The sequence below is a fragment of the Tsukamurella sp. 1534 genome, from assembly GCF_000312385.1.
GTDB lineage: Bacteria > Actinomycetota > Actinomycetes > Mycobacteriales > Mycobacteriaceae > Tsukamurella.
The window spans coordinates 357,744-415,414 of sequence record NZ_HE997628.1; the positions used below are offsets into that span (position 1 = coordinate 357,744).

The following is a 57,671-nucleotide window of genomic DNA, read 5'->3' on the forward strand; positions in this document are numbered from 1 at the left end:
GCCGGAGCCGACGATCGCGAGCACTCCGCCGACGGCGATCACGTCGTCCTCGTTGGCCTTGATCTCCAGCAGCGTGCCGGCGACGGGGGACGGGATCTCGGTGTCCACCTTGTCCGTCGAGACCTCGAGCAGCGGCTCGTCGACCGCGATCTCGTCGCCGATCTCCTTGAGCCAGCGGGTCACGGTGCCCTCGGTGACGGACTCGCCCAGCTCGGGCATCTTCACCTCGGTGCCCGACGCGGGAGCCGACGGGGCGGCGGGTGCGGCGGGAGCGGCCGGGCGGCGGCTTCGGCGGGCGCGGGCTCCGCGGCCGGTGCGGGCTCCGCGGGAGCCTCTGCGGCGGGGGCGGGATCCGCGGCCGGCGCCGAGGACTGCTCGCCGGCTTCGCCGATCTCCGCGAGGTCGCCGCCGACCTCGACCACGTCGTCCTCCTGGGCGACGATCTTCAGCAGCACACCGGATGCCGGGGCGGGAATCTCGGTGTCGACCTTGTCGGTCGAGACCTCGAGCAAGGGCTCGTCGACGGTGACGGTGTCGCCCTCCTGCTTGAGCCACCGTGTGACGGTTCCCTCGGTGACGCTCTCGCCGAGTGCCGGCATCTTGACGGAGAAGGCCATGTCCTCGTCACTCCTCGTGTGTTTTGTCTGCTGTGATCTGCACTGCTGAACGTGGGCTTCGGCTGGTGGCCTCCACCGGTCACAAACCCTACCCTCACGCCCGCGATCCGCGCGGGGGTTGGGGGCTTACTGGTCGGTAACCCCGGGCCGCGGTCCGGTCAGCCGCGCTGCGCGACGTCGCGGAGCACCGCGAGCATCGTGCGAACCGGTACGCCCGTACCACCCTTGCCGGTGTATCCCCACGGCCCCGAGGTGTTGAAAGCCGGTCCGGCGACGTCGATGTGGGCCCACTGCACGCCCTCGGCGACGAACTCCTTGAGGTACACGCCGGCCACGAGCATCCCGCCCCACCGGTGCGGGCTCACGTTCGCGAGATCGGCGACCCGGGAGTTGAGGTCCGCGCGCAGCTCCTCCGGGAAGGGCATCGCCCAGCCGTTCTCGCCGGTCCCGCGCGAGAGCTCGGCCACGCGGTCGCGGAACTCCTCGGTCCCCATCACACCGGGGGTGCGGTTGCCGAGCGCCACCATCTGCGCGCCGGTCAGCGTCGCCGTGTCGATCAGGTAGTCCGGGTCGTCCTCGCACGCGCGCACGATCGCGTCGGCCAGGATCAGTCGCCCCTCCGCGTCGGTGTTGATCACCTCGACGGTGGTCCCGCCGTACTGGGTGAGAACGTCGCCGGGGCGCTGCGCGGTGTCCGACGGCATGTTCTCGGCCATCGGCACGGTCGCGGTGACGTCCACGCCGAGCCCCAGCTGCGCCGCGAGGATCACCGTGGCGATCACGGCCGCCGCGCCGCCCATGTCCGAGGTCATGTTCTCCATCCCGGCGGCGGGCTTGATCGAGATGCCGCCGGTGTCGAAGGTGATGCCCTTGCCCACGAGGGCGACGTGCTTCGCGCCCTCGACGCCCGCGACGTGCTTGAGCCGCACCAGGCGCGGCGGGCGCGAGCTGCCCTGGCCGACGCCCACGACGCCGCCGTAGCCGTTGGCCGCGAGGTACTCCTCGTCGAAGACCTCGACCTGCAGGCCGGCGTCGGTGCCGAGCCGCTGCGCGCGATCGGCGAACTCGCCGGGGGACAGGACGTTCGGCGGGGTGTTGACGAAGTCCCGGGCCAGCGCCACCGCCGCGGCGGTGAGACGCGCCTGCTCGACGGTGCCTCGCGCCTCGGCGGCGAGGGCCTCGCCGCCCGGACGGGCGAGCAGCGCGAGCGTGCCCAGCGGCGCCTTCGTCGGCGCGGAGGTGTTGCGGAACTCGGCGAACCGGTAGGCGCCCAGGTACGCGCCCTCGACGGTGGCCGCCAGGTCCAGCCGCGACAGGGTCGTGGCCGCCGCGGCCACACCCTCCAGCGCGCGGCCCGCGACGCCCGCGGCCCGGCGGACGGTCTCGGCGGGGACGGGCGCACCGTCGGACGGGGCGGGGCCGAGCCCGACCCCGAGGACCGACGCCGCGCCGAGGCCGGAACCGGCCGGGGAGGGGACGCGTACCGCGTCGCCGGCCTTGCCGGTCGCCCCCACGAGGACGAGCGCGTCCGCGACGGGCCCGCGCGCGGCCTCGGGGACCGCATCGTCGAGGGCGATGCCGTCCTCGCCCGAGAACACGCCCACCACGAGCACCTCGGTGGTCGCCGTGAGGTCGTCGGTCAGGGAGAACTCGGGTCCGGCGAACGGGGTGCTCAAGGGGGTTCCTCTCGTCTGGGGCGCGGCGGATGGTGCCGTGGTCGGATGGTACGCCGACCGGGATCGGATGCCGCGGCGCGCGGGGTGTCCTACTGTGATCGCGTGGCGCCGCTCCCGACCGAGTCCGTGTTCGACGGTCACGTGCTGCCGCCGCCCGGGGTGAAGGACCACGGCACCGCGTTCCCCGCACCGGTGATCGCCTACCTCGCCGAGAGTCTCGGGCGCGAGGGCTTTCCGGTGGGCGAGTGGGCGGACAGGGCCGGGATGCCGTCCGCGAACCTCACGCCGGACCTGGTGGCCACCTTCCCGCAGGCCGTCGAGTTCATCGCGCAGGTGGTCCGGGCGATGCCCGAGCGGCCGATCGGGCTGCAGGTGGGCGCGCGGCCCCTGCTGCAGTCGTTCGGGATGCTGGGCGTCGCGGTGCAGACCGCGGAGGACGTGGGCACGGCCATCGGCGTGGGGCTGCAGTACCACCAGGCCGCGGGCAGCCTCGTGGACTTCGATCTCGAGATCGCCGGCGACGCGGCGTCGATGAAGGTGGTGCCGCGCACCGCCGACGGCACCGTTCTCCCCTTCGTGTGCGAGGAGACCCTGCTGAGCTCGCTGACCCTGCTGCGGTCCGCGCTCGCCGACGAGCACCTCGTGCCCCGCGAACTGCGGCTCGCGTATCCGGCGCCGCCCTACGCGGCGGCCTATGCGGAACACTTCGGCTGTCCCGTGCGCTTCGGCGCGCAGGACTGCCGGATGACGATGCCCCGGGACCTGCTGGGCCGCCGGCTCCCGCGGAGCGAGCCCCATGTGCACGCGGCCGCCCTGACCGTGTGCCGCACCGTCGTCGACACCCGGGCCGCGGCCCCGGAGGTCGATTTCGCCTGGGCCGTGGAGCAACTGCTCCGGTCGGACGTCAAGCGCGCGGTGACGATGGCGGCGGTGGCCCGGCAGCTCCGCACCACCGAGCGCACCCTGCGCCGCCACCTCGCCGAATCGGGTGAGACCTTCCGGTCCATCCACACCCGGGTCCGCCTCGAACGGGCCGAGCGGCTCCTGCTCACCACCGACCTGCCGATCCGGGTGATCGCCGACGAGGTGGGCTTCGGGGACGCCCGGGACTTCCGCAGGGCGTACATCGCGTGGACCGGGCGCACCCCGGCGGAGGCCCGGGCGTGATGCGGGACACCGAGGGGGGATGTTCGGCCAGCGGTCCCCGCCCGTCGGCGCAGCGCACGTACGATCGGTGCCCATGACAGCGAACGGCACTTCGGGCCCCGAGGCGGGGGTGGACGGACTCGACCTGGGTGCGCCACCGTCGACCATCGACCGGCCGTGGGAGACCGACCCGCAGGGGTACTGGGCCACGATCGACGCCGCCACGCACGCGCTGGACGCGCCGATCTTCGCGGCCGACCTGGACGCGTTGCGGTACAACGTCGCCGACATGCGTCGCCGTGCGGCGGGCACGCCGATCCGGGTGGCGTCCAAATCGATCCGCTCGCGGCCCGTGCTCGACGCACTGCTGCGGGTTCCCGGCTACGCCGGGGTGCTCGCCTACGACGTGGCCGAGGCGCACTGGCTCGCGGCCGACGGGCCGTCGTTCGACGGTGCCGACCGCCCCGGGTGCCCCGACGTCCTGGTGGCCTATCCGAGCGCCGACCTCGGCGCCATCGCCGCCCTCGGTGCCGACGAGGCGGCCGCCTCCCGGGTCACGCTGATGATCGACGACGCCGCGCAACTGGACCTCATCGACGCGGCCGTACCGCCGAGCCGCCGGCCCGATCTGCGGGTGTGCATCGACATCGACGCCTCGTTCCGCGCGCCCGGCATCGGCGTGATCGGCGCGCGGCGCTCGCCCGTGCGCAGCCGCGAGGAGGCATCCGTGCTGGCGGCGACCGTCGTGGGGCGCAAGGGATTCCGTCTGGTGGGCGTGATGACGTACGACGCGCAGATCGCGGGCGTCGGCGACCTCAGCATCCGTCGCCCCGGTGCGGGCGCCCTGCTGCGCACGATGCAGCGCGCGTCCTGGGACGAGCTGGTGGCCCGCCGCCTGGAGATCCTCACCGACCTGCGGCGGATCGCGGACCTCGAGTTCGTCAACGGCGGCGGCACAGGGTCTTTGGAGCGCAATGCCGAGGACCCGAACATCACCGACATCGCGGCCGGCAGCGGCCTGTACGGCCCGCACCTGTTCGACGGCTACTCGCATTTCCAGCCCGCGCCGGCCGCCGGGTTCGGCCTCGCGGTGGTACGCAGGCCCGCGGAGGACATCGTCACCTGCCACGGCGGCGGCTGGATCGCCTCCGGCGCGATGGGCGACGACAGGCTGCCCGAACCCGTGTGGCCGGCCGGGCTCGCACTGACAGGGCGCGAGGGCGCCGGCGAGGTGCAGACGCCGCTGCGGGGCGACAGGGCCGGGCGGATCTCCCTCGGCGACCGGGTGTGGTTCCGGCACACCAAGGCCGGGGAACCCGCCGAGCACGTCACGCACCTGACGATCGTCTCCGACGGGTCCGTGCTCGACCGGCTTCCGACCTACCGCGGCGAGGGAAGGTGCTTCCTGTGACCAACAAGTGGATGCCCGGGCTCGACGAGCTCACGGGCCGGGTCGGCGAGTGGCGCAACTGGGGCCGGACGGCGGTGGCCACCCCGTCGTACGTGTCCCGCCCCGGCAGCATCGAGAACGTCGTGCGGACCGTCGAGCGGGCGCGCGAGCGCGGGGGCACCGTCAAGGCGCTCGGAGCCGGCCACTCGTTCACCGCGATCTCGGCGCCGCGCGACGTGGCGATCTCGCCGCAGCACCTCGGCGGCCTGGTGACCGTGGACGTGGACCGCAAGCGGGTCACGTTGCGCGCGGGGACCCGCCTCTACGAGGTGCCCGCACTGCTGGAGCCGTACGGCCTGGCGATGGAGAACCTCGGCGACATCGACAAGCAGACGATCGCCGGCGCGATCTCCACCGGCACCCACGGCACCGGGCTGGGGTTCGGCGGCATCGCCACACAGGTGGTGGGCGCGACGCTGGTGAGCGGCACCGGCGACGTGGTCACGATCGGCGAGGACGATCCGCGGCTCGCGGCCGTGGCGCTGGGGCTCGGCGCGCTCGGCGTGCTGGTCGAGGTCACCGTGCAGTGCGTGGACCGGTTCGTGCTCGAGAACACCGAACACCGTGTGCCCCTGGCGGAGACCGTCGAGGGCTTCATCTCCACCGTGCGCGAGCGGGACCACTTCGAGTTCTTCTGGTTCCCGGGCACCGACGTGGCGCTGACCAAGACCCTGACGCGGCACCCGGGCGATCACAAGCGCGCGCCGGTGGGAGCGGTGCGGCGGTTCGTCGACGACGGGCTGATCGGCAACGGGGCCCTGCTCGCGGTGTGCGAACTGGGCCGCGCCGTACCGTCGCTGACCCCGCGCCTGCTCTCGCTCGCCACGTCGGTCGCGGGGGAACGGAAGGCGACCGACTACTCCGCCGACGTGTTCGCCACCGACCGCGGCGTGCGCTTCCGGGAGACGGAATGGGCCGTGCCGCTGGAGAACACGATGTCGGCGTTCGCGGCGGTACGGGAGCTGACCGAGTCCCGCGACTGGAACCTCACCTTCCCGATCGAGGTGCGCACCGCGGCGGCGGACGACCTCATGCTGTCCACCGCGAGCGGCCGCGACGTGGGGTACATCGCCGCGCACCGCTACTACCGCGACAAGGACCGCGAGTTCTTCGGCGAGGTGGAGCGGATCATGATCGATCACGACGGCCGCCCGCACTGGGGCAAGATGCACACCCGCACCGCCGACTACTTCCGCGCCGCGTACCCGCGGTTCGGCGAGTTCCTCGCCGTGCGGGACGAGCTCGACCCGGACCGCGTGTTCGCCAACGACTACCTGGACGCGGTGCTCGGACGCTGACCCGGCATGATCGCCGCCATGAAGACATTCGGCTGGACGCCGATCTCCGACGGCGGCACCGGCGGCCGGGACGTGGTGGCCCCCGATGAGCGGCTGAGTTGGCCCAAGACCTTCGGCATCGGCGTGCAGCACGTGGTGGCGATGTTCGGCTCCACCTTCCTGGTGCCGGTGCTCACCGGTTTCCCACCGGCCACCACGCTGCTGTTCTCGGGTGTCGGCACCCTGCTGTTCCTGGTGATCACCGGGAACCGGCTGCCCAGCTATCTGGGATCGAGCTTCGCCGTGATCTCGCCGATCACGGCGGCCACCGCCGCCCACGGGACCGGGAGCGCGCTCGGCGGCATCGTGGCGGTGGGCCTGCTGCTCATCGTGGTGGGGGCGGTGGTGCACTTCGTGGGCACCGCCTGGATCGAGAAGCTCATGCCGCCGGTGGTGACGGGCGCGATCGTGGCGCTCATCGGCCTGAACCTGGCTCCCGCGGCGAAGGCGAACTACGAGAAGGCGGCGGTCACCGCGACCATCACGCTGATCTGCCTGATCGCCTCGCTGGCCCTGTTCAAGGGGATGCTCGGCCGGCTCGCGATCTTCACGTCGGTGCTGATCGGCTACGCGGCGGCGTCGTTCCGGGGCGAGGTGGACACGTCGCAGATCGCGGCCGCGTCCTGGGTGGGCTTCCCGGAGTTCTCGGCACCGTCGTTGAACTGGTCCGTGCTGCCGATGTTCCTGCCCGTGGTGCTCGTGCTCGTGGCCGAGAACGTGGGGCACGTGCGGTCCGTCGCCCAGATGACCGGGCGCGACTACGACCCGGTGATGGGGCGGGCCATCGCCTCCGACGGCCTCGCGACGGTCCTCGCGGGCGCGGGCGGCGGCTCGGCCACCACGACGTACGCGGAGAACATCGGTGTCATGGCCGCGACCCGCGTCTACTCCACGGCCGCCTACTGGATCGCCGGCGTGTCCGCGATCCTGCTGGGGCTGTCGCCCAAGGTCGGAGCCGTGATCGCGTTGATCCCGCCCGGGGTGCTCGGTGGCGTGACCACCGCGCTGTACGGCCTCGTCGGGATCCTGGGCGTGCGGATCTGGGTGGACGCGCGCGTCGACTTCTCCCGGCCGATCAACCAGCTGACCGCCGCCGTCCCGCTCATCATCGGCATCGCCGACTTCACCTGGTCCCTGGGGCAGGTCACGTTCACCGGCATCGCGCTCGGGTCCGTCGCGGCGATCGTGATCTACCAGGGGATGCGCCTGCTGGGACGCACCGGGAGCGCGGCGCTGGACTAGCGCTCTGGACTAGAGTGCCCGGCATGACTGAGTCGCTGATCGAGGGCCCCCTGAACGCAGTCCACACCGAGCTCGGCGCGTCGTTCGCGCCGTTCGGCGGCTGGTCGATGCCCGTCAAGTACGCGGGCACCGTCGGAGAGCACACCGCGGTCCGCGAGGCCGTGGGGATCTTCGACGTCAGCCACCTCGGCAAGGCCACCGTCGCGGGCCCCGGCGCCAAGGACTTCGTCAACGGCGTGTTCACCGCCGACATGGGCAAGATCCGTCCCGGCAAGGCGCAGTACACGCTGTGCACCAACGAATCCGGCGGTGTGATCGACGACCTCATCGTGTACTACGTGTCCGACGAGGAGCTCTTCCTCGTACCGAACGCCGCGAACACCGCCGCCGTCGTGGCGCACCTGCGCGAGCGCGCGCCGGAGGGGGTCACCATCACCGATCAGCACCGCGACTACGCCGTGCTCGCCGTGCAGGGGCCGAAGTCCGCCGAGGTGCTGCAGGCCGTCGGGCTGCCCACCGACATGGAGTACATGGCCTACGAGGACGCCTCCCTCGGCGGCACCCCGGTACGCGTCTGCCGCACCGGCTACACCGGCGAGCACGGCTACGAGCTCGTCCCCGCCTGGGGCGACGCCGAGACGGTGTTCCGCGCCCTGCTGCCCGAGATCACCTCCCGTGACGGCCAGCCCGCCGGCCTGGGCGCGCGCGACACCCTGCGCACCGAGATGGGCTACCCCCTGCACGGGCACGAGCTCACCGTGGACATCACGCCCGTCCAGGCCCGCGCGGGCTGGGCCGTGGGCTGGAAGAAGCCCGAGTTCGTGGGCCGCGAGGCCCTCCTGGCCGAGAAGGAGGCCGGTCCGGCCCGGCGGCTCTGGGGCCTGCGAGCCACCGGTAAGGGCGTCCTGCGCGCCGAGCTCACGGTGCTCGGGGCCGACGGTGCGCCGATCGGGACCACCACGTCGGGCACCTTCAGCCCCACCCTGAAGGCCGGGATCGCGCTGGCGCTCATCGATTCCGAGGCCGGCGTGCAGAAGGGCGACCAGGTGAGCGTCGACGTGCGCGGCCGCGCGATCGAGTGCGAGGTGACCCTGCCTCCGTTCGTCGAGGCGAACACGAAATAGGGCCGAGGACCGCCCCGAGAAATACTCGGGGTTCCTACTGATTGGTACGGGCATCGCGCGCGGGCGCGGGTCGTAGAATCTTGTGCCATGACAACTGGCACGGCCTTCGCCCTCACCCGCAACGACCACCCCCGCTCTGCGGCTGAGCGCTCCGAGATCCTGGCGAACCCGGGATTCGGCAAGTACTTCACCGACCACATGGTGTCGCTCCGCTGGAGCGAGGAGAAGGGCTGGCACGACGCCGAGGTGATCCCGTACGGGCCGATCCCGATGGAGCCCTCCGCCGCCGTGCTGCACTACGCGCAGGAGATCTTCGAGGGGCTCAAGGCGTACCGCCAGCCCGACGGTTCCATCGCCACCTTCCGTCCCGACGCCAACGCCGCGCGCTTCCAGCGCTCCGCCGAGCGCCTCGCGATCCCGCCGCTCCCGGAGGACGTGTTCGTCGAGGCCCTGCGGCAGCTCACCGCGGTCGACGGTGACTGGGTGCCCGCGTCCGGTGGCGAGGAGGCCCTCTACTTCCGGCCGTTCATCTTCGCCGACGAGGAGGCGCTCGGCGTGAAGCCGTCGAGCAGCTACCGCTTCCTGGTGATCGCCTCGCCCGCCGGCGCCTACTTCGCGGGCGGCGTGAAGCCCGTGTCCGTGTGGCTCTCGCGGGAGTTCGTGCGCGCCGCGCCCGGCGGCACCGGCTTCGCCAAGTGCGGCGGCAACTACGCCGCGTCGCTGGTGGCGCAGGCCCAGGCCGCGCAGCAGGGCTGCGACCAGGTGGTGTGGCTCGACGCGATCGAGCACGAGGCGATCGAGGAGATGGGCGGGATGAACCTGTTCTTCGTCCTCGGCTCCGGGCCCGGCGCGAAGATCGTCACCCCCGAGCTGTCCGGCTCGCTGCTGCCCGGCGTCACCCGCAACTCGCTGCTCCAGCTGGCCCGCGACGCCGGGTTCGAGACCGAGGAGCGCCGGATCACCGTGGCCGAACTCAAGGAGGGGGCCGCCTCCGGCGCGATCACCGAGGTGTTCGCGTGCGGCACCGCGGCCGTGATCACCCCCGTCGGGCACGTGAAGGGCTCGGACGAGGACTTCCTCATCGCCGACGGTGAGCCCGGCGAGATCACCATGGCCCTGCGCGAGACCCTCACCGGCATCCAGCGCGGCACCGTCGAGGACCAGCACGGGTGGATGACCACGCTGAGCTGACCCGCGGTCGACCGGAAGGTTGTCGGGCTACGCCGTGACGTGCTGGGCCGAGTGGCCGATGGCGGCCTCCTCGTTGAGCATGCGCATGAACGCGGCCTGGCTGCGGTCGCCGCGGCGGGCGGCGCGCTCGCGGCCGCCGGGCAACTGATTGACGACGGATTCCACGAGGTGGTACGGGATCCGCAGGGCCGGGTACCAGGGGAGCGTCGACGGTACGCCGAGCTCCTTCATCGCCGCCGTGCCCAGGTACGCGGTGGCGATCGACAGGTGCTGCGAGCGGGCGATCCGGCGGCGTAATCCGCTGAGGTTCGGGTACTTCCACCGCATCGGGTCCTCCGCCATCGGTTGCGCGAGGGCGCGGCTGGTCTGGTCCGGCGTGGAGAGCGCACGCGACGTCTGGAACAGGATGCGCAGGCTGTCGCGGTAGCTGTGCGGCAGGAAGTCGTCGGTCACGCCCATCAGCCGGCCCACGTAGCGGGTGAGGTGCGCGGCGGCCTCGTACTCGCGCGGGTTCGCGATCATGCCGAGCCCCATCCCGGTGGCGACCGGGGCGATGAGCGCGCCCACCAGCGTGGCGGCCATGTCCGTCTGATTGATCGGCAGCCCGTGCGCCTCGGCGTCCCAATCGGGAAGTGCCGTCACGTGCCGGCGGACCATCGAATGGATGAACCGCACGTGCAGCGTGGAGCGGTAGCCCACGCCGCCCGGCCGCAGACCCTCCGGGACGATCACGTCGAGCGCCCACTGCGAGGTCTCGGCGAACCGCTTGTTCGATCCCTTCTCCAGCGCACCGGTGCGGAGCAACGTCTGGTTGAAGCCCGAGAACAGGTAGCCGCCCATGAGCGCCACATCGCGCGCCACCGCGAATCCGTCGGCGCCGCCGCTGCGCATCAGCCGGCCGCCGAGCAGGATCGCGTCCCAGTCCACCCACTCGGGGACGGCTTCCATCTCCTCGAAGAACTCGCGAAGCTCCGCCGGCGCGTCGGGAACCGCCGCGATGCCCTTGTTCAGGGCCCGGTGGAACTGTGCCTTCCGCGAGTCCGTGTCGTCGCGGTAGATCCAGTCGACGAGGTCGTCCATCTGCGGATCGCCCACCGTCAGAAGCTCGCCGAAGCGGGCGAACTCCGCCGCGGTGGGCTCGGGCAGCCTCAGCAGGCGGCTGACCATCCAGATCCCCGGCGGCACGCGGCGGGGTGCGTCGGGGTGTCGCGCGGGGATCCGCGGGGGAGCGGCTGCGGTCATGACGGCCTCGCGATCGATTGACAACGGTCGTAGTCAAATCTATTCCCGGTCTGTCCGCGGCGTCAAGGGTGGGTCTCGGCTCCCAGCCGGGAGAAGGCGTCCCCCACGTTTTTCGACGTCCCCGCTGCTGCAGCCTGAGGGAGGCCGAAATACCCGGGGGAGGCCGTCTCCCGGCTGGGAGCGGGATTGCGGGTGGAGCCGGGGTCAGTGCACGCAGAGGCCGACGAGGGTCAGCACCGTCGTCACCTCGATGCCGAAGCCGAGGACGTCGCCGCTCACGCCGCCGAACCGGCGCACGCAGTGCCGCATCCCGGCCGCCGCGGCCGCCAGCGCGACGAACAGTGCGACGGGACCCTGCCACGGAACGCCCGGGACCGCGAACGCCGCCGCGCCGAGCGCGACGACGAGCCAGAACGCCTGGACCGGGACGCCCTGGGTGCCCGCTGTGAGGGCGCCGAAGCCGTCGGGATTCGCCGCGCTCCACCCGCGCCGGCAGCCGAGGACCGCGGCCACCCGCGCCGCGCCCACCGCCACGCCGACGGCCGGCCACAGGCCCCGCTCCGCCAGCGCGCCCACCGCGGCCGCCTCCGCCGTCAGCAGCAGCGCCAGCGCCGCGGCGCCGAACGGTCCGACGGTGCCCTGTCGCATGATCTCCCGCGCGCGTTCGGGCGGGCCGTAGCTGCCCAGCCCGTCCACGCAGTCGGCGAAGCCGTCCAGGTGCATGCCGCGGGTGAGCAGCCCGGACGCCGCCACGGCCAGTACTCCCACCAGAAAGGCGGGCAGTCCCGCCGCGTTCCCCGCCCACGCGACGGCGACGACCGCGGCCGCCACGACCGCCCCGGCAACGGGGACCAGCGCGATGACGCGCGCACCGTCGTCGCGGGTGAACGGATCCGGCATGCGCCCCCGGGGCACGGGCAGCACCGTCATCCAGGCGACGGCCGCGATGAGGTGCCGCATGTCAGGTCCGGGAGACCCCGGCGGAGTCGAACGTCGCCATCTCGCCGAGCACGGCCACGGCCGACCTCACGATCGGCAGCACGAGCGCGGCGCCGCTGCCCTCGCCGAGGCGCAGGCCGAGGTCCACCAGCGGCTCGATGCCGAGCCGGTTCAGCGCCAGGGCGTGTGCCGGCTCGGGGCTGAGATGCCCTGCGGCCCACCAGGTCAGGGCGCCGGGCGCCAGATCGTTCGCCACCAGCGCGGCCGCCGTGACCACGACGCCGTCGAGCACCACCGGCGTGCGGCGCACCGCCGCCTGCGCCAGGAAGCCCGCCATCGCGGCGATGTCCGCACCGGAGACGGTGCGCAGCAGCGCCTTCGGGTTCCGGGTGTGCGGGCGGGCGCGGTACATGGCGTCGCGGATCGCCGAGGCCTTGCGCATCCAGGCGTTGTCGTCGATCCCCGTGCCGCGGCCCACCACGAGCACGGGTTCCGTCTCGGTGAGCGCGCCGATCAGCGCGGCCGCGGGGGTGGTGTTGCCGATCCCCATATCGCCCACGATGAGCAGGTCGGCGCCGGAGTCCACCTCGTCGTCGGCGATCCGGCGGCCGGCCGCGATCGCCGCGATCGTCTCCTCGTCCGTCATCGCGTCGGTCGCGGAGATGTCGCCCGACGATCGGCGGATCTTGTTGCGGCTCAGCTCCTCGCGGGTGTCGCCGGCCACGGCCAGGTCCTCGACGCGCACCGTCGCACCGGCCTGCGCGGCGAGCACGTTGATCGCGGCCCCGCCCTCGGCGATGTTCGCCACCATCTGCGCGGTGACCTCCGGCGGATACGCGGAGACGCCGTCCGCGGCCACGCCGTGGTCGCCCGCGAACACCACGATCCGCGCCCGCTCGAACTGCGTCGGCGGGCAGGCGCCCTGGCACGCCGCGACCCACTCGCCGACCTGCTCCACGCGGCCCAATGCGCCCGAGGGCTTCGTCAGCAGCAGCTGGCGGTCGCGGGCCTGCTGCGCGACGAACGCATCGGGCGGGGTGATCGTGGGGAACGACAACGGGTCCGCACCCGGCTCGAACGGCGGCAGTTCGACCGGGGGGAGGGGAGCGGCGGCAGGGATCGGCGCCGGGACGACCGCCGGGGCCGGCGGCGCACCGTCGAGCGCCACCGGGATCCCGGCGACGACGAGCTCCGCACGGTCGGCCACCGCGGCGAGCCGCGCATTGAGGTCGCCCAGCAGGTCCTGGAACACCCGGCCCGCGTGCGTGGCGGGGACGACCGACAACCCCACCTCGGGGCTGACGATCACCAGATCACCCGGGTACGCCTGCGCGTCCGACACCAGCGCGGCCACGTCGTCGGCCACCGCGTCGGGCGTGTCCCAGCCCGCCGCGTCGAGACGGGCTGCGATCCAGGCGCCCAGGTCGTCGACGAGGGTGGGGGCGGCACCGTCGGACAGCACGGACCGCAGGTCCTGCGTCTCGACCGTGGACCACGTCTCCGGCCGGCGCGCTCGATGCGCGGCCACCCGGGCGACGAGGTCGCGGTCGCCCGGGGAGGGCGCCGTCGCGACGTACCGCACCGGCCCCGTGGCGGCCGCGGTGATCAGCTGCTCGGCGCGAGCCGACTTGCCCGAGCGGACACCGCCGAGGACCAGGGTGAGCGCCACGGACTAGACCGCGTCGCCGGGCTTGACCCGGGGCCGGGGGATGCGCATGCGGCGCAGCTGCGTGGTGCGCATGAACGCGTACCAGCCGAGGCGGAAGCCCGCCTCCGTGGTGTCGGGGAACTTCTCCCGCACCCGGTTGTTGATCCGGCGGCCGGTGAAGTAGCCCTCGACCGCCATGATGATCACCAGCAGGATGAGGAGCGGCATCGCGAGGGCGCTCAGCGTGGGGCTCTGCACCGTGACGAACATGTACACCATGATCACCACGGCGATCGGGATGAACATCGTGGAGATGTGGCGCTTGGCGTCGACCAGATCGCGGACGAACGCCTTCTCCTGGCCCTTATCGCGGACGGGCAGATAGCGCTCGTCGCCCTGCATCATCAGCTCGCGGCGCTCGGCGGCCAGCGTGCGGCGCTCGGAGGCCGCGGCCTTCCGCTCCTCCTTGGACATGGAGTTCTTGAGTTCCTTGCGGCGCGCTCGCGCCTCGGCGCGCGTCTGCGGCGCCGGGGTCACGGGGCCGCGCTTGCGCCCCTCGGCCTCGCGGCGCGACGGGGTGGGGCGGCCCTTGCCCGGGGTCTGCGCGGGCTTGGAGGCGGTCTCGGCGGCGCCCGATTCCGCGGTCGCGCCGTCCGCGGAATCCGCGGTCTCGGCGTTCGAGTCGTCGGCCTTCTGCCAGGGGAGTTTCACGATGTCCAGCCTAGAAGATCGGAGGCGGTGCCCGGCGACGTGGGTGACGGCGCACACGGACGGCGGGGACTGCCGGGAATGTGGGACGGGGGAGTACCGTTGAAGCAGACACCGAAGCGTGTGAGGAGAACGTGAATGACTACTGCTGAGACCGAGACCACCGGTGTGGTCCTGACCGAGGCTGCCGCATCGAAGGCCAAGGCCCTGCTGGACCAGGAGGGTCGTGACGATCTGGCGCTGCGCATCGAGGTGCAGCCGGGCGGTTGTGCCGGCCTGCGCTACCAGCTGTACTTCGACGATCGGACCCTGGACGGCGACGTGGTCTCGGAGTTCGGCGGCGTGAACCTGTCGGTGGACAGGATGAGCGTCCCGTTCCTGATCGGCGCGAAGATCGACTTCGTCGACACCATCGAGAAGCAGGGTTTCACCATCGATAACCCGAACGCCACCGGCTCCTGCGCCTGCGGCGACTCGTTCAACTGACGCACCGCTGACGGGCGTCCAGGCGCCCGGAGGACCGCCGGAACCCTCCCGCGACTAGGCTCACCGCGTACGGTTTGCCGAACCACGGGAGGGTTTCGCTGTGTCGATCGCCGTTTCTGGCTCCATCGCCACCGATCATCTGATGCGATTCGAGGGCAAGTTCTCGGAGCAGTTGTTGGCTGAGCACCTCGCCCACATCTCGCTGAGCTTCCTGGTCGAGGACCTGGTGGTGCAGCGCGGCGGCGTCGGCGCGAACATCTGTTTCGGGATGGGCCAGCTGCGCCGCCGGCCCGTTCTCGTGGGCGCCGTGGGAGCCGATTTCGACCAGGGGTACCGCGAGTGGCTCGAGGACGCGGGCGTCGACACCCGCGGGGTGCGGGTCTCGCAGACCGCGCACACCTCCCGCTTCATGTGCACCACCGACGACGAGATGGCGCAGCTCGCCTCGTTCTACTCCGGCGCGATGGTCGAATCGCGGGACATCGCGATCGCCGACGTCGTGTCCGCGGTCGGCGCGCTGGACCTCGTGGTGATCGGCGCCAGCGATCCCGCAGCGATGACCCGCCACTCCGCGCAGTGCCGGGACGCCGGGATCCCCTTCGCGGCCGATCCGTCGCAGCAGCTCGCATGGCTCAACGGCGAGGACGCCCGCGCGCTGGTGGAGGGCGCGAAGTTCCTGTTCACCAACGAGTACGAGTGGGGCCTGCTGCAGCAGAAGACGGGGATCAGCGCCGAGCGCCTCACCGCCATGGTGCAGGTGCGGGTGACCACCCTGGCCGAGAAGGGCGCGGACATCGTGGTCGTGGGGCCCGACGGTGCCGTGGCCGAGCAGATCCACGTCGACGTGGTGCCCGACCGCGGGCGCGTGGACCCGACGGGCGTCGGCGACGCGTTCCGCGCGGGCTTCCTCGTCGGCCTCGACGGCGGCCTGTCCTACGAGCGGTCCGCCCAGCTGGGCTCCTACGCCGCGGTGAAGGTGCTCGAGACCGTCGGGCCGCAGGCGTGGCGGTACGACGAGGCCGACGCCCGCGAGCGACTGACCGAGGCGTACGGCGCCGAGGTGGCCGGGGAGATCCTCGCCGCCCTGTGATCCCGGCGGCGCCACGCGTGCGAGTGCGTCACAAACACTGTTACCGGCGAGTAACCTACGGTATCGTAGGTTCATGACGGTCGTAGGGACACCCGAGGTCAAGCCGCGGCTACGCGGAGTGATCCACCAATTCGGAGCCATCGGCGCCGTGGTGGCGGGCGTGCCACTGGTCGCCGCGGGGTTCGCCCACTCGATCCCCGCCGGCGTGGCGCTGCTGATCTACGCCGTCACCGTGCTCGGCGTGTTCGGCGTCAGCGCGGCGTATCACCGCGGCCGCTGGACCGAGGCGCAGCGGATCTGGATGAAGCGCGCCGATCACTGCATGATCTTCGTGTTCATCGCCGGCAGCTACACGCCGATCGCCGTGCTCGCGCTGCCGCCGTCCGTCGCTCGCTGGGTGCTCGCCGTCGTGTGGGGAGGGGCGCTCGCGGGCGTCGCGCTCAAACTGCTGTGGCCGCACGCACCGCGCTGGGTCGGCGTGCCGCTGTACATCGCCCTGGGCTGGGTGGTCGTCGCCGTCGCCGGGGACCTCGTGCAGGGCGCCGGCTGGCCGGCCGCGATCCTGCTCGCCGTCGGCGGCGTGCTCTACAGCGGCGGCGCCGTCCTGTACGCCACCCGCTGGCCCGATCCCTGGCCGGGCGTGTTCGGGCACCACGAGTTCTTCCACGCCGCCACCGTGATCGCCGCGGCCTGCCACTACGCCGCCATGTGGATCACCCTGCTCCGCTGAGTCGCCCTCAGGAGCGGCAGAGGTGATCGACCAGGCGGGTCCGTGTGGGATGCGCGAACACGTCGGTCGCGGTCAGCTCGTCCAGGTCGAACGTCGACCGGATCGTCTCCACGAGCTCCACGACCTGGATGGATGTTCCGCCGGCCTCGAAGAACGACTCGTCCGATCCGATGCGCGTTCCCAACGCCTCCGCCCAGAACTCGTCGACCGCCCGGGCGATCGACGGCCGGTCGGGCACGGCCGCATACGACGCGCCGTCGTCCTCGGCGCGCCGGGCGAGCAGGTTCCGGTCCGCCTTTCCGCTCGGTCCGGTGGGGATCGCGTCGATCGCGAGCACTCGAGCCGGGCGCAGGTGCGCGGGAAGCCGGGAGTGCAGCCGGCCGGCGATCGCGTCGACGTCGTGCGTGCCGTCCGTGAGGACGACGAAGGCGACGAGCCGCCGGTCGAGGTCCTCGCCGACCGCGACGACCGCGACCTCCGCGACCCGCGTGTCCGCGGCGAGCGCGGCTTCGACCTCTCCGGGCTCCACGCGATGGCCCCGCACCTGGACCTGGTCGTCCCCGCGGCCGACGTACACGAGGTCGCCGTCCGGCCTCCGGTACACCAGGTCGCCCGTGCGATACCCGGCGTAGGTCCGCCCGTTCCGGGTGATCGGCGCGAACGCCGCACGGTCGGCGGCGGCGTGCCCGAGGTATCCGGAAGTCACGTGCGGCCCGTACACCAGCAGCTCGCCCGTGACGCCCGGTGGCACCGTGCGCCCGGCGGAGTCGACGACCGCGGCGCCGGTGTGCGGCAGCGGGATACCGATCACGGCCTCCGGATCCGATTCGGCGGTCGCGAGGTCGATCTCCGCCATCGTGGTGAGGATCGCCGCCTCGGTCGGGCCGTACAGGTTGAACACCCGGGTCCGGGGCGAGGCCGACAGGATCCGGCGCACCGTGGCGGGGCGCAGTCGCTCCCCGCCCAGGAACACCACCCGCGGGGACACCGACGACCAGTCGTCGTCCGTCGCCGCCGCGTTCAGCATCCCGAGTGCGCTCGGGGTCAGGCACACGACGTCGGCCCGCTCCGCGCGCAGCCACGCGAGGTACCCCGCCGGATCGCGACGCAATCGGTGCGGCGGAATCAGGACGGTACCACCGTCCAGGAGTGCCCCGAATACCTCCCACACGCTGAAATCGAAAGCGGGGGAGTGGAAGAGCGGCCAACGGCCGCCCGGAACGCGGGCGGTGCGGGTCGCGTCGAACAGAGCGGTGATCGATCCGTGCGTGATCGGTACCGCCTTCGGCCGGCCGGTGGAACCGGAGGTGAAGATGACGTACGCCGTGTCGCCCGGCGCCGGAGCCGACGGCGCGGTGCCCTCGCCGGTCAGCTCCTCGATCGGATGATGGTGCAGCCCGGGCGAATCGGGCCAGGGTGCGGCGCCGGCGGTGATGACGTCCATCCCGCCCACGTCCGCGACCATCGAGAGCACCCGGTCCCGCGGGGTCTCCACGTCGATCGGGACGTAGGTCCGCGACGCGTACAGCACGGCGACCATCGCGACCACGAGCTCCGCCGACGGCGGGATCGCGACCCCGACGAACGGCCCGTCGATCCGTGCGGCGATTCCGTTCGCGACCGTGCGCGCCCGGCGGTCCAGCTCCGCGTAATCCAGCGTGGCGTTCGGCGTCGCCACGGCGACGGCGCGCGGTGAGCCGCGCACGACGGCGCGGAACAGGTCGACGAGGGTGGTCGCGGCCGCGGCGCGGGCGGGAGGGCGGTCCGCCGCCGGCGGGCCGGGGACCGCGGGGTGCGACCACCCGATGGAGGCGAGCGCCGCGCCCGGGGCGTCCGCCGCCGACCGCAGCACCGACGCGTAGACGGCGCCCACGTCCGTACCGCGCAGCGCGTCGCACTGCTCGACCCGCACGGCCAGCTCGGTGCCCGAGCACTCGACCACCACGGACAGCGGGAACTGGACGTGCCGGCGGCGCAGGACGTGCGTGACCGCGGTGACGCCGCCGATCGACGGGGCGAGCGGACGCGGATACACGGTGAACGAGCTGGGCGCGCCGGCGGCCGCGGCCGCCCCCGGTATCCGGTCGGCGTAGCGCAACAGGTCGAACGATTCGAACCCGATCAGGGCAGCGACCTGTCCGTCGACGTCGCGCGCCAGATCGGCGAACGTACGGCCAGGCGCGGACAGATCAACGCTCACGGGAAGCGAATTCACCAACACGCCGCGGTGATTCGCGGCATCGGCGGTGGACCGGCGATTCGACAGCGGTACCGACACCACGACGATCGGTCCGGCGCCGAGGAGCCCGGTGGTGACGGCGTGCGCCGCGAGGAGGAACGAGAAGGTGCGCACGCCGAGCTCGCGGCTCGCGGCGACGACGCGCGCACCGTCGACGGTGGCCGACGACGCCGAGCCGGCCAGCGGCGCGTTGCCGGCGCGCCGCGCCCACGACGGTGCGTCGGGCGTGGTCGGGAGGGTCGCCCGGAAGTGCGCCACAGCCTCCTCGGCGTTCACCCCGCCCGTTGCGAGCGCGTGCGGCGCGACGTCCGGCGGCGGCTCCCACGCCTCTCCGTCCCGATAGGCGCCCGCGATGTCGAGCACCATGAGATACCACCCGAAGACGTCGGTGACCAGGTGGGAGGTGACGAGAACGGCGAACGTGCGCGGGCCGCACACCGCGACCTCGAGATGGAACTGGGGCCACACGTGCGGCGGGAACACCGCGTCGTACACGGCCTCCGCCGCCGCCAGCACGGCGTCCAGGTCCGCGTACGGCACGACGGGGACCCCGGGCCGCGCGCCCGGGTGCGGTACCCGCACGAGCTCGCCCGCCGCCCGGGACACGGTGTCGTTGACCGCACCGGTCGCCGTCGCGACGGCCTCGATCGCCGCCGCCAGGCGCCGCGGATCGAGCCCGGTGAACTCCATCACGGCGCCGATGTTCGCACCCGGGTCCGAGGGGCGCGCGAACTGTGCGGCGGCGATCCGCGCCTGCGCGGGCGAGGGTGGACGGACCGCATCGGGGCGGTCGTCGGGCAGCGCCGCGCGCCACCGCCGGAGCAACGCCGCGCGGTGCTCGTCGTCCGCGAGGATCGAGTAGTGGTCGCCGGGGACGTCCACGACCGCGACGGGGCCGGCCGTGTGCGGCGTCCAGTCGTGCGCGGGCCGCACTCCCAGTGCCGCGAACACGCCCGACGGATCGTGCTCGGTCGCGCGGAAAACCGTGACCGGTGCGGTGATCCGTCCCACCGGTCGGTGCTCCATCAGTGCGCGGTGGTGCCGGCTCCAACGTTCGGCGAACTCGGGTGCGCGCCCGTCGGGTACGTCGGCGAACCGTCGCAGGACGCGGTCGGCGGCCGCACGATAGGCGGCGCTCCCGAGCGGCTGCGCGGGGACCGGGTACGAGGCCGGGGACAGCGCGTCCACGAGAGCGACGTGCGCCACCGGGCGCCCGGCGTCCTCCGCCAGCAGCGCCATCGCCATCGCGACGTTGCCGCCGAAGGAGTAGCCGCCGAGCCACAGCGGGCCGCGGACGTCCGCCGGGATCGCGGCGAGGGCGTCCGCCGCGATCTGGGGAATGGTCCGCTCGCCGGCCGGCGCGGTGAACACGCCGATCGGGGCGTCGCCGAGGTCGTGGGCGAGTCGCCGGTAGACGAGGGTCGTGCCGCCCGCGGGAGGATGCAGCAGCCACCGCGGCCCCGGCCGGCTCCAGTCCCCGTACCGCACGAGGGTCACCCGCTCGGGGGATGCGGCACCGTCGATCTGCGCGGCGAGCACGTCGACCATCTCGCCGACGGTCGCCACCGCGTCGAGCGCGTCGAAGTCGATCCGGCACCCGTATCCGGCCTCGAGTTCGGCGACCAGTTCCACGAGCATCACCGATTCGCCGCCCGCGTCCATGAAATCGGACGCGAGCAGGTCCGCCCCGACCTCCGCGCCGAGCGCGGACGCGAAGGCGGCCCGCACCGTGTCGTGGACCGATTCCGGGGAGGAGGACGAGGACGGAGCAGGGACGGCGTCCGGGGCCGGTGGCGTCTCGACGATCGGAGGCAGGTCGACCCACGTCTCGTCGAAGGGCGCCGGTGGCAGCAGTACGAACCGGCCCGCGTCGCCGGAGCGGGGGCCGGCGGGCCCCGACGGGGCCTCACCCGGCGCTTCGAGCGCGCGAACGAGGCCCGGGATCGTCGCCGCGTGCAGTGCGACGGTGCGATCGCCGGATTCGGCGCGCTGTCGCAGACTCCGGGCGACGTCGGCGACGCTGATGTCGGTGCGCCCGCGCACCGCCTCGGCCAGACGCGAACGGTACGCGCGGAGCGCCGCATCCGAGGACGCGCGGACCTCGACCGTTCCGCCGTGCGTGGTGGGCGCGGCGGGCCGCGGCGGCGCGGGCACCAGGACCGCGGACACGTTGCCGCCTCCCATGCCGAAGGAACTGACGGCGACCGCCGCACCGTCGGGCAGTGTCGATGCCGCGTCCGCGACCCGGAACCTGGTGCGGTGCAGCCCGAGTTCCGGGTGGGCATCGCCGAAATCGGGCTGGGCGGGCACGATCCCGTGGCGCAGCACCATGGCGGCCTTGAGGAGCCCCGTCACGCCCGCCGCCGCGTCCAGGTGGCCGAAGTTCGCTTTCACGGCGCCCAGCAGGCACTCCGGTCCGGCTCCGTGGGCGAGGTGCAGGCCGCGGACCTCGATCGGGTCGCCCAGAGCCGTGCCGGTGCCGTGCGTCTCCACGTACCGGATCCGGCCCGGATCGACACCGGAGCGCGCCATCGCCGCGACCTGGACCGACGCCTGGCCGTCGGGGTGGGGGTGGGTGAACGAGCCGGCCGCGGCACCGTCGTTGTTGGCGGCGGTACCCGCGATCACGGCCAGGACGTCCGAACCGTGCTCCGCCGCACGGGAGAGGCGAGTCAGCACCACCGCGGCTCCACCCTGCCCCGGAACCACGCCGTCGGCGCGGGCGTCGAACGGCCGGCACCGCCCCGACGGCGAGAGCACATCACCCGCGGACGCGATGTACCCGGAGGCGCCCGGGACCGCGAGCGAGGCGGCGACGACGATCGCGGCATCGATATCGCCCTGCGCGAGAGCGGAGGCCGCCTGGTGGACGGCCATCAGCGATGAGGAGCACGCGCTCTGGACCGCGAGGGCCGGACCCGTGAGACCGAGCTTCCGCGCCACCCGGGCCGCGGCGAACGCCGGATCGCTGCCCAACAACGCGGGGTAGGGGATGGCGGCGCCGGAGTCCCGGAGCCGAGGGGCCACGCGCCGCAGGAGGTAGGTCGGCGCCGACACCGAGCCGAACGTGCCGACCACGGCCTCCGCGGGGTCCAACCCCGAACTCTGCAGGGCCTCGGCGGCGAGCTTGAGGATCAAGCGGTGCTGCGGGTCGATCAGTTCCGCCTCGCCGCGGGTCAGCCGGAACCTGTCCAGGTCGATCGCGCCGGCATCGCCGATCCGGGTGCCGACGGGGACGTAGCGGGGATCCGCGACATCGGCGGCGGAGGCACCGTCGGCGAGGGCCTCCCGGTCCGGGATCGTCTCGGTCCCGACCCGGCCCGCGCACAGCGAATCCCAGAAGTCGCCGAGGGTGTTGCAACCCGAAAGTCGTACTGCCGCACCGATGATCGCGAGGGCCACTACGGGGACCCTACCGATGCGGCGGCCTTCCGGCGGCGACTACAGCCGGACCGGGTACACCGGCTCCTCGATCTGCGGGTGGATGCGGTCCTCGACGAAGATGCCGTGCCACACCATGAACACGAGAACGGTCCAGATGCGGCGCGAGTGATCCGTGCCGCCCGGCCAGCCCTCGGAGGCCTTCGCCTTGTGCTCGTCGAGCATGGCCAGCACCGCGCGACGGTCGATGAACTCGTCGGTCTGCGAGTCCTCGATCGTCTGGCGCGCCCAGTCGTACAGCTCCGGGCCGGCCAGCCAGTGCCGCAGCGGTACGGGGAAGCCCAGCTTCTTCCGGTGCAGCACGTGCGGCGGGATGATCTCCTCCAGCGCGCGACGCAGCGCGTACTTCGACGTGCCGCCGGCCAGCTTGAGGTCCGCGGGCAGGGTCTCCGCGACGCGGAAGACCTCCTTGTCCAGGAACGGCACGCGCAGCTCGAGCGAGTTGGCCATCGTCATCTTGTCGGCCTTGACCAGGATGTCGCCGCGGAGCCAGGTGAACTGGTCCAGGTGCTGCATCCGCTCCACGGGGCCCCAGCCGCGGGTCTTCGCGTAGATCGGGGCGGTGACGTCCGTGTGGGTCCACTCCGGCCGGAAGTCGCGGAGCACGGCCTGCAGCTGCGCGTCGTTGAACGAGCGCGCGTTGCCGTAGTACCGCTCCTCCAGCGGGATCGACCCGCGCTGCAGCAGCGACTTGCCGCGCTGCCCCTCCGGCATCCGGTCGCCGATCCGGCCGGCCGTCCGCCGCGCCCACGCGGGCAGCCTGTCGAAGGGCGCGAGCGACAGCGGCTCCTTGTAGATGGTGTAGCCGCCGAACAACTCGTCGGCGCCCTCGCCCGAGAGCACCACCTTGACGTGCTTACGGGCCTCCTTGGCCAGGTAGTAGAGGGGCACGAGGGAAGGATCGGCGACGGGGTCGTCGAGGTACCAGACGATGGCGGGGATCGCGTCCCGGAACTCCTCGGGCGAGACGGTCTTGATCACGTGCCGCGCGCCGATCGCCTCGGCCGACTCGGCGGCCACGTCGACCTCGCTGTAGCCCTCGCGCTGGAAACCGGTGGTGATGGTGATGAGGTCCGGGTTGTGCTGGATCGCCAGCGCGGCGACGGCCGTGGAGTCGATGCCGCCCGAGAGGAAGGACCCGACGGTCACGTCGGCGCGCATGTGCATCTTCACCGAGTCGCGCAGCGCATCGGCGATGTCGCGGTACACGGCCTTCGCCTCGGCGGACTCCAGGCCACCGGTCACGGGCTTCACGGGGAAGCGGGGCTCGAAGTAGCGCCTGCCCTCGACCGTGCCGCCCGGCGCGACGGTCGCGTAGCAACCCGACTCGAGCCGGCGGATCCCTCGATGCAGGGACTCGGGCTCGGGCACGTACTGCAGCACCGTGTAGTGCTGCACGGCCCGGGCGTCGACGCCGGGCTCGAGGCCGGCCTCGTCGGCGAGCGCGAGCACCGACTTCTTCTCCGACGAGAAGACGGTGCCCTTCGTCCCGGTGGCGACGTACAGCGGCTTGATGCCGAACGGATCGCGCGCCAGCGTCAGCTCGCGGCGCTCGGTGTCCCAGATCGCGAAGGCGAACATACCGCGCAGGCGGGGGAGGACCCCGTCGATGCCCCAGTGGTGGAAGCCGGCGACGATCGGCTCCCCGTCGCCCTCGGTGCGGAACTCGGCGCCGAACTCCTCGGCGAGCTGCGCCCGGAGCTCCAGGTAGTTGTAGACCTCACCGTTGAAGGTGAGGGCGTACCGCTCGGGGTTCTCCGGCGGGCCCCAGCGCAGCGGCTGGTGCGCGTGCTCGATATCGATGAACGAGAGCCGGTTGAACGTCATAGCCAGGTCGGCGTCGTGCCACGACCGGCCGAACTCGTCCGGACCCCGGTGCCGCATGCACCGGCCGGCCGCGGTCACCGCGTCGACGACGTCGCCCGCGCGTTGGTCGGCGGACAGGAATCCCAGGAGGCCACACACGAGGGACAAGTATGCCTGAACACGAGTGATGGACTGCGACGCGCCATTTGCCGCCCCGGGAGCGTGCACGGGGCCGCGTTGGTCTACGCTGCGTAGTACAAGGGGAACGTGCAGCCCCGGCCGCTAGTTCCCACCCGGGATCACCGGCCGAGCCGAGCCCCGCAGCACTGACCGTGTTTCAGCAGGAAGGCGCGACATTGGCACCCGGAAACAACGCCCACGGTGGGGCCACGTCCTGGCGTAAGCGCCTGGTTCTGGCCGCCGGGCTGGTTGCTGGCATGTTCGCTCTCGCGGGCTGCTCGGCCGACGAGGTGATGCGTTTCGGTTGGCCCGAGGGTGTGACCCCCGAGGCCCGGGACATGACCACTCTGTGGAGCTGGTCCGTGGTGGCCGCCCTGATCATGGGCGTCCTGGTGTGGGGCCTGACCTTCTGGACCATCACCTTCCACCGGCGGAAGGCCGATTCGCCGGACTTCCCGCGGCAGACCGCGTACAACGTGCCGCTCGAGCTGCTGTACACGGCGGTTCCGTTCCTCATCATCGCGGTGCTCTTCTACTTCACCGTGATCGTGCAGACCAAGGTCGAGAAGCTCGAGGACAACCCGGACGTCACGATCGACGTGACCGCGTTCCAGTGGAACTGGCGCTTCGCGTACCGCGAGGTCACCCTCGCCGACGGCACCAAGGTCAGCCTCGAGCGCCCGAACCCGTACGGCCAGCAGCCGGACATCGCGAAGCTCAACGAGGAGGCGGCGAAGGAGAAGGAGGAGACCGGCGAGATCGAGCACCAGCCCGAGCGCGGTCCGAACCACGGCCGCTTCCAGGAGATCCGCGACTACCTGAAGTTCAGCTCCGTCGAGGTCCAGGGCTCCACCGCCGAGATCCCCGTCCTGGTGCTCCCCACCGGTGCGCGCGTGCAGTTCGATCTCGCGTCCGCCGACGTGGTCCACTCCTTCTACGTTCCGCAGTTCGCGTTCAAGCGCGACGTGATGCCGAACCCCAAGGAGAACCACTCGCAGAACAAGTTCCAGATCTCCGAGATCGAGCGCGAGGGTGCCTTCGTCGGCCGGTGCGCCGAGATGTGCGGCGACTACCACTCGATGATGAACTTCGAGATCCGTGCCGTCTCGCCGGACAAGTTCAGCCAGTACGTCAAGGCCCGCCAGAGCGGTAAGGACAACGCCGCGGCGCTCGAGGCGATCGGCGAGCCCGGCGTCTCGACCAGCACGCACCCGTTCGACACCCGTCGCACCGCGTCCCCCGTCAGTGCAGAAGGAGCGAACTGACCCATGAAGGTCGAAGCGAAACTCTTCGAGTTCCTCACGGCGTTCTTCTTCCTCGCCGGGATCATCTACACGGTGGTCACCGCGCTCTGGGGGCCGGGCTACGGCTACGGCGCCGTGGAATGGGTCGGCGTCACCGGGATGTTCCTGACCGGCGGCCTGACGCTGATCGTCGGCACCTACTTCCGGTTCGTCGCCAACCGCGTGGACACCCGTCCCGAGGATTACGAGGACGCGGAGATCTCCGACGGCGCCGGCGAGCTCGGCTTCTTCAGCCCCCATTCGTGGTGGCCGATCCTGCTGTCCGGTGCCGTGGCCGTCGTCGGCTTCTCCGTGGCGCTGCAGCTGTACTGGCTGTGGATCTTCGGCGGCTTCCTCGTCGTCGGTGCGGCGTGGGGCCTCGTCTTCGAGTACCACAAGGGCCCCGAGAAGCACTGAGAGACCGTTCGAGCGGCGCCCGTCCCGGAATTCACCGGGGCGGGCGCCGCTGTTTCGTCGGCGTTCAGCACGCGGCTCCCCACGGGTCGTTCCGCCCTGGTTGCATGCAGCCATGACGCAGGCGAAGTCCGGGCTGTCCGTACGCAAGCTCACCGCCGACGAGATGCGGGGGCGGGGCGCCGACCCCGTCGTTCCCCGTCCCGCCAAGCTGGACTTCACCGCCGCCGAGCCCGACGCCTACGGCGACGGCCCGTACGCGCAACCGGGCCACATCGACGTCGTGGCGACCCCTGAGCGCGCCTACCTCGCCGTGACCACCGAGGGCAGCCCCCGCACCTCGGAGGACTACCGAGTGGCCGCTGAGGCGCTGTTCGCGGCCGCCTACGGCGTCAAGGTGCGCAACAAGGCGCTCGCCCGCAAGGGCGTCGCGGGCGCCGACGACGCGGAGCGCAGCGACTTCCGCGTGCCCCCGCTGGAGCGGCTGCGCGGCGAGCTCAGCGCCCACACCGCTGCGGACGCCTCCTGGACCCTGCTGCTCCGCCGCCCGGACTGGATCGACGACGCCGAAGTGGGCGACGTGCTCGAACACCTCGAGGTCAGCAAGGGACTGAAGAACCTGTCCCGGGTGCGCTGCCTGGACCTGCCGTCGGCGTCGTACCTGCAGACCCGCGTCGACGGGCGCTGGTCGGTCGCGCTCACGCCCACCGCCAAGGTGTTCGGGGTGCAGCTGCGCGAGCGCGGGCTCACCCCCGTCGACGGTCCGCGGCCCTGGCACGAGGTGTGCCTGGGCGAGCCCGGCGCGCCCGTGGGGGAGAACAGCTACCTGCTGCGCCTGCGGCTCGCCTGAGTCAGGCGGGCTCCGTCCCGCCGGCACTCGCTTCGCGGTCCCGGGCCCAGGTGACGTCGTCGCGGCTGCGCCGCTCGCGCAGGACCTCGCCCGCCGATCCGTCGGCCACCCCGAATGCGGTCATCGACGTGACCTCCCACTGCCGCGGCACGCCGAACTCGGCCGCCACGGCGTCCCGGTCGAACGCGCGGAACTGGTGCGCATCGACGCCGATCGCCATCGCCTGCAGGGTCATGTGCGCCACGCGCTCGCCGATCACCGCGTCGGGCCGGAACGTCGCGGGGCTGCGGCGGCGGAGGAGTACGGGGTGGACCGCCGGGGCGGCCGGCACCGGGCAGCGGCTCATGCGTCCCAGTCTCGTCGCACAGACGACTGCGGCCCCTCCCCGGGGTGGGGGGAGGGGCCGCAGTGCGGACTTCGGGCCCTACTCGACGTCGAGCTTGCCGCCGTTGTCCTGGACCTTCTTGATGGCCTCGAGCGCCTTCATCTCGTTCTCGTGATCGCGCTCGGCGTTGGCCTTCTGCTCCTCGATCGGGTCACCGCGGAGGAACGAACCGGTGCCGGGCTGACCGGCCGCACCCAGCTGGTTCGCCTTGGTCGGGACGACCGCGCCCTCGTACGGGAGCGGGACGGCGTGACCGTGATCGTCGACCGGGCCCAGCGGCTGGTGGAGCTCGATGAACTCGCCGTTCGGGCGGCGGACGATGATGCCCGTCTCGATGCCGTGCTCCAGCACCGCGCGGTCGGCGCGCTGCAGGCCGATGCAGAACCGGTAGGTCAGCCAGTACGCGACGGGCGGCAGGATGACCAGGCCGATGCGGCCGATCCACGTCATCGCGTTGAGCGAGATGTGGAACTTCAGCGCGATGATGTCGTTGATGCACGACAGCGTGAGCACGATGTAGAACGACAGCGCCATGGCGCCGATCGCCGTTCGCACCGGCACGTCACGGGGACGCTGCAGGATGTTGTGGTGCGCATCGTCGCCCGTGAGCTTCTTCTCGATCCACGGGTAGCTGAACATCAGGGTGACGATCACGCCGATGATGATCGCCACGAAGGCGGCGCCCGGGACGGTGTGACCCCAGAAGTACAGCTCCCAGGCCGGCCACAGGCGGGCCAGGCCGTCCGTCCACATCATGTAGATGTCGGGCTGCACGCCCGCGGACACCTTCGCCGGATCGTAGGGGCCGATCGTCCACACGGGGTTGATCGTGAAGACGCCCGCCATGACGGCGATGATGCCGAAGGTGGCAGCGAAGTAGGCGCCGGTCTTGACCGCGAAGACGGGGAGGATGCGCACACCCACCACGTTCTCCTCGGTGCGGCCGGGGCCGGCGAACTGCGTGTGCTTCTGGTACCAGACCAGGGCGAGGTGGCCCGCGATGAGCGCCAGGATGATGCCCGGGAACAGCAGGATGTGCAGCACGTACAGGCGGGGGATCAGGAGCTCGCCCGGGAAGTCGCCCCCGAACAGCGCCCAGTGCATCCAGGTGCCGATCACCGGAAGGCCGACGACGATGCCCGACATGGCGGCGCGGACGCCGGTGCCGGAGAGCAGGTCGTCCGGGATCGAGTAGCCGAAGAAGCCCTCGAACATCGCGAGCAGGAGCAGCGCGCAGCCGATGACCCAGTTGGCCTCGCGCGGGCGGCGGAACGCGCCCGTGAAGAAGATGCGGGCCATGTGGATGATGATCGACGCCGCGAACATCAGCGCCGCCCAGTGGTGGATCTGGCGGACGAACAGGCCGCCGCGCACCTCGAACGAGATGTCCAGGGTGGTTGCGTAGGCGCGCGACATCGCGACGCCGTGCAGGGGCTCGTACGCGCCCTCGTAGTGGACCTCCGCCAGCGAGGGGTCGAAGAACAGCGTGAGGTACACACCCGAGATCAGCAGGATCACGAAGCTGTACAGCGCGATCTCGCCCAGCATGAAGGACCAGTGCGTGGGGAAGACCTTGTTGATCTGGCGGCGGATACCGGCCGCGAGGTGGTACCGCGAATCCACCTCGTTGGCCTGGTGCCCGACGCGCTCGCCGAGTGTCGTCATCAGTGCGTCGCCTCCCAGAAGGCCGGTCCGACCTGTTCGATGAAGTCGCCGTTGGCGACCATGTAGCCCTGCTCGTTGACCGAGATCGGCAGCTGCGCGAGGGCACGGGCGGCGGGGCCGAAGACCGGCTTGCCGTACTCGAGCGCGTTGAACTGCGACTGGTGGCAGGGGCAGAGGATGCGGTTCGTCTGCTGCTCGTACAGCGAAGTGGGGCAACCGAAGTGGCTGCACACCTTCGTGTAGGCCCAGTAGTCGCCGAAGTTGAAGCTCTCCTGGCCCTTGCGCTTGATCGCGCGGGCGCTGTCCTCCGGGCGGAGGCGGATGAGCATGACCGGGTTACGGATGCCCTTGAGGCCGTGCAGCAGCTTGAGGCGCGACTCCTCGGTCTCGCCGAAGCCGTCCGACGCACGCCACGGGAAGACGGTCATCATGCCGCCGGCGTCCATGTCCTCCGGCTTGACCAGCTTCACCTTGTACGGATCGCCCACGTCGTTGCGCAGGAACACCGGCTCGTGGTTCTGCTCGCTGCTGAAGTCGTTCTCCAGCGAGTTCCAGTACGGCGACCAACCGGTGTGCCACAGCGGCGACGCCTCGCGCTTGGCCCACGGGTTCTTGACCAGGCCGCCGAGGACGCCGACCGCGGCACCGAGGCCGAGCACGCCCACACCGAAACCGGCCGAGGCCAGGATCATCTTGCGGCGGGGGAGCGTGGAGGTCTCGAGCGCGTCCTTGAACAGGGCGCTCGTGGTCAGCTTGTCGACCTTGGCCGAGCCGCCGGCGTCGTGCCGCTGCTGGACCGCGATCTCCTCGGGGATGAACTTCTTGGTGAACAGCACCGCGCCGACGAACACCGACAGCAGCGAGAGGCCGCAGGTGATGCCGAGCATCGGGGTGTAGAGGGTGTACCACCAGTAGTGGTCGTCCTCCATGCCCTGGTAGTGCCAGGGCCAGAACAGGAACACGCCGAGGAAGGCGAGGGCGAAGACGCCGCCGAGCGTGAACGACACGGCGACCGAGCGCGCAGCGCGCTTCTCGGCGCGGGTGTCGTGCTCGGGCCAGCGCGGCTCGCGGTAGACCAGCTCGACACCGTCGAGGTTGGTACCGAGCTTCACCAGCTCGTCGTGGGACAGGCTGTCCAGTTCGTCGTCCGACGGGACGTTGTTCAACGGCTTGGCGGTCAATTCCTGCTCCCAACCCACATCGCGGCGCCGATGACGGCGATCATCCCGGTGGCCCACATCACCATGCCCTCAGCAGCGGGACCGAATCCGCCGATGGCGCTGCCGCCGGGAGACTGGGTCTCGCCCGCGTTCTTGATGAAGCCGATGATGTTCTTCTTCTCCTCCTGCGACAGCTGGCGGTCCGAGAACTTGGGCATGTTCTGCGGGCCGGTCAGCATCGCGGCGTAGATCTCCTGCTCGTTCGCGGGATCGAGCGGAGGCGCGAACTTACCGCCGGACAGGGCGCCGCCCCGGCCGGTGAAGTTGTGGCACGAGGCGCAGTTCAGGCGGAACAGCTCGGCGCCGGCGCCGAGGTTCTTACCGCGGAGCGACTCCTGGGCGATGACCCGGTTGCCGTTCTCGTCGCGCTTGATCGAGCCGTCCGGGTTGTACTCCCAGACGATCGACGGTCCGCCGCCGATCGACTGGATGTACGCGCCCATGGCGTCGATCTGCTTCGCGTCGAACTTGGCGGGCTTGCGCACGATCTGCGCCGAGTTGACGGTCGCGGGCATGCGGCCCGAGTGCACCTGGAAGTACACCGCCGCGTCGCCCACACCGACCAGGCCGGGGCCGCGGTCCTTGACGCCCTCGAGAGCGGCGCCGTGGCAGCTGATGCAGGACGTCTCGTAGAGACGCTTACCCTCGGCGACCTGGGCGGAATCGTCACCGTCGGCGACCGCGACCTGCGGGGTCGGGCTGAGCACGGTGGCGGCACCTCCGGCGGCCAGGAGGCCGCCCAGCAGCAGGGCGGCGCTGGTCACCTTCCGGCGCATCTTGCGCTGCTTGCGGGCCTTGCTCGCCTCGGCGACGGGGCGCCCGGCACCGTCGGGCTCGCCTCCCTCGCTGGCGGGCTCAAAGTTGGCTGAACTCATCTGCTATCCCTCTGTGATGGCGACTGCTGATGGAAGTGCTTAACGGATGATGTAGATGACGGCGAAGAGGCCGATCCACACCACGTCGACGAAGTGCCAGTAGTAACTGACCACGATCGCCGAGGTCGCCTGAGCGGGCGTGAACTTGGAGACCCGGCTGCGCGCCAGGATGAAGATGAAGGCCACGAGGCCGCCCATCACGTGCAGGCCGTGGAAACCGGTGGCCATGTAGAACACCGAGCCGTACACCGACGAGCTGAGCGTCAGGCCCTCGTGGATCAGCGTCTTGTACTCGTTGAGCTGGCCCAGGATGAAGGCGAAGCCCATCAGGAACGACACGAAGTACCAGATGCGGAACTTGAAGACGTCGCCGCGCTCGGCGGCGAACACACCGAGCTGGCAGGTGACCGACGACAGGATCAGCACGATGGTCGGCGGCAGGGCCGCGGCCAGGCTGATGTTGGCGTCTGCCGGGGGCCAGCCGTTCTCTCCAGCACCGGCTCGGGCCACGAAGTACATGGCGAAGAGCCCGGCGAAGAACATGAGCTCGCTCGACAGCCAGACGATGGTCCCGACGCTGACCATGTTGGGCCGGTTGAGTGAGTGCACGCGCTGGGTGATGGCTGTAGCTGAGGTCGGTGCGGCGCTAGTCACCTCGCAAGTATGACCGGTCGTAGTATCGAATGCCTACCCGGGTCGCAGATTGGGCGCGTCGAATATCGCGGGCAGGCTCAGGGCCTCCCGCCACGTCCGATGAAGTGCCACGTCAAGGACCTTTTCGAGCCGCAGTCCGCTACACCGAAGGGAGCGTTGTCGTGCCCTACGACCTCAACGGGCGCCCCGAGCGCCGACCCCGCCTGCACCGGTTGCTCCGCCGCACCGTCGAAGAGTTAACGCCCGGGGACCCCGGTTTGGTTCCCGTGGCCGAATCGGACGACGACACGGCGGCCGCCTCGGCGGTCCTCGACGCCTCGCCGGGGTTCGATCCGGAGGTGCAGAGCGTGCTCTGGCACCTCCTCGAACTTCCGGACGAATCGGTCACCGAGGTGCTGCGTCTCGTGGCCCAGGACAACTACGAGCGGATGCCCGTCCCCGACGGGCTCGACGGAGCCGGGCGGCTCGCGGTCGCCCGGGTGCAGCGGGTCGACGCGCTGCACGTCTCGCAGGAGCGCTCGCGGATGGCCGGCGTCACCGCCCGGCACGGCGGGCGGGCGCTCCGCTGGCGGGTGCTCCAGATACCCGGTTGATCGCCCCGATTACGCTATGGCCATGGATTGGCCCACGGTTCTCACCGAGCTCACCTCCCAGCGCGACCTGAGCGTGGAGCAGGCGCAGTGGGCCATGGGCGAGATCATGAGCGACGGTGCCACCCCGTCGCAGATCTCCGCGTTCGGCGTCGCCATGAAGATGAAGGGCCCGTCGCCGGTCGAGGTGCGCGCCCTGGCCGACGTGATGCTGTCGCTGACCACCCCGGTGCCGTTCGAGGGCCGCGCCGTCGACATCGTCGGCACCGGCGGTGACCGCTCGCACTCCGTGAACATCTCCACGATGAGTTCGATCGTGGTGGCGGCCGCCGGGGTGCCGGTGCTCAAGCACGGCAACCGGGCCGCGTCGTCGAAGTCCGGCGGCGCCGACTGCCTCGAGGCGCTCGGCGTCGCGATCGGGCTCGACGCGGACGGCGTCGCGCGCACGACCGCCGAACTGGGAATCGGCTTCTGCCTCGCCTCCGTCTTCCACTCCGGCCTCCGGTTCGCGGGCGCCACCCGCAAGGAGATCGGCATCCCGACCGTGTTCAACGTGCTCGGCCCGCTCACCAACCCGGGCCGCCCGTCCGCCGGGCTCGTCGGCTGCGCCTTCCCCGACCTCGCGCCCGTCGTGGCGCAGGCCTTCGCGGACCGCGGCGGCCAGGACCACGTCATCGTCGTCCGCGGCGACGACGGCCTCGACGAGTTGACCACCACGTCGACCACGACGGTGTGGCGCGTCCAGGAGGAGGGCGTCGGCGTCGAATCCGTCGACCCCACCCGGCTCGGTCTCGCCCGCGTGTCGCTCGACCAACTGCGCGGCGGCGACGCGGCCGCGAACGCCGCCATCGCGCGGACCTTCCTGGCCGGCGAGCCCGGCCCGGTGCGCGACGCCGTGCTGCTCAACTCCGCCGGCGCCGTGGCCGCCTACGAGGGGCTCGTGGCGGGGGAGACCGTCGAGGACTCGCTGGCGGCGCACCTGCCGCGGGTCGCGGAGGCCGTGGACTCCGGCGCGGCGGCCGCGCTGCTCGACAAGTGGGTCGGCCTGAGCCGGGAGATCGCGGGCGCGTGAGCGACGACGATCCGGGCCTCGCCCGCATGCGAGCGGACGCCGAGGCCCGCGGGCTGCCGGTGACGGTGCGCGCCCGGCCCGCCGCCCGCAGCCTCCCGGAGGCCGCCGAACTGATGGGGATGGCACCGTCGAACCTGGTGAAGTCCCTGGTCGTGCGACGGGGCGAGGGCGAGTACCTGTTCGCCCTGGTGCCCGGCGACCGGTCGATCGCCTGGCCCAAGCTGCGCGCGGTGATCGGGGTGAACCGGCTCGCGATGCCGCCCGCCGGCGAGGCGCTCGAGGCCACCGGATACGAGCGCGGGACCATCACGCCCGTCGGCGCCCGGGGTGATTGGCCGGTGTACGTCGACACCCGGATCCCGGGAGGGACAGTCGCGCTCGGCGCCGGCGCACACGGCTACAGCGCGGTCATGGAGGCCGACGACCTGGTGGCCGCGTACGGCGCGATCGTCGCCGACATCGCCGATTGACGGCGGCCGGCGGACCCGCGCGAAACGCGCGGGAGTGGAAAGTATGCACACAAATCCCGTTCCGCCGGATCGGGCGCGCGGGCTCCCTAGACTCCGCATGGTGAGTGCCCGAACCGTTTCCCCGCAGATCGCCCGCTCCTGGCTCCTCGTGCCGGCCTCGCACCCCGAGGACTTCTCCAAGGCGCAGGCCAGTGAGGCCGACGCCGTGATCATCGACCTCGAGGACGCCGTCGCCGCCAACGACAAGAGGCAGGCCCGGGCCGACACCGTCGAATGGCTCACCACGGGGCACCGCGCCTGGGTGCGCATCAACGACGCGTCGAGCGATTTCTGGAGCGAGGACTGCGCCGCCCTCAAACAGTGCGAGGGGCTCGAGGGCGTCATGCTCGCGAAATCCGAATCGTCCAGTCACCTCGACGACACCGCGGACCGGCTGCCCGACGGTACGCGGATCCTCGCCCTCGTGGAGACGGCGCGCGGGATGCAGAACGTCGCGCAGATCGCGTCCGCGCCATCGACCTTCCGGATCGCCTTCGGCACCGGCGATTTCAAGCGGGACACCGCGGCCGGCGACGATCCGGTGGCGCTGCTGTACGCCCGCTCGCAGCTGGTGATCGCCTCCCGCGCGGCCCGGCTGCCCGCGCCGATCGACGGGCCGACCCTCAACATCGCGCACCTGCCGACGGGCACCGCGCACGCCAAGGAGATGGGGATGTCGGGCAAGCTCTGCCTCACGCCCGACCACGCCGCGGTGATCAACGAGGGGCTCAGCCCCGCCGAGAACGAGATCGCCTGGGCGCACGGGTTCATCGCGGCGTTCGAGCAGTCCGGCGGCAAGATCACCGACGGCTCCGATCTGCCGCGGCTGGCCCGCGCGCAGAAGATCGTGCAGCAGGCCGAGGACTTCGGTATCGAGGTGGACGCCGCCGAGGTCAGTCACAGCGGGTACTGACCCCGGCCCGGCAACGCCCGGGGCGGTCAGTTGCCGATGTCGAAGCCCGCGTCGACGTCCGCCGACGCGTACTCGCGGAAGGCGATGTGCGTAGAGGTGCTGACCACGCCGTCGAGGCGGTTGATCTTCTCGGTCACCACCGCGGCGATCTGATCGTGTTCGCGCACACGCACCTTCGCGATGAGGTCGATGTCTCCGGCGCACGAGTACACCTCGGAGACCCCGTCGATGTTCGCGACTTCCTGCGCGGTCTCGGGGATGCGGTGCACGTTCGCGTTGATGAGGACGATCGCGGTGATCACTGCGGGGCCTTTCGATTGCGGAGCTCACGCGGCGTGCGTGGTTCCCTCACTGTATTGCCTGTCCCGGTCGCGCGGATGCGCCGCGGCCGCACGCGCGTCCCGGCCGGCGGTGACGGCCCGGTCCGCCCATGCGAGCCACGGGCCCGCGCCGCAGGCCGGCTCGGCCCACTCGCCCTGCACGTCCACGATGCGGGTGCCGGGCCGCAGCGCCCACCGGCGCAGCAGGGAGGCCTCCTCGGGGCTCGCGCCGTGCAGTGTGTCGGCCGGGAAAAGCGTCTCCGGGACGTCGGGGGTCGACGGTGCGTTCGCCTCGTACGCCGTCTCCGCGCCGGCCCGGAGCCGGTCGAACACCGGCATCGGCGGCACCCCGCGCGGCGCCGTCCCGGCGGCCGCGAGGCGGCCGTGCCGCACGATCGAGAGCTCCCAGCCGCCGGCACCGTCGGGGTGCGCGAGCGAGAGCTCGGGCAGATCCGCGAACGCGAGCAGTGCGTGCGTGCGGGCGACAGACTCCACGAGCCGCGCCGTGCGGTCCCGTAACCGTGCGGCGGATTCGAAGAACTCCCGCTCGACGAGCGACTCCAGCCGGAGGTGCAGCGCCGCGAACACGTCCGGCGACCGGCCGGTGAGCGCCTCCGCCGCGTGCTCGGCCCGCCGCCGGTACAGGCCCGCGGGCTCGGGGACCGCGACGGCCGCGTGGCACCCGCCGAGGGGGCGCGCACCGTCGGGTCCCAGGGCGCACGCGTGCGCGGCCCCGGCCCGCAACTTCGACGTGCACGTCCGGAGGCCGCAGGCCTCGGCGAGGAGGTCGGCGACGTCCGCGGCGTCGGTGCGGGAGCGGATCGGGCCCAGACAGGGCGCGCCCGAAGGCGCCGCCCGGCGCACCACGAGCCGGGGGAACGGCTCGGCGGTGAGGTGGATCCACCAGCCGCGCTTGGGGTACTTGGACCGGCGGTTGTACGGGGGAGTGTGCGCCGCGATGAGCCGGAGCTCGCGCGCCGCGGCCTCGAGCGCGTGCGCGCACTCGACGTGATCGACCCGCTCCGCGAGCCCCACCATCTCCTTGATCCGGCCGCGCGTCTCCCCGGAGGTGAAGTAGCTGCGGACCCGGCGCCGCAGGTTGCCCGACGTGCCCACGTAGAGCACCTCGTTCCCGGGGCCGCGGAACAGGTAGACGCCCGGGCGCTCCGGCAGCGGATCCGCGAGGGAGCGCTTGGCCCGCTGCTGCGGGGTGACGGCGGGCAGGTACCCGCGCAGCTCCGCGAGCGTGCGGATGCCGAGGTTGCCCACACGGCCGATCAGCCCGTGCAGCACGTCCACGGTGGCCCTGGCGTCCTCCAACGCCCGGTGGTTGGGCGTGGTGTCCGCGCGGAACAACCGCGCCAGCTCGCTCAGCTTCACCGACGGGGCCTCGTCCCGGGTGAGCACGCGGCGCGCGAGCTGCACGGTGCACAGCGACTGCGGCTTCGGCCACGGCGTCCCGGTGGACGCGGCGGCGGCGCGGAGGAAACCGAGGTCGAACCGCGCGTTGTGCGCCACCAGGACCGCGCCGTGCGCGAACTCGAGGAACGAGGGGAGGACCGAGGCGATGGTCGGGGCCCCGGTGACCATCGCGGTGGTGATGCCCGTGAGGTGCGTGATGTGCGGCGCGATGCCGCAGCCGGGGTCGACCAGCGTGGCGAACTCGCCCAGCACCTCGCCGCCGCGCACCTTCACCGCGCCGATCTCCGTGATCGCGTCCCCGTTCCTCGGGGAGCCGCCCGTGGTCTCCAGATCCACCACGACGAACGTCACGTCGCGGAGGTCCGGGTCCGTGGCGCCGTTCTCGCAGTCGTCGAGGGTGAGCTGCATGGGGCGAACGTACGGCGGAGCACTGACAGATTCCGGCGCGGAATCGAACGTGCTCGCGAGAGAACTTGTCGGTGGGCCCGCCTAGCGTCGCCGTCGACGAGGGCGACACCGCGCCTCGACGACGAATCGAGAGAGGTAACGCCGCCATGACACTGCACGTCGACTGCTCGACCTGCCCCGGCGCGCCCCGCGCCTGCGGCGACTGCTCGGTGGGCCTCCTGCTGGGGCCGGTCCTGAGCGTCGCGCCGCCCCCGCGGCCGGTCACGGAACACCCCGAGCCGGGTCTCAACGACGCCATCGCGACATTCGCGGGCGCAGGAATGTTGCCTGGATTACGTGTGGTGCCTGACCAGGAGAAACGCGCCGGATGAAACCGGGCGATCCGGGCGATTCGGGTCGTTGTCGGCGCGTCCGGCTAGACAGGCGCGTTTCCGTTTCGTAATCTTTCCGAGACCTTGTGGAGGAGCCCGGGCCGAAATCCGTCCCGTCTCCCGAGGTCACCGCCTAAGGGGCCACACGGCCCCGCCGGGGACCCACACGCAGTATCCGGGGTGAATCGCCGGAGGTCTCGACCTCCGGGGTAGGGCATCTTCCTCGCCCGAACCCGTCAGCTAACTCGGTCGGCGGTCAGGAAGACATTAGGAGACTCCCTTCGTGGCGAAACACCGACTTCAGCCGCAGCCGAGCCGTGGCGCGACCGCAGCACGCGGCGCCCTGGCAGCTGGCGCAGTCACCATCGGTACTCTCGCGGCTCCGGCCGCCACCGCACTCGCGGCTCCGGCGCCCGCGCCCGCTCCCGGCCAGCCGGCGCTGAAGGCCAAGCCCGCGCCGCAGGTCAAGCCGGCGAACGTCGCCCCCAAGGCGAAGCCCGCCCCGGGTGTGAAGCCGGCTCCCGGCGTCAAGCCCGCGCCGGGTGTGCAGCCCGCGCCGGCGGGCCAGCCCGTGGCGTCGCACAGCAACGCCGCACGCCCGAACGTGATCGGCGGTGTGTCGATCGCCCCGCGTCCGGGCCAGACCACGGTCGCCGGCGCGCAGGCCGGCGGAGCGAAGGCGCAGGCCGTGCAGGCCGCGCTCTCGCGGACCGGTATGCCCTACTCGTACGGCTCCGCCGGGCCGACCGCGTTCGACTGCTCCGGCCTCGTCTACTGGTCGATGAAGCAGGCGGGCATCTCGGTGCCGCGTGACAGCTACGGCCAGCTCGGTGGCGGCCGCTCGGTCTCGGTCAAGGACCTGCAGCCCGGCGATGTCGTCATCTACAACGGCGGCAGCCACGCCGCGGTGTACATCGGCGGCGGCAAGGTCGTCCACTCGGTGAACTACGGCGTCCCCGTCAAGGTGAGCCCGCTCAACGAGATGTCGGTTTACGCTGCTCGTCGCTACTGACGTATTCTGGGCCGGGTTGCGATAGCAACCGCGTCCGCAACCTCTCGTCGACGTCAGGCCTGGAAGGACCCCAACGCTCGTGCCCCCGTTCAGTTCCGCTCGCGCCCTCGCTCGGCGCGGCGTCGTCGCCTCGTCCGCACTCGCCGTCGTCGCGGGATTGACCGTGGTCGGGAGCGCGACGGCGGACCCGGACAACGCGGACGCGGCGCTCAAGCAGTACAAGGCGCTGTCGGAGCAGGCGTCGGCCACGAACGAGGCCGCGAAGGCCGCGCAGGACGACGCCGAGAAGGCCGGGGCCGCGAAGCGCGCCGCGGACTCGACCCTCGTCGCCGCGAAGCGCGAGGTGTCGTCCGTCGCCGGCCGTCGCGCCCAGCTGCAGCCGCGGGTCGACGCGGTGGTCAAGGCCAACTACATGGGCGCGCGGACCAACCGCACCTACGCCCTGCTGGTCAGCGACTCGCCGCAGCAGATGCTGGACCAGATGTCGACGCTCGATTTCGTCAACCGCGACGTGGTCGCCACCGTCGACGAGTTCAAGAAGGCCAAGTCGGCCGCGGATTCCGCGGAGAAGCGCGCGTCCGACGCCGCGACCGCCGCGGACAACGCCAAGAACGACGCCGAGAAGAAGAGCTCGGACCTGCGCGAGAAGAAGTCCCGTCTCGCGTCCGAGGTCGCGCGCATCAAGGCGATCTACGACCGGCTCACCGGCGCCCAGCGCGGCAGCCTGGTCGGCCCGGACGTCCCGTTCGACCCCAGCAAGGTGCCGGCGGGCAGCTCCCCGGGGCTCGTCGCCGTGCGCGCCGCCCTCACCCGCGTCGGCATGCCCTACGCCTGGGGCGGCACGGGCCCCGGCCAGTTCGACTGCTCGGGCCTCACGTCGTGGGCGTTCAAGCAGGGCGGGAAGTCGCTGCCGCGCACATCGCAGGCGCAGCTGTCGGGTGGACAGCAGGTTTCGCGGGGCGATCTGCAGCCGGGCGACATCATCGTCTACTACCCGGGCGCCACCCACGTCGGCATGTACGTGGGCGACGGCAAGGTGGTGCACGCCTCCACGTACGGCGTTCCCGTGCAGGTGGTTCCGCTCGATTCGGCGGGCCCGTTCAACTCGGCCGTCCGCTTCTAGCGCCCGCCGCGCGAGGGACCGTCGCCGAGGCGGGCACCGCGCACCGTCGACCCCCGTCCGATGCCATCGCAAGGGCGATAGCATGAGCCCATGCCGGGCCTCCTCCTGAATCCGTCCACCGCCGACTACGCGCACTTCGACGCCGAGACCCGGCGGCTCCTGCGGGCCACCGTCGAGTTCTTCGAGTCGTACGGCAAGGAGCGACTGCTGCGCGCCGATCTCGAGGCCGAGTGGGTCGCGGACTTCCTCGAGTTCGAGAAGCGCGAGAAGCTGTTCGCCACGTTCCTCACGCCCGCGGCCTACGCCGCCGGGGACCCGAACCGCCGCTGGGATGCCGCCCGCAACGCCGCGCTGAGCGAGATCTTCGGCTTCTACGGGCTCTCCTACTGGTACGCGGAGCAGGTCACCATCCTCGGCCTCGGGCCGATCTGGATGAGCGACAACGAGATCGCCAAGCAGAAGGCGGCGCAGCAGCTCGTCGACGGCGAGGTGATGGCCTTCGGGCTGTCCGAGCGCGCCCACGGTGCCGACGTCTACAGCACCGACATGGTGCTCACCCCCACCGGGGACGGCGGCTTCACCGCCTCGGGCACCAAGTACTACATCGGCAACGGCAACGTCGCCGGGATGGTCTCGGTGTTCGGCCGGCGCGCCGACGTGGAGGGGCCCGACGCGTACGTCTTCTTCGCGGCCGACAGTCGGCATCCCGCGTACCGGCTCATCGACAACGTGGTGCACGGCCAGATGTTCGTCTCGACCTTCGAGCTCGTCGACTACCCCGTGACCGCCGACGACGTGCTGCACACCGGGCCGGACGCCTTCGCGGCCGCGCTCAACACCGTCAACGTGGGCAAGTTCAACCTGTGCCACGGCTCGATCGGCATGTGCGAGCACGCCTTCTACGAGGCGATCACCCACTCCAACAACCGGATCCTGTACGGCGACCCGGTCACCGACTTCAGCCACGTGCGCGGCAACTTCGTCGACGCCTACGCACGCATGGTCGCGATGAAGCTGTTCAGCGACCGGTCCGTGGACTACTTCCGCAGCGCCAGCCGCGAGGACCGCCGGTACCTGCTGTTCAACCCGATGACCAAGTCCAAGGTGACCTCCGAGGGCGAGAAGGTGATGACGCTCCTGCTGGACGTGGTCGCCGCCAAGGGCTACGAGAAGACCACGTACTTCCACCAGGCGAACCGGTTCATCGGCTGGCTGCCGCGGCTCGAGGGCACCGTGCACGTGAACGTGGCGCAGATCCTCAAGTTCATGCCCAACTACCTGCTGAACCCGGCGGACTACCCCGAGATCGGGACCCGCCTCGAGGCCGGCGACGACGCGTTCTTCTTCGCCCAGGGCTCACTCGGGGGCGCGAGCAAGGTGCGGTTCGCCGACTGGACGAGCGCGTACGAGGCGCACGCCGACGTCCCGAACGTCGCCGTGTTCTACGAGCAGGCGCAGGCGCTGCGCACCTTCCTGCAGACCGCGGCGCCGAGCCCGGAACAGGCCAAGGACCTCGACTTCGTGCTCGACGTGGGGCACCTGTTCTCGCTCGTCGTGTACGGCCAGCTCATCCTGGAGCAGGCCGATCTCACCGGGCTCGACCGGGACGTGCTCGCCCGCATCTTCGACGTGCTCATCCGCGACTTCTCCGGCTACGCGGTGGGCTTGTACGGCAAGGCGTCCGCGACCGAGGCGCAGCAGCAGTGGGCGCTCGGGGCGGTCCGCCGCCCGGTGGCCGACGCCGAGGCTTTCGATCGGGTCTGGCAGCAGGTCGCGGCGTACGACGGCGCGTACGAGATGCGGCCCTGACGGGGCGTCCCGCGGGGGTGTGACGGGGCGGGCGCCGCCCCGCCAGTACGGTTGACCCCATGCCGCGCACGCTGCTGGTCACCAACGACTTCCCGCCCCGCCCCGGCGGGATCCAGACCTACCTCCAGGCGTTCGTGCGGCAACTGCCCGCCGACGAGCTGGTCGTCTACGCGTCGCGCTGGCGCGGCAGCGAGGAGTACGACGCGGCGCAGCCGTTCGAGGTCGTGCGCCATCCCACGTCGCTGCTGCTGCCGACTCCCGACGCGTTCGGCCGCGCCCGCGACCTCGTGCGGTCCCGCGACATCGAGACCGTGTGGTTCGGCGCCGCCGCGCCGCTGGCGCTGCTCGGGCAGCCGCTCACGGAGGCCGGGGCACTGCACACCGTCGCGTCCACGCACGGCCACGAGGTCGGCTGGTCGATGACGCCGCCGTCGCGGGCCTGCCTGCGCCGGATCGGCGACACCACGGACGTGGTGACCTACGTCAGCAAGTACACGCGCGGCAGGTTCAGCGCGGCGTTCGGGCGGCACGCCGCCCTGGAGCACCTCCCGCCCGGGGTGGACACCGACGCCTTCAAGCCCGACGACGGTGCGCGGTCCGAACTGCGCGCCCGGTACGGGCTGGGCGAGGACGAGCCCGTCGTGCTGTGCCTGTCGCGGCTCGTGCCGCGCAAGGGGCAGGACATGCTGATCCGGGCGCTGCCGCGGATCCGGTCGACGGTGCCCGGCGCGAAGCTGGTGATCGTGGGCGGCGGCCCGTATGCGGAGACCCTGCACACGCTCGCGCGGCAGTCAGGCGTCGACGAGGCCGTGATCTTCACCGGCGGAGTGGCCGCCGACGAGCTGGCGTCGCACCACAACCTCGGCGACGTGTTCGCCATGCCCTGCCGCACCCGCGGCGCCGGGCTCGACGTGGAGGGCCTCGGCATCGTCTTCCTCGAGGCGTCAGCGACCGGGAAGCCCGTCGTCGCAGGCGATTCCGGCGGCGCCCCGGAGACGGTGTGGGAGGGGGAGTCCGGTCACGTGGTGCCGGGCCGCGACGTGGAGGCCATCGCCGACGCCGTCGCGGGCCTGCTCGCCGACCCCGACCGCGCCGCCGCGATGGGAGCCCGCGGGCGCGAGCTGGTCGGAGAGCACTTCAACTGGCGCCGCCTGGGCCACCGCCTCCAGACCCTGCTCAACCCTTACTGAATCGACTGAACCGCCGTCGAGTCGGGGATCCTCGGTGCGTTCCTGCGGTGACACGCCGACGGGCGGCCGCGGGAACGCACCGAAGATCGGGAGGCGGCGCTACTTCGCGTACATGGCGGCGATGTCGTCGGCGTACTTCTCCGTCACGACGTTCCGCTTCACCTTCATGGTCGGCGTCATCTCACCGGTCTCCTCCGAGAAGTCGTCGGGGAGGATGCGCACCTTCTTGATCGCCTCGGCGTGCGAGACGGTCTCGTTCGCGGCGGCGACGGCCCTGTCGACCTCGCCCTTGAGGTCGGCGTCGTCGCGGAGGTCGGCGACGGTGGCCGATTCCGGCTTGCCGTTCGCGGACTTCCACTGCGGGAAGGCCTCCGGGTCGATGGTGACGAGGGCGGCGATGTAGGGCTGCGCGTCGCCCACGACCATCGCCTGCGAGATGAGCGGGTTGGCCCGCAGGGCGTCCTCGAGGCCGGCGGGGGAGACGTTCTTGCCGCCCGCGGTCACGATGAGCTCCTTCTTACGGCCGGTGATCGAGAGGAAGCCGTCCTCGTCGATCGACCCGAGGTCGCCCGTGTGGAACCAGCCGTCCTCGAGCGCGGCGCCGGTGGCCTCCTCGTTCTGCCAGTAGCCGCGGAACACCACGGACCCCTTGAGCAGGATCTCGCCGTCCTCGGCGATCTTGGCGGCCTGCCCCGCGAGGGGCCGACCGACGGTGCCGATCCGCTGCGCGCCCTCCACGTTCACCGTGATCGCGGCGGTCGACTCCGTGAGGCCGTACCCCTCCATCACGGTGACGCCGACGCCGCGGAAGAAGTGCCCGAGACGCGCTCCCAGCGGCGCGCCGCCCGAGATGGCCACCTTGCAGTTCCCGCCCAGCGCCGATTTGAGCTTGCCGTAGACCAGCTTGTCGAAGACGGCGTGCTTGGCCTTGAGCAGCAGGCCCGGGCCGCCCTTGTCGAGCGACTCGCTGTACTCGATCGCCGTCTGCACCGCGGCCTCGAAGATCTTGCCCTTGCCGCCGTCCACGGCGCTCTGCTGCGCGGACGCGAAGACCTTCTCGAACACCCGGGGAACCGAGAGGATCAGCGTCGGCTGGAAGACGGCGAACTGCGGCACCAGGTTCCGGGTGTCGTTGAAGTGGCCGACCACCGCGCCGCCCTTGAAGCAGGCGATGTTCACCGCGCGGGCCAGCACGTGCGCCAGCGGCAGGAACATGACGTTGGAGCCGCCGCGGATCGCGTCGCCGAACGGCGAGCCCAGGATCGCCTCGGCCTCGCTCATGAGGTTGGTGTGCGTGAGCTCGCAGCCCTTCGGTCGGCCCGTGGTCCCCGACGTGTAGATCAGGGTGGCCAGATCGTCGGCCTTCACGCCCGCGCGGCCGGCGTGCACCTGCTCCTCGGTCACGTCCGCGCCCTCGGCGGTGAGGGCCGCGATCGCGCCCTGCTCGCCCTCCGCCGGGTCGATCCGCAGCACCCGCTTCACGTTGTGCAGGTCGCTCAGCTCGTCCACCTCGGCGGCCTGCTTCGGCCCCTCGATGACCATGAGCACGGCGTCGGAATCCTTGAGGATCCAGTCGATCTGGCCGGAGCTGCTGGTCTCGTACACCGGGACGGTGACCGCGCCGACGGCCCAGATCGCGAAGTCGACGACCGGCCACTCGTAGCGGGTGGAGGAGATCAGCGCGACGCGGTCCCCGGGCTGCACGCCCTGCGCGACGAGCCCCTTCGCGACGCCCAGGATCTCCTCCGCGTACTGCGCGGAGGTGACCGGCTGCCACGCGTCACCGACCAGCCGCTTGACCCGGACGCTCTGCGGGTCGGTCCGGGCGACGTCGAAGACGACGTCGACCGTCGACGAGTCCGGGTCGATGGTGAAGTTGGCGGGAACACTGATCTCGCGCACGAATCCTCCGGGTCGCGTTCGGTGATTTTGTGGTGAACCTTACACCGGGCGAAATCGGTCCCGGAGTGCGACGGCGAGGCCCTGACGGACCCGGCACGGACCATGGAGCCGCGCGATGTGTGAAGCTTATGAGGTGAGCACCATCCAAGTGGCCGACGTCGCATTCGTCGCCGCCCACCCGAGTGCCGTGGCCGCCGCGATGGCGGGCGCGCAGCGGTGGCGCGGTTGGTTCCCCGATCTGCGCCTGACCGTCACCGAGGACCGGGGCGACCTGGGTATCCGGTGGAAGGTCGAGGGCCCCGTCACCGGGACGTCCGAGTTCTGGATCGAACCGCACCTGGACGGCTCCCTGCTGCACTACTTCCTGCACGCCGAGCCCGCGAAGCCGATGACGCCCGAGCAGATCGTGGCCGAGGTCGGCGAGCGCCGCGTCCGCGGCCACGACGTGATGTTCGACGTGAAGTTCACCGCCGAGGACGGCAGGGTTCTCGGCGGCCCGGCAGCGCCGCCGGTCGGGGAGGTGGAGCGTGTCTGACGCGGACCGCACCCGCGAATCGATCGTGATCGCCGCACCGGCGGACACGATCATGGACGCGATCTCGGCGTTCGACCGGTACCCGGAGTGGGTCTCCGCCGCCCGCGAGGTCACCGTCCTCGACACCACCGACGACGGCCGGCCCCAGCGCGTCCGGTTCGTGCTCGAGGAGGGATTCCTCCGCGACACCTACGAACTCGAGTACACCTGGGAGCCCGGCGGCCGCTCCGTCGAATGGGAGCTCGCCGCGAGCACCCTGCAGAGCACCCAGCACGGCCGGTACGACCTGACGCCCACGGCCGACGGCACGGGCACCACCGTGACCTACACGCTCGAGGTCACGCTGCAGATCCCGATGCTGGGAATGCTGCGCCGCAAGGCGGAGAAGGCGATCACCGACACGGCGCTCAAGGAGCTCAAGCGCCACGTCGAGGGCGAGCGGGCGGCCGGATCCTGATGCCCGGGGACGCCGCGACCCGCGTACTGCTGGTGGCCGGCGCCGGGGGATCGGGCAGGACCACGGTGTCGGCGTCCCTCGCCGCCCGGGCCGCGGCGCGCGGCCGCACCCTGCTGGTCACCGTCGGGCGGGTGGTGGACCCCCTCGTCGCCGACGGTGCCGGCCCGTTCGACCACGTCCACCTCAACCCCGTCGAGCTGCTCGCATCGTGGTGGGGCACACTCTCGTCGACCGTCCGGGCCGGACGGGGCGCGGCGGAGGGCGACGGCGGACCGTCGGGCTTCGACCCGTTCGTGCTCGAACCGCCCGAGTTGACCGGGCTCGCGGACGCCGAGCACCTGCTGACGCTGCGCGCGATCCGCGGGCACGTGGACTCGGGGGAGTACCGCACCGTCGTCGTGGACGGGCCGGGGTTCGACGCCCTGGCCGCCCTGCTCACCGCGCCGGCGTCACTCGCCGCGTACCTGGAGCGGGTGTGGCCGCGGCACGTGCGGCTCGCGGGCTCCGCGTCCGGGCCGGTGGCGGGGACGCTGGCGGCCCTGCTGCTCGCCGAGCCGCTCGCCGGGACCGCCGAGGCGCTCGCGACGTTCGTGGCCGACCGGTCCGCCCTGGAGATCGTCTACGTGCTCACCGGCGACGGCGGCCGGCCCGCCCGCGCCCGGCACGAGCTCGCGGCCCTGGAAGTGCTCGGGATGCGGCCGGTGGCGCTGGTGCTGAACCGGCTCATCGACGTCGACGACCGGTTCGCGCTCGACCTGCCGCACCCCGCGGTGCGGTACGTCGGCGCGCACGTCGCGGCGCAGGACGACGCCCGCGAGGCCGTCGCCGAGCTGGCCGCCGAGCTGGGCCGCCCCGTGCTCGAGCTGGCCGAGGCGGCGGAGCCCCTCACCGGGCTCCCCGGCGCCGCGGCCCTGGCCTGGGACCCCGGACCCGTGCTCGACGGTGCGCCCGAGCCGACCCCGGTGCCCGAGGTGCGGCGCGCCGGCGGGGAGGGCCTGGACGCGCGGTACGACTGGGCGATCGCGCTGCCGCTGGTGGACCCCGCGACGATCGGCCTCGGCCGCGTCGAGGAGGATCTGGTGGTCGATGCGCAGGGTGTGCGGCGCCGGATGCGGCTACCGTCTGTATTGCGCCGCTGCGTCGTTGCGGGTGCCACGTACACGGAAGGGGAGTTGCGCGTGAGTTTCGCCCCGGATCCGGAGGTGTGGCCGAATGCCCGATGACCCCTCCGAGGAGTTCCTCGCCGCGGCCACGCGGCTGTTCGAGACCGCCCGCCCGTGGATCGCGGCGGGCCTCGCCGAGCACGCCGCGCACCCCGACGGCGCCCCCGGCGGCTGCCGGTTGTGCGCGCTGAACGGTGCCGTCGCCCGGAACCTGGAGCCGTTCGCGGCCGAGGCCTCGAAATCCTTCGGGCATTTCGCCGACGAGGTGCTCACCGACCTGCTGCGGCTCGCCGAGGAACTGCTCGGCGCTGCCCGCGTCACCTTCGCCGCGGTCGCCGCCGACTACCTGTCGACGGTGCGCGGCGAGGCGCCCGAGTCGTCCGCCGCGCCCGCGGACAGCGCCGCGCCTCCGTCGTCGCAGACGAACGGGTACGAGCGCATCGACATCCGCCTCGCCGAGGATCTGGAGGAAGCCGGGGAATGACCCTCACGATCGGCATCGACATCGGCGGCACCTCGGTGCGCGCGGGCGTGGTCACGGACGACGGGACCATCGTCGACACGGCCCGCGCGGAGACCCCGCGCAGCGCCCCCGCCCTCGAGCGCTGCCTCGACCGCGTGGTGCAGGAGCTGTGCGTGGAGCACGACGTGCGGGCCGTGGGCCTCGCCGTCGCCGGGTTCCTCGACCCCGCGCGGGAAACGGTGTGTTTCGCGCCGCACCTGCCGTGGCGCGACGCCAACGTGCCCGCCGAGATGACCGAGCGGGTGGGGCTGCCCGTCGTGATGGAACACGACGCCAACTCCGCCGCCTGGGCCGAGTACGAGTTCGGCGGCGCCAAACGCAGCAAGGTCACGTGCGTGGTCGCGCTCGGCACGGGCATCGGCGCCGGGCTGCTCATCGACGGTGAGCTGTACCGCGGTGCGTTCGGCGTGGCCCCGGAACTCGGCCACCTCCAGGTGGTGCCCGACGGGCGGCCGTGCGACTGCGGCAAGCGCGGCTGCTGGGAGCGCTACTGCAGCGGTACCGCGCTCGTCGAGACGGCGATAGACCTGATGGGCCCCAAGGGTTCCCGCGGCGTCCTGCTCGCCCGCGAGCTGGCCGAGGACCCGGGCTCGCTCACCGGCCGGAAGGTGGCCGCGGCCGCCGAGGCGGGGGACCCCGTCGCGCAGGAGGCCGTGGGAGAACTGGCGCGCTGGCTGGGCGTGGGGCTGGCGATGGTGAGCGACGTCTTCGATCCGGACCTCATCGTGCTGTCCGGTGGCGTGGGCGCCTCGTCGCGCCTGTTCCTCGACGACGCGCGGGACCACTACGCGCGGATGATGACCGGCGCGACGTACCGGCGTAAGCCGCGCATCCGCGCCACCGAGCTGGGCGAGCGCGCCGGCATGCTGGGCGCCGCGGCGCTCGCCCGCGGAGCCGTGCCCGTCGGCTGAACCGGGCGGGATCCCCCGGCGACATCCGCGCACCCTCGGTAGAGTGAGGCCCAGCACGTCAGGTCGCGACTGGGAGCTGGACGACATGTGGTGGATGGTCTTCAAATGGGTCCTCATCGGGCCGTTCCTGCGCCTGCTCGGGCGCCCGCGAGTGGTGGGCGTCGAGAACCTGCCGAAGGACGGGCCGGCGATCCTCGCCAGTAACCACCTGGCCGTCATGGACTCGTTCTTCCTGCCGCTCATGGTGCCCCGGCCCATCAAGTTCCTCGCCAAGAGCGAGTACTTCACCGGCACGGGCCTCAAGGGCGCGTTCAAGAAGTGGTTCTTCTCCTCCGTCGGCTGCATCCCCATCATGCGCGGCAGCGCCGACGCGGCGCAGGACGCCCTCAACGCGGGCGTCGGCGCACTCGAGCGGGGGCAGCTGCTGGGCCTCTACCCGGAGGGCACCCGCAGCCCCGACGGGCGGCTGTACAAGGGCAAGACGGGCATGGCCCGGATGGCGCTCGAGACCGGCGCGCCGATCATCCCGGTGGCCATGGTGGACACCGAGAAGTTCAACCCGCCCGGGACCACGCTCCCGCGTCCGACCCGGGTGCAGGTGCGCATCGGCAAGCCGCTCGACTTCTCCCGGTTCGAGGGCATGACGGGCAACCGGTTCGTGGAGCGCGCCATCACGGACGAGGTGATGTACGAGCTCATGAAGCTGTCCGGTCAGGCCTACGTGGACGTGTACGCGCAGGACGTCAAGGACGGCGTGGTGGTGCCGGGCGACGAGAGCGGAGTCGACGCCGCGTAGCGTCGGGGCACGTGAAATATTTCTACGACTCGGAATTCATCGAGGACGGAAGGACCATCGAGCTGGTCTCGATCGGCATCGTCGGCGAGGACGGCCGCGAGTTCTACGCCGTGTCCACCGAGTTCGATCCCGAGCGGGCCGGGTCCTGGGTCCGCGCCAACGTGCTGCCGAAGCTTCCGCCCCCCGCCAGCAAGTCGTGGCGGTCGCGGGCGGCGATCCGCGACGGTCTCTTCGACTTCCTCAGCGCCGGGCCCGGCGACATCGAGCTGTGGGCGTGGGTCGGCGCCTACGACCACGTCGCCCTGTGCCAGCTCTGGGGCCCGATGACGGCGCTGCCGCGGTCGATGCCGCGGTACACGCGCGAGCTCAAGCAGCTCTGGGACGAGCGCGGCCGGCCGGCGCTGCCCCCGGCACCGTCGGACGCCCACGACGCGCTCGCCGACGCCCGGCACAACCTGGCCAAGTACCGGGCGATCACGGGCGCGTGAGCGGCGCGTAATCTTGCTCACGTGGCAGTGAACTGGACCGTCGACGTCCCCATCGATACCCTCCCCAAGCTCCCGGACCTCCCGGGTGACCTGCGCGAGCGCCTCGACGACGCGCTGGCCCGGCCCGCCCTGCAGCAGCCGTCGTGGCCGCGGGACCAGGCGGACGCCATGCGGACGGTGCTCGAGTCGGTGCCGCCGATCGCCGTGGCGCCCGAGATCCAGGTGCTGCAGGAGCAGCTCGCCGAGGTCGCGCTGGGCCGCGCGTTCCTGCTCCAGGGCGGCGACTGCGCGGAGACCTTCGTCGACAACACCGAGCCGCACATCACCTCCAACATCCGCACCCTGCTGCAGATGGCGGTGGCGCTGACCTACGGCGCGTCGATGCCCGTGGTCAAGGTGGCGCGGATCGCCGGCCAGTACGCCAAGCCCCGCTCCTCCGACACCGACGCGCTGGGCCTCACCAGCTACCGCGGCGACATGGTCAACGGCTTCCCGCCCGAGGAGGAGGTGCGCCGCCACGACCCGTCGCGCCTGGTACGCGCCTACGCCAACGCGAGCGCCGCGATGAACCTGGTGCGCGCCGTGACCAGCTCCGGCATGGCGGACCTGCACAAGCTGCACGAGTGGAACCGCGAGTTCGTGCGCTCCTCGCGCTCGGGCGCCCGGTACGAGACGCTGGCCGCCGAGATCGACGGTGGCCTGCGGTTCATGGCCGCGTGCGGCGTGGACGACTGGAACCTCAAGACCGCCACCATCTACGCCAGCCACGAGGCCCTGGTCCTGGACTACGAGCGCGGCCTGCTGCGGCTCGCGGACGACCCCGACGACGCCGAGGCCCAGCAGGTGCTCTACGACCTGTCGGCGCACTTCCTGTGGATCGGCGAGCGCACCCGCCAGCTGGACGGCGCGCACGTCGCCTTCATGGAGCTGATCCACAACCCGATCGGCATCAAGATCGGGCCCACGACCACCCCGGAGCAGGCGGTCGAGTACGTCGAGCGGCTGGACCCGCACAACAAGCCGGGCCGGCTCACCCTGGTCTCGCGGATGGGCAACGGGAACGTCCGCACCGCGCTGCCGCCCATCGTGGAGGCCGTCGAGGCCACCGGGCACAAGGTGATCTGGCAGTGCGACCCCATGCACGGCAACACCCACGAGGCGTCCACCGGTTACAAGACCCGCCACTTCGACCGCATCGTCGACGAGGTGCAGGGCTTCTTCGAGGTGCATCGCGCCATCGGCAGCCATCCGGGCGGAGTGCACGTGGAGCTCACGGGCGACGACGTCACCGAGTGCCTGGGCGGCGCGCAGGACATCTCCGACGCCGACCTCGCGGGCCGCTACGAGACCGCCTGCGATCCGCGCCTGAACACCCAGCAGAGCCTGGAACTCGCCTTCCTCGTCGCGGAGATGCTGCGCGGATAGCCCACCCCGCCGGACCGCCGGCTAATAGGGTCGCGGTATGGGTGCCTACGCCGACGAGTACAGCCGCAGCACGACCGACCCCGAGGGGTTCTGGGCCGAACAGGCCCGGGCGATCGACTGGCACGCGCCTCCGTCGACGGTGCTCGACGGGGCGCGGGCCCCGCTCTACCGCTGGTTCCCCGACGGTGAGCTGAACACCTGCGTCAACGCGGTGGACCGGCACGTGGCGGCCGGGCGGGGCGATCAGCCTGCGGTGATCCACGATTCGGCGATCACCGGCGAGGTGCACACGCTCACCTACGCGCAGCTGCAGGAGCGGGTCGCGAAATTCGCGGGCGTGCTCGCGGGTCTCGGTGTGGCCAAGGGCGATCGGGTGGTGATCTACCTGCCCATGATCACCGAGGCCGTGGTCGCGATGCTCGCGTGCGCGCGGATCGGCGCCGTGCACTCGGTGGTGTTCGGCGGGTTCGCGGCGCCGGAACTCGCCGCGCGCCTGGACGACGCGCAGCCCGCGGTGATCGTCACCGCCTCCTGTGGCCTGGAGGGCGACAAGGTGCTGCCGTACCTGCCGATCGTGCACGCAGCGGTCGACGCGGCCGCGGCGAAGCCCGGCGCCGTGGTGGTGTGGCAGCGGCCCCGACTCACCGCGGAACTCGGCCCGCTGGACCACGATTGGGCCGCGGCGGAGCGGGCGGCGGCGCCCGCGGATCCGGTGCCGGTGGCGGCGACGGACCCGCTGTACATCCTGTACACGTCCGGGACCACCGGGAAGCCCAAGGGCGTGGTGCGCGACAACGGCGGGCACGCGGTGGCGCTGACCTACTCGATGCGCGCGATCTACGACGCGGGGCCCGGCGAGGTGTGGTGGACCGCCTCCGACGTGGGCTGGGTGGTGGGACACAGCTACATCGTGTACGCGCCGTTGCTGATCGGCGCCACGACGGTGGTGTACGAGGGCAAGCCGGTGGGCACCCCCGACGCGGGCGCGTTCTGGCGCGTGATCGAGCGGCACGGCGTGCGCAACCTGTTCACCGCGCCGACGGCGCTGCGGGCCATCCGCAAGGAGGACCCGGATGCGGAATTCGTGGCGGCGTCGGACATCTCGAGCCTGCGCACCCTGTTCATGGCGGGGGAGCGGCTGGACCCGGACACCTACGAGTGGGCCGCTGCGAAGCTCGGCGTGCCGGTGATCGACCACTGGTGGCAGACCGAGACCGGGTGGCCGATCGCCGCGAATCTCCGGGGCGTGGAGCCGATGCCGGTCAAACCCGGCAGCGCCACCGTCCCGGTGCCTGGCTACGGGGTGCGCATCGTCGACGATGCCGGACGGGACGTACCCGCGGGTACCGAAGGCGCCGTGGTGATCTCGCTTCCCCTGCCGCCCGGGACGCTGCCCACCCTGTGGGGTGCCGACCAGCGGTACATCGACTCCTACCTCACCACCTTCCCCGGCAACTACCTCACCGGCGACGGCGGCTACCTCGACGAGGACGGCTACCTCTTCGTCATGGGCCGCACCGACGACGTGATCAACGTCGCGGGCCACCGCCTCTCGACCGGTGCGCTGGAGGCCGCGATCGCCGGGCATCCCGCCGTGGCCGAGTGCGCCGTGATCGGCGTGGCCGACCAGCTCAAGGGGCAGCTGCCGCGGGCGCTGGTGGCGCTCAAGGCGGGCGGCGACTGGGACGCGGACGCGGTGCGCGCCGAGATCGTGCAGCTGGTGCGCGACACCGTGGGCGCGGTCGCCGCGCTCAAGGAGGTGGCGATCGTCGCCGCGCTGCCGAAGACCCGCTCCGGCAAGATCCTCCGCCGCAGCATGCGCGCCATCGCCGAGGGCCGCGACGAGGCGGTCCCGTCGACCATCGAGAACCCCGACGTGCTCGACGACCTGCGGGGCGTGCTCCGGGGCTGACGGTGTGGCCCTGCGGGCCGCTCTGTTCGACGACGTGTTGCGATATCGAAAACTTGTCAGTGGGTCGGCGTAGCGTTCGGGCATGGACGAAAACATTGCGGTAGATCAGGACCGGCCTCCTGATGGGGCATCGCACGCGGATGTGGTCGAACGCCTGCGTTCGACGGAGCTCCGCCGGTGCCGGCTCGTGCTCGAACAGTACGGACTGGCGGCCGACCTGCTGCGGCAGCGCGTACTCGAACGGGTGGCGGCGGGGTTGCCGCAGGACCGGTGGCGGCAGGGCGTCGCCGCGGAGGTGGCGCTGGCCTTGCACCTCTCGCCTAACGCGGCGGCCAAGATGCTGTCGAGGGCCGTGGAGCTGGAGCGGAACATGCCGCACCTTCGGGCCCGCCTCCACGCCGGTGAGGTCTCGCCCGACGCGGTGCCGACCATCGTCGGTGGCCTGTCGCATCTGGACGTCGGCGATCGGCAGCAGGCCGACGCGCAGCTGTGTTCGGATCCGGACACGTTGGCCGGACTGGGAATCCGACAGATCGGCGACAAGGTCGAGCAGGTCGCCTACCGGCTCGACGCCCGGGCGACGGTCGACCGCAGGGCGGCGGCGGAGAAGGACCGCACGGTCACGCTGCGGCCACAGCCGGAGGGCATGGCGCGGTTGTCTCTGCTGCTGCCGATGGCGCGGGCCGTCGGCGCGTACGCCGCGCTGCGCCACCACGCCGATGCGCTGGTCGGGCGGGATCCGGAGCTGCGGACGCGGGGCCAGATCATGGCCGACACGGCGTTCGCGCGTGTCACCGGTCGCGATGCCGCGGAAGGGCAGCCGGTCACAGTGAGCCTGACCATCCCCGCGACGGTTCTCCTCGGTGACCGGCCGGGTCCGGCCCACCTCGACGGCGGCGGGACCATGCCGGGGGAGATCGCCCGCAACCTCATCGGCAAGGCCACCGCAGCCGGCGTCGCCTGGGTCAGGAGGTTGTTCGTCGCACCGGAGAACGGCGCGATCGTCGCGATGGACTCCCGGCGGCGGCTCTTCCCAGCGGGGCTGGCCGATCTCATCCGCGTGCGGGACCGGTACTGCCGCACCCCGTACTGCGACGCGCCGATCGCCCACACGGACCACATCGCCCCGCACGCGAAGGGCGGGCCCACCAGTCACACCAACGGGCAAGGACTCTGCGCGGCGTGCAATCACGCCAAGGAGGCGCCCGGTTGGAGCAGCGCAACCGTTGACGATCCGACCGGACGGCACACCGTCGAGACCCGGACACCGGGCGGTCACCGACACCGGTCCACGGCGCCGCACCAGGCGGCCTAGCGTTGCAGCAGCGGGGCGCTCCGGTAGGACCAGAGACCGAGGGTGCTCAGGGCGTCGCGGTAGATGCTGCGCATCTCGTCCTCCGACGGCACGGCCAGCTCGGCGAGCGGCTTGTCCACGGCCGCCACCGAACTCACGGCGAAGGTGCCGGGCAGGTTCTGCCGCGCCGCCAGCGCCAGGTCGACCGCGCCGCGCCGCACGTGGCTCGCGGAGCTCACCACGATCGCCCGCGACGACCGCTGCGTGGCGAGGACGTAGGAGCTGTACAGCGCGTTCTCGACGGTGGTGCGGGCGAAGTTCTCGTCGGTGATCCGCCCGGCGTCCAGGCCGTGCTCCACCAGCCAGTTCTTCATCAGCGCACCCTCGGTTCTCCCCGCCTTCTCCACGCCGCCGGTCACCACGATCGGCGCCGCGGGCACGGCCCTCGCCACCTCGAGGGTCTTCTCCAGCCGGCTGATCAACGGGGCGTCCATGCTGCCGTCGCTCTTGAGCGCGTAACCGAGGACCACGATCGCGGTGCCGTCCGGGGCGCCCGCAGGAGCCGCGTCGGTGATCGGGGTGCGCACCGCGTCGTCGACCTGCGCGAACAGCGCCTCCACCTCCGGGACCCGGTCCGGCGCCGCCTCGCGCAACCGGTCCATCGCCGCGGCGGACCCGCCGGCGTCTCCGAGGAAACGCTTCCACACCGCCAGGTAGGTCTGCGCGTCGTCGTCCTCCGGCGCGAACCCGAGCACCCTCTCGTACAGTGCAAGCGCGCCCCGCACGTTCTTCTCCGCGATCCGCGCCGATGCCGCCGTGAACAGCAGGTCGGCGCGGTAGGGCGCGAGCTCCGCGGCGGCGAGCACCTTCTCCTCGACCACGGCCATGCTGTTCACCGTCTTGTCGGTGTTGCCCGCCGTCGACGTGCGGGTGGGGGAGTCGAAGGCCTGCTTCGCCTCGGCGAGCAGCGCGTCCACCCGGCTCGCGACGCCCTGACCGCCGGCCCCGGCGGACGACGGCGCGGCCGAAGAGGACGATCCGGCGGGGCCGCCGGACTGCGCCGAGCACCCGCCGAGAGCGAGGACGCCGACGGCGGTGAGCGCGATGACCCGGACGAGGGCCGAGCGACGGTTCATGCCTTCACCGTAGCCCGCGAGCGGCGCTACGGCAGGGCGGTGACGGTGACGGTCGAACCGGCCTTGACCCGGTTGCCCCCGCCCGGATCCTGCCAGATCACCTGCGAGTTGTCCGAGGCGAAGATGCCGTTCACCTTGACCTGCAGGCCGGCGTCGCGGAGCACCGAACGTGCCTGCCCCACATTCATTCCCGTCACCGAGGGCACCGTGACCCGCGCGGCCAGCGTGACCGTGACCCGGTTGTTCGCCGGATCCACCCGCGCGCCCGCGGCCGGGCTGATCGAGGTCACCACGGCGCCGCTGCCCGTCTCGCCGCTGAGCTCGGCGACGAGGCCCGCGCGCTGCAGCATCTCCTGCGCCTCCGAGGAGGTCTTGCCCGTCACGTCCGGCACCGTCAGCGCGTTCGAGACCAGCAGCGTCACGCTGCCGCCCTTGTTCACCTGCCCCGACGGATCGGTGCCGGCCACCTTGCCGGCCTCGGTGGACGCGTCGAACTGCTGCTTGGTCTCCTTCACCGACAGGCCGGCGGAGCGCAGGGTCGACGTGGCGTCGTCGGGCGACTTGCCGCGGACATCGGGGATGTTCACCGGCTGATTGCCGGCCGACGCGACCACGGTCACCGTCGAGCCGACGGACACGCGCGCACCCGGGGTGGGGCTCAGGCCGACCACGCCGCCCTGCGGGATGTCGCGGCTGAACTGCGCGGGACCGCGCTTGGACTGGAGGCCGTTGTCGCGCAGCAGCCTCTCCACGTTCTCCGGGGAATCGCCTGCCTTGAACTGCGGGACCACCGGGCGGCCCTTGGAGTACTCGATGGTGACGCTGCCGAACCTGCTGACCCGCGCGCCCGCCGCCGGCTGCAGGCCCGTGACGGTGTCCTCGGTGACGTCGTTGCTGTAGCTGCCGCTCAGCTCCACATCGAGGCCCGCGTCCTTGATCGCGCGCTCCGCGGCGGGCCGGTCCATCCCGCCCACCGCGGGCACCGTCGTGTACTGGCCCGAGGCGAACCACCAGCCGCCGAACGCCAGCAGCATCGCGATGATCGCCACGATCGCCACGATGATCCAGGACTTCGCGCGGCCCCGCTTCGGCGGCTGCTCGCCCGCCCACTGCGGGTGGTTCGGCGGCGCCTCCGCGGGCAACGCCTCGTGCATCGTCTCGGCCCGGGTGTGCTGCACGGGCATCCCTGCCGGGACCGGGGGCACCGCCGCCGGAAGCGTGCGGGGCGGCACCTGCGGCTCGCCCGCGGGCAGCGAGGACGTGGGCTCCGCGGCGGCCGGGATGAGCGGCTGGTTGCGGTGCCCGTCGTACATCGCCGCCGCGGCGCGCTGCTCGGCGCTGGAACGCGGTGCGGGCACCGTGAACGGCGGCAGATCCAGCTTGTCGGACAGCTCGGTGAGTGCCTCGGCCATCACGAAGCCGTCGGTGAACCGGCGCCGCGGGTCCCGGTCGGTGGCGATCGCCACGAACTCGTCGAACTCCGGCGGCACCCCCGCGATCGCGGAACCCGGGGCGGGCACGTCGTTGTGCAGGCGCTGGTAGGCCAGCGAGATGGCGGTGTCACCGGTGAACGGCACCGCGCCGGTGAGCAACTCGTAGGCGAGGATCCCGCTGGAGTACACGTCGGAGCGGGCGTCGGCATTGCCGGTCTCCACCTGCTCCGGCGACAGGTAGGCCGCGGTGCCCAGGATGACGGACGAACTGGTCACCGAGGCAGCCGCGATCGCGCGCACCAGGCCGAAGTCCGCGACCTTCACCTCGCCGCTGTCGGAGATGAGCACGTTCTCCGGCTTCACATCGCGGTGCACCAGGCCCGCGCGGTGCGCCGTTCCGAGCGCCGTGAGCACCGGCCCGAGCACGGCGGCCACCGCGTGCGGCGGCATCGGGCCGCGTTCGCCCAGCAGCTCGCGCAGCGTGCCGCCGGTCACCAGCTCCATCACGAGGAACGCGAGGTCCCCGTCGACGCCCTGGTCGTACACGGCCACCAGGCCGGGGTCCTTGAGCTTGGCCACGGCCCGCGCCTCGAACTCGAATCGCGAGACGAACTGGGCGTCCTCCGCGTACTTCGGGTCCATCACCTTGATCGCGATCGGCCGGTCCAGCCGCAGGTCGAGCCCCATGTACACCGTGGACATACCGCCACGCGCGATCACCGCATCGATGCGATAGCGGCCCTCGATGCGGGCACCGATCAGGCGGTCGCGGGGCGTGTTCACCTTCTTCGGTTCCTCTCCACGGTCATCAGTGTCGACAGTTCAGCCTAGCGACCCCCGGGTGGGAAGGGGTGGATCGTGCGCCTCGGTACAGTGTGACGGTGAGCTCGATCCCGTACGTCAGCGACGATCTGCTGCCAGAAGGCACTTCCACCTACAGCACCGCGACCGTGGCCAAGGGCCTCGGCGTGTCGCAGACCAAGGTTCTGCAGCTGCTCCGCGACCACCATCTCATCGCGGTGCGCCGCGGCGGGGACATGCACGTCCCGCGCCTGTTCTTCGGGGAGGTCGACGGGGCGTTCTCCGTGGCCAAGCACCTCACCGGCCTGCTCAGCGTGCTCCGCGACGGCGGTTTCCACGACGACGAGATCATGCGCTGGATGTTCCAGCCGCTCGACGACCTCGACGGATGCCCGGCCGAGCTGCTGCACACCGATTCGGCGCGCGAGGTCATCCGCCGCGCCCAGTCGATGGCGTTCTGACTCCGCGGACCGTCGGACCGCGCACCGCCGGACCGGGGACCGTCAGGCCGTGACGGG

At 71.8% G+C, this 57,671-nt stretch carries 49 protein-coding genes, 1 pseudogene and 1 riboswitch (1 of these 51 only partly in view); of the genes and pseudogenes, 31 read left to right on the forward strand and 19 right to left on the reverse strand.

What is annotated here, in order from left to right:
• Together BN39_RS22460 and BN39_RS19820 are read right to left on the reverse strand one after the other, a co-directional pair.
• A pseudogene (locus BN39_RS22460) lies at nt 1-617 on the reverse strand (biotin/lipoyl-containing protein); the annotation flags it as partial.
• Nucleotides 618-775: 158 nt separating this feature from the next.
• Complete coding sequence (locus BN39_RS19820; protein ID WP_019204191.1) at nt 776-2,293, reverse strand: leucyl aminopeptidase; 1,518 nt, start codon at nt 2,291-2,293, stop codon at nt 776-778.
• A gap of 102 nt (nt 2,294-2,395) precedes the next feature.
• On the opposite strand from BN39_RS19820, the gene BN39_RS19825 reads away from it, so the two are divergent.
• The 6 genes from BN39_RS19825 (at nt 2,396) to BN39_RS19850 (ending at nt 9,783) form a co-directional block, all read left to right on the forward strand.
• Nucleotides 2,396-3,460 carry an AraC family transcriptional regulator gene (locus tag BN39_RS19825; RefSeq protein WP_019204192.1) on the forward strand — a complete coding sequence of 355 codons (1,065 nt, stop codon included), beginning with the start codon at nt 2,396-2,398 and terminating at the stop codon, nt 3,458-3,460.
• A gap of 73 nt (nt 3,461-3,533) precedes the next feature.
• Complete coding sequence (locus BN39_RS19830) at nt 3,534-4,850, forward strand: alanine racemase (RefSeq protein WP_019204193.1); 1,317 nt, start codon at nt 3,534-3,536, stop codon at nt 4,848-4,850.
• A gap of 11 nt (nt 4,851-4,861) precedes the next feature.
• Nucleotides 4,862-6,187 (forward strand): D-arabinono-1,4-lactone oxidase, encoded by a 1,326-nt coding sequence (locus BN39_RS19835; protein WP_040768929.1) that lies wholly within the window; start codon nt 4,862-4,864, stop codon nt 6,185-6,187.
• Between the two features lie 18 nt (nt 6,188-6,205).
• Nucleotides 6,206-7,468, forward strand: a complete 1,263-nt coding sequence (locus BN39_RS19840) for a uracil-xanthine permease family protein (RefSeq protein ID WP_051159093.1) — start codon at nt 6,206-6,208, stop codon at nt 7,466-7,468.
• 23 nt (nt 7,469-7,491) lie between these two features.
• Nucleotides 7,492-8,592, forward strand: coding sequence for a glycine cleavage system aminomethyltransferase GcvT (gcvT, locus tag BN39_RS19845; protein ID WP_019204196.1), 1,101 nt, complete (start codon nt 7,492-7,494; stop codon nt 8,590-8,592).
• A gap of 87 nt (nt 8,593-8,679) precedes the next feature.
• Nucleotides 8,680-9,783: a branched-chain amino acid aminotransferase gene (locus BN39_RS19850; RefSeq protein ID WP_019204197.1), complete on the forward strand. Its 1,104-nt coding sequence runs from the start codon at nt 8,680-8,682 to the stop codon at nt 9,781-9,783.
• 27 nt (nt 9,784-9,810) lie between these two features.
• On the opposite strand, the gene BN39_RS19855 is transcribed toward BN39_RS19850, so the two are convergent.
• The 4 genes from BN39_RS19855 to BN39_RS19870 form a co-directional block, all read right to left on the reverse strand.
• Entirely contained in the window at nt 9,811-11,025 is a 1,215-nt protein-coding gene (locus BN39_RS19855) for an oxygenase MpaB family protein (protein WP_019204198.1), read from the reverse strand.
• 204 nt (nt 11,026-11,229) lie between these two features.
• Complete coding sequence (locus BN39_RS19860) at nt 11,230-11,985, reverse strand: adenosylcobinamide-GDP ribazoletransferase (RefSeq protein ID WP_019204199.1); 756 nt, start codon at nt 11,983-11,985, stop codon at nt 11,230-11,232.
• Nucleotide 11,986: 1 nt separating this feature from the next.
• Complete coding sequence (cobT, locus tag BN39_RS19865; protein WP_019204200.1) at nt 11,987-13,633, reverse strand: nicotinate-nucleotide--dimethylbenzimidazole phosphoribosyltransferase; 1,647 nt, start codon at nt 13,631-13,633, stop codon at nt 11,987-11,989.
• Between the two features lie 3 nt (nt 13,634-13,636).
• Nucleotides 13,637-14,323 carry a DUF3043 domain-containing protein gene (locus tag BN39_RS19870; protein WP_019204201.1) on the reverse strand — a complete coding sequence of 229 codons (687 nt, stop codon included), beginning with the start codon at nt 14,321-14,323 and terminating at the stop codon, nt 13,637-13,639.
• A gap of 135 nt (nt 14,324-14,458) precedes the next feature.
• Between BN39_RS19870 and BN39_RS19875 the strand changes: the two genes are divergently transcribed.
• From BN39_RS19875 to BN39_RS19885, 3 genes are all read left to right on the forward strand, one after another.
• Nucleotides 14,459-14,806 carry an iron-sulfur cluster assembly accessory protein gene (locus tag BN39_RS19875; RefSeq protein WP_040768750.1) on the forward strand — a complete coding sequence of 116 codons (348 nt, stop codon included), beginning with the start codon at nt 14,459-14,461 and terminating at the stop codon, nt 14,804-14,806.
• A gap of 100 nt (nt 14,807-14,906) precedes the next feature.
• The gene (locus BN39_RS19880) at nt 14,907-15,896 is read left to right on the forward strand and encodes a carbohydrate kinase family protein (protein WP_019204203.1); all 990 of its coding nucleotides are present in this window, start codon (nt 14,907-14,909) and stop codon (nt 15,894-15,896) included.
• Between the two features lie 73 nt (nt 15,897-15,969).
• On the forward strand, nt 15,970-16,626 hold the full coding sequence (locus BN39_RS19885; protein ID WP_040768752.1) for a hemolysin III family protein: 657 nt from the start codon (nt 15,970-15,972) through the stop codon (nt 16,624-16,626).
• A gap of 7 nt (nt 16,627-16,633) precedes the next feature.
• Here the strand turns inward: BN39_RS19885 and BN39_RS22465 are convergent, their stop codons facing one another.
• Together BN39_RS22465 and asnB are read right to left on the reverse strand one after the other, a co-directional pair.
• Nucleotides 16,634-22,267 carry a non-ribosomal peptide synthetase gene (locus tag BN39_RS22465; protein ID WP_051159084.1) on the reverse strand — a complete coding sequence of 1,878 codons (5,634 nt, stop codon included), beginning with the start codon at nt 22,265-22,267 and terminating at the stop codon, nt 16,634-16,636.
• A 39-nt stretch (nt 22,268-22,306) separates the two neighbouring features.
• Entirely contained in the window at nt 22,307-24,271 is a 1,965-nt protein-coding gene (gene asnB, locus BN39_RS19900) for an asparagine synthase (glutamine-hydrolyzing) (protein ID WP_040768935.1), read from the reverse strand.
• A 197-nt stretch (nt 24,272-24,468) separates the two neighbouring features.
• On the opposite strand from asnB, the gene BN39_RS19905 reads away from it, so the two are divergent.
• The 3 genes from BN39_RS19905 to BN39_RS19915 all read left to right on the forward strand — a co-directional run bounded on the left by BN39_RS19905 (nt 24,469) and on the right by BN39_RS19915 (nt 26,839).
• Nucleotides 24,469-25,557, forward strand: a complete 1,089-nt coding sequence (locus BN39_RS19905) for a cytochrome c oxidase subunit II (RefSeq protein WP_040768753.1) — start codon at nt 24,469-24,471, stop codon at nt 25,555-25,557.
• 3 nt (nt 25,558-25,560) lie between these two features.
• On the forward strand, nt 25,561-25,992 hold the full coding sequence (locus BN39_RS19910; RefSeq protein ID WP_019204207.1) for a cytochrome c oxidase subunit 4: 432 nt from the start codon (nt 25,561-25,563) through the stop codon (nt 25,990-25,992).
• Nucleotides 25,993-26,104: 112 nt separating this feature from the next.
• Entirely contained in the window at nt 26,105-26,839 is a 735-nt protein-coding gene (locus BN39_RS19915; RefSeq protein ID WP_019204208.1) for a hypothetical protein, read from the forward strand.
• 1 nt (nt 26,840) lies between these two features.
• Here the strand turns inward: BN39_RS19915 and BN39_RS19920 are convergent, their stop codons facing one another.
• From BN39_RS19920 to BN39_RS19940, 5 genes are all read right to left on the reverse strand, one after another.
• Nucleotides 26,841-27,185: a hypothetical protein gene (locus BN39_RS19920; protein ID WP_019204209.1), complete on the reverse strand. Its 345-nt coding sequence runs from the start codon at nt 27,183-27,185 to the stop codon at nt 26,841-26,843.
• Between the two features lie 78 nt (nt 27,186-27,263).
• Nucleotides 27,264-28,889 (reverse strand): cytochrome bc complex cytochrome b subunit, encoded by a 1,626-nt coding sequence (locus BN39_RS19925; protein WP_019204210.1) that lies wholly within the window; start codon nt 28,887-28,889, stop codon nt 27,264-27,266.
• Nucleotides 28,889-30,070: a ubiquinol-cytochrome c reductase iron-sulfur subunit gene (locus BN39_RS19930; RefSeq protein ID WP_019204211.1), complete on the reverse strand. Its 1,182-nt coding sequence runs from the start codon at nt 30,068-30,070 to the stop codon at nt 28,889-28,891. Before BN39_RS19930 ends, BN39_RS19925 begins: the two co-directional genes overlap by 1 nt.
• Nucleotides 30,067-30,984: a c-type cytochrome gene (locus BN39_RS19935; protein WP_019204212.1), complete on the reverse strand. Its 918-nt coding sequence runs from the start codon at nt 30,982-30,984 to the stop codon at nt 30,067-30,069. The genes BN39_RS19930 and BN39_RS19935 overlap by 4 nt, the downstream gene beginning before the upstream one ends.
• A 39-nt stretch (nt 30,985-31,023) precedes the next feature.
• Nucleotides 31,024-31,638 carry a heme-copper oxidase subunit III gene (locus tag BN39_RS19940; RefSeq protein ID WP_081586207.1) on the reverse strand — a complete coding sequence of 205 codons (615 nt, stop codon included), beginning with the start codon at nt 31,636-31,638 and terminating at the stop codon, nt 31,024-31,026.
• Between the two features lie 161 nt (nt 31,639-31,799).
• Here BN39_RS19940 and BN39_RS19945 point away from each other — a divergent pair, with 161 nt between their 5' ends.
• The 4 genes from BN39_RS19945 (at nt 31,800) to BN39_RS19960 (ending at nt 34,722) form a co-directional block, all read left to right on the forward strand.
• The gene (locus BN39_RS19945; RefSeq protein ID WP_148281544.1) at nt 31,800-32,231 is read left to right on the forward strand and encodes a hypothetical protein; all 432 of its coding nucleotides are present in this window, start codon (nt 31,800-31,802) and stop codon (nt 32,229-32,231) included.
• Between the two features lie 22 nt (nt 32,232-32,253).
• Complete coding sequence (gene trpD / locus BN39_RS19950; RefSeq protein WP_040768941.1) at nt 32,254-33,300, forward strand: anthranilate phosphoribosyltransferase; 1,047 nt, start codon at nt 32,254-32,256, stop codon at nt 33,298-33,300.
• On the forward strand, nt 33,297-33,770 hold the full coding sequence (locus BN39_RS19955; RefSeq protein ID WP_019204216.1) for an aminoacyl-tRNA deacylase: 474 nt from the start codon (nt 33,297-33,299) through the stop codon (nt 33,768-33,770). Before trpD ends, BN39_RS19955 begins: the two co-directional genes overlap by 4 nt.
• Nucleotides 33,771-33,867: 97 nt before the next feature.
• On the forward strand, nt 33,868-34,722 hold the full coding sequence (locus BN39_RS19960; RefSeq protein WP_019204217.1) for a CoA ester lyase: 855 nt from the start codon (nt 33,868-33,870) through the stop codon (nt 34,720-34,722).
• Nucleotides 34,723-34,748: 26 nt separating this feature from the next.
• Here BN39_RS19960 and BN39_RS19965 read toward each other — a convergent pair whose 3' ends face one another.
• Both BN39_RS19965 and BN39_RS19970 read right to left on the reverse strand, forming a co-directional pair.
• Complete coding sequence (locus tag BN39_RS19965) at nt 34,749-35,024, reverse strand: Lrp/AsnC family transcriptional regulator (protein ID WP_019204218.1); 276 nt, start codon at nt 35,022-35,024, stop codon at nt 34,749-34,751.
• Nucleotides 35,025-35,048: 24 nt separating this feature from the next.
• Nucleotides 35,049-36,872 (reverse strand): DEDD exonuclease domain-containing protein, encoded by a 1,824-nt coding sequence (locus BN39_RS19970; RefSeq protein ID WP_019204219.1) that lies wholly within the window; start codon nt 36,870-36,872, stop codon nt 35,049-35,051.
• 491 nt (nt 36,873-37,363) lie between these two features.
• Nucleotides 37,364-37,513, forward strand: a riboswitch (cyclic di-AMP (ydaO/yuaA leader).
• A gap of 13 nt (nt 37,514-37,526) precedes the next feature.
• Between BN39_RS19970 and BN39_RS19975 the strand changes: the two genes are divergently transcribed.
• The 4 genes from BN39_RS19975 (at nt 37,527) to BN39_RS19990 (ending at nt 42,377) form a co-directional block, all read left to right on the forward strand.
• Complete coding sequence (locus BN39_RS19975; protein ID WP_019204220.1) at nt 37,527-38,255, forward strand: C40 family peptidase; 729 nt, start codon at nt 37,527-37,529, stop codon at nt 38,253-38,255.
• A gap of 79 nt (nt 38,256-38,334) precedes the next feature.
• Nucleotides 38,335-39,378 (forward strand): NlpC/P60 family protein, encoded by a 1,044-nt coding sequence (locus BN39_RS19980; protein WP_019204221.1) that lies wholly within the window; start codon nt 38,335-38,337, stop codon nt 39,376-39,378.
• Between the two features lie 90 nt (nt 39,379-39,468).
• Nucleotides 39,469-41,187: an acyl-CoA dehydrogenase family protein gene (locus BN39_RS19985; RefSeq protein WP_019204222.1), complete on the forward strand. Its 1,719-nt coding sequence runs from the start codon at nt 39,469-39,471 to the stop codon at nt 41,185-41,187.
• Nucleotides 41,188-41,246: 59 nt separating this feature from the next.
• The gene (locus tag BN39_RS19990) at nt 41,247-42,377 is read left to right on the forward strand and encodes a glycosyltransferase family 4 protein (RefSeq protein WP_019204223.1); all 1,131 of its coding nucleotides are present in this window, start codon (nt 41,247-41,249) and stop codon (nt 42,375-42,377) included.
• A gap of 99 nt (nt 42,378-42,476) precedes the next feature.
• Here BN39_RS19990 and BN39_RS19995 read toward each other — a convergent pair whose 3' ends face one another.
• On the reverse strand, nt 42,477-44,279 hold the full coding sequence (locus BN39_RS19995) for a long-chain fatty acid--CoA ligase (protein WP_019204224.1): 1,803 nt from the start codon (nt 44,277-44,279) through the stop codon (nt 42,477-42,479).
• A 115-nt stretch (nt 44,280-44,394) separates the two neighbouring features.
• Here BN39_RS19995 and BN39_RS20000 point away from each other — a divergent pair, with 115 nt between their 5' ends.
• The 10 genes from BN39_RS20000 to BN39_RS20045 all read left to right on the forward strand — a co-directional run bounded on the left by BN39_RS20000 (nt 44,395) and on the right by BN39_RS20045 (nt 53,804).
• Nucleotides 44,395-44,814: a hypothetical protein gene (locus BN39_RS20000; protein WP_040768755.1), complete on the forward strand. Its 420-nt coding sequence runs from the start codon at nt 44,395-44,397 to the stop codon at nt 44,812-44,814.
• Nucleotides 44,807-45,271 (forward strand): SRPBCC family protein, encoded by a 465-nt coding sequence (locus BN39_RS20005; protein ID WP_019204226.1) that lies wholly within the window; start codon nt 44,807-44,809, stop codon nt 45,269-45,271. Before BN39_RS20000 ends, BN39_RS20005 begins: the two co-directional genes overlap by 8 nt.
• Nucleotides 45,271-46,494 (forward strand): hypothetical protein, encoded by a 1,224-nt coding sequence (locus BN39_RS20010; protein ID WP_019204227.1) that lies wholly within the window; start codon nt 45,271-45,273, stop codon nt 46,492-46,494. The genes BN39_RS20005 and BN39_RS20010 overlap by 1 nt, the downstream gene beginning before the upstream one ends.
• Nucleotides 46,484-46,918: a hypothetical protein gene (locus BN39_RS20015; RefSeq protein WP_019204228.1), complete on the forward strand. Its 435-nt coding sequence runs from the start codon at nt 46,484-46,486 to the stop codon at nt 46,916-46,918. Before BN39_RS20010 ends, BN39_RS20015 begins: the two co-directional genes overlap by 11 nt.
• Nucleotides 46,915-47,868 (forward strand): ROK family protein, encoded by a 954-nt coding sequence (locus BN39_RS20020; RefSeq protein ID WP_019204229.1) that lies wholly within the window; start codon nt 46,915-46,917, stop codon nt 47,866-47,868. Before BN39_RS20015 ends, BN39_RS20020 begins: the two co-directional genes overlap by 4 nt.
• A gap of 85 nt (nt 47,869-47,953) precedes the next feature.
• Complete coding sequence (locus BN39_RS20025) at nt 47,954-48,664, forward strand: 1-acyl-sn-glycerol-3-phosphate acyltransferase (protein WP_019204230.1); 711 nt, start codon at nt 47,954-47,956, stop codon at nt 48,662-48,664.
• An 11-nt stretch (nt 48,665-48,675) separates the two neighbouring features.
• Entirely contained in the window at nt 48,676-49,152 is a 477-nt protein-coding gene (locus BN39_RS20030; protein WP_019204231.1) for a polyadenylate-specific 3'-exoribonuclease AS, read from the forward strand.
• 27 nt (nt 49,153-49,179) lie between these two features.
• The gene (locus tag BN39_RS20035; protein WP_019204232.1) at nt 49,180-50,577 is read left to right on the forward strand and encodes a class II 3-deoxy-7-phosphoheptulonate synthase; all 1,398 of its coding nucleotides are present in this window, start codon (nt 49,180-49,182) and stop codon (nt 50,575-50,577) included.
• Nucleotides 50,578-50,614: 37 nt separating this feature from the next.
• Nucleotides 50,615-52,489 (forward strand): acetate--CoA ligase, encoded by a 1,875-nt coding sequence (locus tag BN39_RS20040; protein ID WP_019204233.1) that lies wholly within the window; start codon nt 50,615-50,617, stop codon nt 52,487-52,489.
• An 82-nt stretch (nt 52,490-52,571) separates the two neighbouring features.
• On the forward strand, nt 52,572-53,804 hold the full coding sequence (locus tag BN39_RS20045; RefSeq protein ID WP_081586208.1) for an HNH endonuclease signature motif containing protein: 1,233 nt from the start codon (nt 52,572-52,574) through the stop codon (nt 53,802-53,804).
• Here the strand turns inward: BN39_RS20045 and BN39_RS20050 are convergent.
• Together BN39_RS20050 and pknB are read right to left on the reverse strand one after the other, a co-directional pair.
• Entirely contained in the window at nt 53,801-54,919 is a 1,119-nt protein-coding gene (locus BN39_RS20050; RefSeq protein WP_019204235.1) for an ElyC/SanA/YdcF family protein, read from the reverse strand. The two genes, BN39_RS20045 and BN39_RS20050, sit on opposite strands and share 4 nt — an antisense overlap.
• Nucleotides 54,920-54,945: 26 nt before the next feature.
• The gene (gene pknB, locus BN39_RS20055) at nt 54,946-57,135 is read right to left on the reverse strand and encodes a Stk1 family PASTA domain-containing Ser/Thr kinase (protein ID WP_019204236.1); all 2,190 of its coding nucleotides are present in this window, start codon (nt 57,133-57,135) and stop codon (nt 54,946-54,948) included.
• A gap of 98 nt (nt 57,136-57,233) precedes the next feature.
• On the opposite strand from pknB, the gene BN39_RS20060 reads away from it, so the two are divergent.
• Nucleotides 57,234-57,614 (forward strand): Rv2175c family DNA-binding protein, encoded by a 381-nt coding sequence (locus BN39_RS20060; RefSeq protein WP_040768949.1) that lies wholly within the window; start codon nt 57,234-57,236, stop codon nt 57,612-57,614.
• A gap of 42 nt (nt 57,615-57,656) precedes the next feature.
• On the opposite strand, the gene BN39_RS20065 is transcribed toward BN39_RS20060, so the two are convergent.
• Nucleotides 57,657-57,671, reverse strand: the 3' portion of a protein-coding gene (locus BN39_RS20065; protein WP_019204238.1) for an alpha-(1->6)-mannopyranosyltransferase A. 1,452 nt of this gene lie beyond the right edge of the window; the window shows 15 of its 1,467 coding nt (coding positions 1,453-1,467); the start codon falls outside the window, past its right edge; its stop codon occupies nt 57,657-57,659.

Excerpts from the sequence above, each read along its gene's own strand:
- BN39_RS19830 (WP_019204193.1), top strand. The coding sequence starts at position 3,534 with ATGACAGCGAACGGCACTTCGGGCCCCGAGGCGGGGGTGGACGGACTC.
- BN39_RS19835 (WP_040768929.1), top strand. The coding sequence starts at position 4,862 with ATGCCCGGGCTCGACGAGCTCACGGGCCGGGTCGGCGAGTGGCGCAAC.
- BN39_RS19840 (WP_051159093.1), top strand. The coding sequence starts at position 6,206 with ATGAAGACATTCGGCTGGACGCCGATCTCCGACGGCGGCACCGGCGGC.
- gcvT (WP_019204196.1), top strand. The coding sequence starts at position 7,492 with ATGACTGAGTCGCTGATCGAGGGCCCCCTGAACGCAGTCCACACCGAG.
- BN39_RS19850 (WP_019204197.1), top strand. The coding sequence starts at position 8,680 with ATGACAACTGGCACGGCCTTCGCCCTCACCCGCAACGACCACCCCCGC.
- BN39_RS19855 (WP_019204198.1), bottom strand. The coding sequence starts at position 11,025 with ATGACCGCAGCCGCTCCCCCGCGGATCCCCGCGCGACACCCCGACGCA.
- BN39_RS19860 (WP_019204199.1), bottom strand. The coding sequence starts at position 11,985 with ATGCGGCACCTCATCGCGGCCGTCGCCTGGATGACGGTGCTGCCCGTG.
- BN39_RS19875 (WP_040768750.1), top strand. The coding sequence starts at position 14,459 with ATGACTACTGCTGAGACCGAGACCACCGGTGTGGTCCTGACCGAGGCT.
- BN39_RS19885 (WP_040768752.1), top strand. The coding sequence starts at position 15,970 with ATGACGGTCGTAGGGACACCCGAGGTCAAGCCGCGGCTACGCGGAGTG.
- BN39_RS19910 (WP_019204207.1), top strand. The coding sequence starts at position 25,561 with ATGAAGGTCGAAGCGAAACTCTTCGAGTTCCTCACGGCGTTCTTCTTC.
- BN39_RS19915 (WP_019204208.1), top strand. The coding sequence starts at position 26,105 with ATGACGCAGGCGAAGTCCGGGCTGTCCGTACGCAAGCTCACCGCCGAC.
- BN39_RS19920 (WP_019204209.1), bottom strand. The coding sequence starts at position 27,185 with ATGAGCCGCTGCCCGGTGCCGGCCGCCCCGGCGGTCCACCCCGTACTC.
- BN39_RS19925 (WP_019204210.1), bottom strand. The coding sequence starts at position 28,889 with ATGACGACACTCGGCGAGCGCGTCGGGCACCAGGCCAACGAGGTGGAT.
- BN39_RS19935 (WP_019204212.1), bottom strand. The coding sequence starts at position 30,984 with ATGAGTTCAGCCAACTTTGAGCCCGCCAGCGAGGGAGGCGAGCCCGAC.
- trpD (WP_040768941.1), top strand. The coding sequence starts at position 32,254 with ATGGATTGGCCCACGGTTCTCACCGAGCTCACCTCCCAGCGCGACCTG.
- BN39_RS19960 (WP_019204217.1), top strand. The coding sequence starts at position 33,868 with ATGGTGAGTGCCCGAACCGTTTCCCCGCAGATCGCCCGCTCCTGGCTC.
- BN39_RS19970 (WP_019204219.1), bottom strand. The coding sequence starts at position 36,872 with ATGCAGCTCACCCTCGACGACTGCGAGAACGGCGCCACGGACCCGGAC.
- BN39_RS19985 (WP_019204222.1), top strand. The coding sequence starts at position 39,469 with ATGCCGGGCCTCCTCCTGAATCCGTCCACCGCCGACTACGCGCACTTC.
- BN39_RS19990 (WP_019204223.1), top strand. The coding sequence starts at position 41,247 with ATGCCGCGCACGCTGCTGGTCACCAACGACTTCCCGCCCCGCCCCGGC.
- BN39_RS20000 (WP_040768755.1), top strand. The coding sequence starts at position 44,395 with ATGTGTGAAGCTTATGAGGTGAGCACCATCCAAGTGGCCGACGTCGCA.
- BN39_RS20010 (WP_019204227.1), top strand. The coding sequence starts at position 45,271 with ATGCCCGGGGACGCCGCGACCCGCGTACTGCTGGTGGCCGGCGCCGGG.
- BN39_RS20015 (WP_019204228.1), top strand. The coding sequence starts at position 46,484 with ATGCCCGATGACCCCTCCGAGGAGTTCCTCGCCGCGGCCACGCGGCTG.
- BN39_RS20020 (WP_019204229.1), top strand. The coding sequence starts at position 46,915 with ATGACCCTCACGATCGGCATCGACATCGGCGGCACCTCGGTGCGCGCG.
- BN39_RS20025 (WP_019204230.1), top strand. The coding sequence starts at position 47,954 with ATGTGGTGGATGGTCTTCAAATGGGTCCTCATCGGGCCGTTCCTGCGC.
- BN39_RS20040 (WP_019204233.1), top strand. The coding sequence starts at position 50,615 with ATGGGTGCCTACGCCGACGAGTACAGCCGCAGCACGACCGACCCCGAG.
- BN39_RS20045 (WP_081586208.1), top strand. The coding sequence starts at position 52,572 with ATGGACGAAAACATTGCGGTAGATCAGGACCGGCCTCCTGATGGGGCA.
- BN39_RS20050 (WP_019204235.1), bottom strand. The coding sequence starts at position 54,919 with ATGAACCGTCGCTCGGCCCTCGTCCGGGTCATCGCGCTCACCGCCGTC.